The following is a 57,671-nucleotide window of genomic DNA, read 5'->3' as shown; positions in this document are numbered from 1 at the left end:
ATGACCTCGTGCGCTTTACGACCATGTGACTTAACGTAGTCGCCAGCATCTTTACCGCCGGTAAACAGCGTTAACCACCAAGCGTCACGATGGTTACCGTCATTTTTTACCCGGCGCATTAAATCGCCTTCGCTGACAATGCCTATTACTCTGTGCTCGTCATCCACCACAGGAACGGCACTGATACGATGATTGAGCAGCAGTTGGGCAATTTCGCGCACTTCAGCGTCGGGGCCCACACTGACCACTTTGGGGGTCATAATATCGATAGCTTGCATGGTTCTCCTCCTTGCGCCAATCTTTAAGACACACCTAAAGACTGAACCACAAATGCAGGTTGCCCTGCCTGTTCTTTGAGCCTAGTTCGCTGCCGGCAGTTTGCCTATGCCGGTTGGTTATCTCAAAGAGCGCATTGAGGCTGCGTTGATCTAGCGCAGTTTATTTGCCCTTTTCTGATGGCTGCTTATCCACCAGACTGCTCTCTTCCACTTTCTCAACATCGACAATGCCAGAGCGGCTAACGACGACCTTCCAGCGAGCAAGATAGGGCGTATCTTCACTGCCCGTCTCACGAATAACCAAGTTAAACAGATGGCGGCGCTCGACCCCCTCGCGCACCGCTTGGCCATCTTTGAGACGGTAGATGTGATGCTTGCCCTTACTCATTAGCCGGGTGAGCATGGAAATATCCAGATTGAGCGTTTCTCGGGTATGCTCGTAGCCGCTTAAAAAACGCGTGGGCGACATACGTGAGCTTGAACGGTAATGCAGCACCACCTCTTCCCGCTGAGCCACCTTTCGACGGCGCATCTGCTGAATATCCTCGCCCAGCGCGGCAAACCGCTTGTAGTCAAACCACTCCAGTTGACGCCCTACCAAGGCGTTATGCGTGGGATCGCGATACTGTCGACGCCACTTGGGGCGGCCTTTGCGCAGCCAGCGCCACAAGGTATTGCGCAAATCATCCTTAAACACTTCGCGCATGGCGTAGAGCAGCGCCATCGCTAATACGAACAGGGCGGTGATCCCCCCCAGCACGCTGCGCAGTTGCAGTACACCCAAGGTGACAAATGTCATCACCACGGCTGTCGCCAGGGCCTTAACCGCTTTCTGCTCACCGCCACCCAGCTCTAACGCTTCTTGTTTCAGGGTGATCGGATGTTCGATCAAGCGCCGCAGCAGGCGCATTTTATTCGACATGCGGGTAGGGTCGGCCATCACCCGCTCAGCGTTGTACTGCTGCTCGCGGCGGTAGTCATCCTCACGATGGCAGACGCTGATAAAACGGCGACGAATATCGGTAAACTCTCCTCCTCGGGGCATATGGGCTACCAACGCCAGCAACTGCTGTTCGGTAAACCAGGAGAGGTAATTATCAATATTGGCAAAGTACTTATTGAAGCTTTCATCATCAGGCTGATGGCGTCGCAGCCGCTTGAGAATACCGTCACTTAGGTCGATCATTTCGTGCAGTTGATCGTGTAAGGCGACGGCACTCTGCTGTACCTCACGGTTCTCCTCCCGCTCCTCCTGGCGGGCGTGCCGCAACTTATTGGCACTCACCAGCATCGCTCGCGTCGTGCGCTCCATCGCTTCCACGTACTGGTAGGCGTAGAGGCTCAGACTCAAACGATACGAATCGCTGCCGAGGCGGTTACGGCTAGCCAATCGGCTATGCACCAAGGGTAAGAGATACTCGTCACTGTAGTAGGTGCGCGAAACATTGATGGCAGAATGATAAAAGGCTTCTTCTGAGATAAGCTGGGTACTTAAGCCAAGCTCGCCAGGCACAAAAAGATAGACGTCGAGATTATGCGATGTCTCTTCCTTGAGCCGCCGGGTAAGACGCAGCTGGAAGCTGTTTTTACGCTCAACGTTGATCAACTCATCAATCTCCTACTCCTTTGCCTAACGTGATGATATACCATGGCTAAAATAAACATGGTGCTGCACAAAGCCACCGCCCTTTGTTTACCTCTTCGTCTGTGGAGCTAGGAAATGTCCATTGCCCGTTTTTCACCCTTTGAGCTGTTGCTATTAAAGAGCCGCAGCCAAGTGGATACGGCAACCCTGCTGCTGTTGGCCTGGGTGCTGGTGCACCGCCAACACGTCTCAGAGGGGCAGCGGCGCCGCCGCCTGGCTCAGGTAACCGCACAGTTTCGCCATGGGCATGAGCTGGGCCCAGTGATGAGTATTGCCCATAGCCAAGACCTGCAAGCGATCCAATTAGCAGCCGAGGTGGTGCGCAAAGAGTGCGGCACAGAACGCTGCCTCAGCGTTATTCATCAAGCGATTACCGTTGCCACCGATGACGGCGAGCTGTCGCTGGCCAATCATTATATTTTGCGCTTTTTGGCTGATTTGCTAAGCGTTGCCCCGATGACTTTAAACACTCTGTTTAAGGAACTCACCGGCATCCCGCTTACCACCCCCGAAGACCCTAGCCGTGATGTCTACTGGCAAACTCACGACCCAGATTACCATGCCCGAAAAGCGCGCGAGGCCGAGGCGGCTGAACGGCAGCACCAACAGGCCAATGCCCGGGCCGAACAACAGCAGCGAAAAAAACAGCAGCGCCACCAACAGAAGCAGCAAAAACAGCAGGAGAAGCAGCAGCGCCAGGAACAGGCTCGCCAAGCCCGCGAACACGAACAGCAGCGCCAGCGAGAACAGACGCGCCAACAGGAACAACAGAGGCAGCAACAACAGCGCGAACGGGCCGAACGGGAACAGCAACGCCGCTCTCGTCAGCAAGACTCGTATCATCAAGACTCGTATCATCAAGACTCTTCTCATCAAGAGCGACGTAATCGCCAGCAGCGCGCGTCACCGCCGCCGCCCGACCGCACCACGCGGGCGCTTTCGGTGCTGGGACTTACCCCAGGCGCCACCCGTATAGAAGTTCGCCACGCCTACCGGCGAATGGCCCAGCTCCACCACCCAGACCGCTTCTATTCGGAAAGCGAGCACCAGGTAGCCTTGGCGTCAGCGCGGTTTCAGCGTATCAAAAACGCCTATGATTATTTGATGCAAACTTACTAAGACCATGTAACGCTATACCCTTCGCACTATGCACTGCGCTACGAGAAACAAGACCTAACAGAAACGTGGCCTAAGAGAAATGTGGTCTAAGAGAAACAATAGCTCCCTATGCGTGATTTGTACCAGCGCCTCGCGGTTTCCCCCGAGGCCAACGACCAGGAAATCAGCCAAGCCGTGACTAGCTGCCAGCATAGCGCACTACGTCAGGATGCCGAGGCGGTGTTCGCGGTTGCCGAACGCCGCGAAACCTACGATACGCTGCACGATACCCTCAGCGATATCGGCAGGCTACGCGCACGCCTGGGACTCAGCCACGGCGCCCACTGGCAGGGCGATGTCGCCAACGACTTTTCACTGCCACCCGACCATGCCATTTCGCGTCACGACGAACTGGTTGACCGCGTTAGCCACGCGGTCTCTCTGTATAACCGCTGGCGCCGATTACGTGGGCCGTGGCTACTGATCGCCGTTTTCGCCGCCGGAGCTGGCATAGGTATCGCTTTGGGTCTCGCCCTGTGCCTGGGGCTTTTGCCGATGTGAAGCCACGCGATTAGCCGTGTTATCGTGTTTACGTTCCTGTTCATCCTTGCGAATCTCGGCTTTAGTGGGGCGCGGCGCGGGCTTCGGCGGCGCCGGTTTCTTATGATGCTCGTCGTTTGATCCACTTGCTTGCGTCGTTTCTCCCTTGCCCTGCTCACTCTCAGACGAGCCATTTTGCAAAGAGAACGACGTCCCCGCGGCAGCCTCCATACGGTCTTCGGAGCGCGCTTCCATACTGAGACTGAGACGCGGCACACCCAAGTCAATCTCTTGGGCTTCCATACGCTGTTTAAGCAGCAGGTTAAACGCCCGTGAAACATCCCACTGCATCTCGGGCGCGGTGCGAAAGCGCATACGTAAAATGGGGCAACCCTCTTCAAAGCCCTGAACACCCTGCATCTCCAACGGCGACCAAATGTAGTGGCGCATCATCGGATCGCGGCGCAGCTCCTGGGCGGTCTCCTGCATCAACGTAATCGCATCGTCGATTTTCATATCAAACGGTATACGGATACGCATTAGAGCGATGCCAAACTGGCGCGACATATTATGAATCGATTCAATGCGGCTGAAGGTAATGATATGCACCACGCCGTCCAAATCACGCAGACGCACTGTGCGTAGTGTCAGTCCTTCGACCGTGCCCATATGACCATTGATCTGTACAAAGTCATCTACCGCCAGTGAATCTTCGATCAAGATAAAAATGCCGGTAATCAAATCCTGTACTAACGTCTGGGCACCAAAACCAATCGCCAGACCGATCACACCGGCACCGGCTAGCAGCGGCGTGACATTGACACCCAAATTAGCCAGTCCAGCGATGAAGGCAATAATCAAAATGGTGACAAAGATGACATTGCGGATCATCGGCGTGATGGTTTGTGCTCGGGCCTGATTGACCCGCCGCCCCCGGGAGCGCGCCGACGATGTCAGTGCCCGCTGAATGGCAGTATCGGCAAAGATCCACACCAGCCATGCCAGCAACACGGTAGAGCCCAGGCTCACTAGCGCTTGACCGATCCGTGCGCTGGCCACGGCCTGCTGACCCAGGCCAAAGAACGAACTGCCCCACACCTGCATCGAGAGTTCAGCAAACACCATCCACGAACAGATATGCGCCAACACAAAGCCGAAGCGCTCTAAACGCTTGCGATACTGGCTCTGACGATGTCGGTGTCGACGCTTGCCCATCCGTTCAGCCTGGCGGCGCAGCAACCCAGTGACCACCAGCGTTAACACCAGCAGGCTGGCTGAAATAATCGAGCGTGCCAGGGCGGTACCCACATCGCCGACAGTGATAAAAATCGCCAGCAAGGAGCCCATTACCATCAGCAGCGCCGGTATATGCCACAGCCCCCCCAGAGAGCGAACCATCTCGACGGCGGCATTGGCATCCCGACGCTGTTTGTAGGGGCGGTTGCAAATCAAATGGCGCACGGGACGTTTAAATTTAAGAATAAACCGCGCCGCGAGCAGCGCCGCCAGCATATTAGAAAGCACCGACACCAGGCTCGATAGCTCGCTACCCAGCATTTCGACCAGGCGAGAGGAGTTAACCGCATCGCCAAGCGCAATCAAGGCACCGATCACAAACAGGCCGCGCAAAGCGCGTTGTTGAAGTAGTTGTACCGCCGTAAACCGATGGCCGCGGCTAAAGAACGCGATCACCGTTTCAAATACCACCGAGAGTGCTCGGCCACACAGGCAGATATAGGCCACCACAAGCACTAATGTCCGCCCAGGGCTATCGGGCAGCACTTGACCAACACCCAGCGTAATAGCAAACGCCAACGCCCAGGGCAACATACGGCGCAAGAAGTGCACCGCCATCAACCAGCCTTTTGGATCCCAAGGTAGATCGAGCGGCCACTCCCGCCGGGTAGCCACCATCCGTCCAAAAGCAATCATGACGACCAGCAGCACGCCCCAAATCAGCGCGAGCACGGCCCCCTCGGCCACCGCCCGAATTGCCTCACCCTGGTCGGCATCATCATTAAGCGCGCGCAAATCCTCAACACCTTGCGCCAATTGACGCGCCCACTCATCAATGGGAGAGCCACCCGCTTCGGCTTGGTCGCCAAGGTCACTTAAGGTGTCGGCGAGAGCCCCTAGCAGCCCCTGGCGCACTACGCCCTCATCCTCACTGGCAGCGTCAGCGGTGACCTGCAACTCACGTAGTGATTTAAGCAGCTCGGTGCGCTGCTGCTCGTTTTCGAGCATGGTGATGACGTCACTCAAGGACGCCTGGAACTCTTCACCACTCACCTCGGCCGCTTGCTCTTCGGATCCGCTGCTAAGCCCTGGCAGCGACACCACTTGCGCCTGGGCCTGGGTTATTGCCATGCTCGTCACTGCTAGGCTTGCTAACACAAATAAGACAACGCCTATTAGCGAGTTGATTAACCAGTGCTGTCGCACGCCTTACTCCTGAAAATTAGCCTTGATGGCGCCCTGCTTATCGTTTGCCACCGCTTCAGTTTACTGAACTTAGTCATAAGCTCAGGCCACAAGCTCAGTCTCAACGCGTGACTATGATAGGCTGGAGACTTAAACGTTCACCTCAAGGATGCCGAGATGACGCTACAAGCTCCGCCTAACCGCTTAAATAGCCACGGGAAAATCCGGCAAGTTGGGGTCGAAATTGAATTCGCAGGCCTGCCGCCCCGAGACACAGCGATGATTGTACGTGAGCTGTTTAGCGGGGAGCTTAACGTGGTAAGCCCCCATCGGCTACTCGTAGAGGGTACACGCTGGGGCGAATTTGGTATCGAGCTCGACACTCAGTACGCTCATCCAGACAAAACACTCGTTGAAGACCCACACGTCCAAGACAGCGAGTGGGCGCGCCATCAGCATCAGCGGCGAATCGAGTTTCATCAAAAAACCCGCGAATTGATTGGTGATATGGTCACCGGGTTGGTGCCTACCGAAATCGTTTGCCCACCGATACCTTGGAATGAGCTGGAAGATTTAGACGCGCTGTTTGAAGCACTCCGTGAGCACGGCGCTAAGGGCACCGATGCCAGCCTGCTGTATGGGTTTGGATTACACCTCAACCCAGAAGTGGAGCGCTTTGACGTTGATTACTTGCTGGCGATGCTACGCGCTTACCTGCTGCTGGCTGTCTGGCTGCGCGACGAAATCAAAGTGGACATTACCCGTGAGATGTTGCCCCACGCGAACCCATTTCACAAAACCTATGCGCTAAAAGTGCTGGATAGACGCTATACGCCGGATCTCGATACGCTGATTGATGACTACCTGCACTACAACCCAACGCGCAACCGCGAGCTGGATTTGCTGCCGCTGTTTGCCTACCTGCGCCCCGACCACTCCCATGAATTGCTGCATAATACGCTTACCAAGCCGCGGCCTACCTTTCACTATCGCCTCCCCAACGCCCAGCTTTCGCAGCCAGGCTGGGGCTCGGTGGTCGAGTGGAATCGCTGGGTAGAAGTTGAGAAACTGGCCGCTAATTCGGAAATTTTGCTTGCCCGCTGCGATGAGTACATCGCCGATCATAACCGACCAGTGCTGATCCGTTTAAAAGAGAAATTGGTTCGCTGGTTACGTCGTGAGCGCTAGCCTTCTTACAATGCTTCGTTTTGCATCTATCATTTTCTGTCACAGTGAGTAACGACCCGTATGACTCGGCCGCTTATCGGAATTACTACCTCTGACCAAAAAAGCCATTTAGCGTGGTGTTTCGATTGGTTTGCCGTCTGGCGGCACGGCGGTAAACCGCTTAGGTTATCGCCTTCGCGCCCGCAGCCAGAAAGCCTTGATGGCTTAATCGTTGGCGGCGGCGACGACATTCAGGCCCACCTTTATGGGGGCGAAGTCCAACTGGATGTACGCCTTGACCCCGCCCGGGATGAACTTGAGCTCACCCTACTTGAGCGCTTTATTCCACTAAACACCCCTGTACTGGGTATTTGCCGGGGGGCGCAATTAATCAATGTGCACCTTGGCGGCACCCTGGATCCTGATATCTATACGACCCATGAAGGGCTGAAACGGCGCCGAACTGTATTGCCGCGCAAAACTGTGGATATCGTAGGGGCGAGCAAATTGCACCGTTTGCTAGGCGTCACCTGGTGCCGGGTTAACAGCCTGCATCACCAAGCCGTTTATCAGGCAGGTAGAGGGATTGAAATCGTTGCACGTGACAGGGATGGTTTGGTGCAGGGCATTGAGTCGCGCGAACACGACTTTTTGATTGGCGTGCAGTGGCACCCAGAGTGGTTGATTTTCAACCGCCCCCAACAGCGCTTAATTCGCGCGCTGGTGAGGGCGTCAGAACAGCATGCTAAACGGAAGGCCTAACCAGGCGACTAGTTCAACACCGCTAAGGCCGCCTCGTAATCGGGCTCATTTTTCAACTCGCTCACCAGCTCGCTATGCAGCACTCGGTTGTCGGCATCCAGTACCACTACTGCACGGGCGCATAGCCCCTCCATGGGGTTGTTGCACAGTGCTACGCCCCAGGCTTCGCGAAATTCGGGGTGGCGGAAAGTCGATAGTGTTTCGACATTATCCAACCCTTCTGCACCACAAAAGCGTTTGGCCGCAAACGGTAAGTCTGCTGAAACAACCAATACCACTGTGTCCGCAAGGTTAGACGCCAGCTCGTTAAAGTGGCGCGTAGACATGGCACAGGTGGGCGTATCCACACTGGGAATGATATTCAGCACTTTACGCTTACCGGCATAAGTCTCCAGAGTAACGTCTTGCAAATCAGTGTTGGTCAGCGTCATCGCAGGCGCCGCCTGCCCTTTTGCAGGCAGTGTGCCAGCGACATCTAACGGCTCGCCTGCGCGGGTAATCTGTTGCATTATCTTCTCCTTATGAGGTTAACAATGAATACGTGTTGGCCATTTGGTAAGCCATGTTAGGCTATCTTCATGTCTTTGCGTTCTGCCTGAAAGGCCTTTGTTCAACGTTTGCGTTTCATCCTACCGAGGGAGTGATATGGCCTGTGTATTGATCGTTAAAACCGGCGACGCTTTTCCGGAAGTTGTCGACCAGCACGGTGATTTTGAAACGCTATTTGCAAAGCAGCTTAGCACGGCTATGCCCGCACATTTAGATTTACAGGTGTGGGATGCAACTCGCCAACCCAGCGCGCCTGAGCTTAAGACCCTCGCGGGCATTGTGATTACCGGCTCGCACAGTATGGTCAGTGAAGCCGAGCCCTGGAGCGAAGCACTCAAGCCGTGGCTGCAAGAGGCGTTAGCAAACGACACGCCAATGCTAGGCGTTTGCTACGGCCACCAGTTAATGGCCGCCGCTTTTGGTGGCGTGAGCGACTACCACCCGGCGGGTAGGGAATCCGGCACACGTACCGTGCGGCTAACCCAAGCGGGACAGCAAGACCCGCTGTTTGGCCAATTGCCGGAAAGCTTTGCTGCCCATCTGACCCATGCCCAATCGGTGATGCAGGCGCCTCACGGCTCCACGGTGCTGGCCCATAACAGCCACGACGCCCACCAAGCGCTGCGCTACGGCCCACGCCAGTGGAGCGTGCAGTTTCACCCTGAGTTTACTGCACCAGTAATGCGCGCCTACCTTGGTCGCCAGCGCGCCGCGCTGCGCGACCAGGGCGAAGAGCCCGATACGCTGCTGGCAAACATTGTGGACTGCCACGAAGCTTCCAGCCTACTGCGACGTTTTTTGGCGTTTGTGTAGCGCTTAGCACAAGCCGACTACTTACGCTGGTCACGTCGCGAAGCCAATCGATCCGCCAGCCGCGTTGGCTCAGGCAGCTTGGTGCGCCCTAAGCAGCGCATCACCCACTCAAGCGATGTCTCCAGGGTGATGCGATGCCCAGGCGATATGTAGACGGGTTTAACCCTGGTTCGGGAGCGTAAAACCGCCCCAATGGTCTCTTGCCCCGCGTAAAGCGGCACCCAGTCACCACGCTGATCGCCCACTTCAGTGTGTTGGCCACACAGGCGCGACTTGGCAATTCCAATAGTGGGCAAATCCAGCCATAGCCCTAAGTGAGCCGCCACCCCTAACCGGCGTGGGTGCGCAATCCCCTGACCATCGACCATGACCAGTTCAGGTATCACGTTGAGTTTCTCAAACGCGCCCAGCGCAGCGGGAATTTCGCGAAACGACAGCAGGCCGGGAATATACGGCATACGCGTTGGCTCACGGTGAACGACTTGCTCAACCACGCTTAACTCGGGTGCTGTGGCGGGGTTCCATTTTAATACCACCACCGCCGCCCGGGTGATTTCGCCCCCCTCTTCAAAACCAATATCTACCCCGGCGATATGCGTTACCGGTGCTAAGCGGTCTGTCATTTCTAAGCGTTTGGCCAATTGCGACTGCAGTGCCCTCGCCTCCCTCGGTGCCAGGTTCCATTGGTGTAGTGGTGTGAACATGGCTTCCTCCTTGAAACGGTGAATGGTGAATGGTGAATGGTGAATGGTGAATGGTGAATGGTGAATGGTGAATAAAGTAGCAAAAAAACGCCCCCGCACCAGTAAAGGTGCGGGGGCGTTGAGATATTCTCAGTTGCCGCTTGGCGGCAGCTGATTAATCCTTATGCGCGTTCGCGACGACGAACCGGCGCATCGCCTTCGTCACGACGACGGCGCGGAGCCCGCTCAGCCGGTGCGCTGTCTTCGCTGATTTCCAGCGGACGGCCAGCCACACGAGCACGGGCCATCTTAGTCAGAATCGTCGAGGGCAAGCCGCTCGGCAGTTCGACCACAGAGAAAGCGTTGCGAATATCGATACGACCGATACGCGCGCCTTCAATGCCGCCTTCATTAGCGAGAGCGCCAACAAGTTGGCCTGGCTTGACGCCATCTTTATGACCAACGGAGACGCGGTAGCGCGTCATGCCTTCGGTCGGGCCGCTAGTGCGTTCACGACGTGCACCCGGCTTACCGGCTGGCGCGCCATCACGCGAAGGCTTCTCTTTGCGCGGTGCCTGTAGGCGACCGATCGGCGCTTCGTCAGCACGTGCCATAGCGGCAAACGCACAGGTCAGCTCAATCGGGTCGTGACCTTCTTCGATCAGCCGCTCAATCAAGGCACGCTGCTCTTCTGCGCCTTTGGTTAAGGAAGCGATAACCCGGTTATGGAAGACGTCATCGCGGTGGGCGCGAATGGCAGCTTCATCAGGCAATGGCATTTCAGTCATTTTCTGACCGGTTGCCTGCTCCATCCAACCCACTTTGCGAGCTTCACGGAAGCCGGCAAAAGTAATCGCGATACCGCTACGCCCCGCACGACCGGTACGACCGATACGGTGCGTGTAGGCTTCCGCATCTTGCGGTAGGTCATAGTTGATCACGTGGGTGATGCGCGAAACGTCAAGACCACGCGCTGCCACATCGGTTGCGATCAGCACGTCGACTTTGCCACGCTTCAAGCGCGTAATAGTACGCTCACGCAGGCTCTGATCGAGATCACCCGACAGGCCAGCGGCGTTAACGCCACGAGCAGTTAACTGCTCAACCAGCGTGGTACACGCTGCACGAGTACGCACAAAGACGATGGCCCCATCGACCGGTTCGACTTCGAGAATACGCGAAAGAGCTTCAAGCTTAGCGCCGCCATCAACGCGCACAATGCGCTGTTCGATGTTTTCGCCGGTCGTAGTGCCGGACTCAATCGCGACTTTCACTGGGTTAACCAAATAACGGTTAACGATGCGCTCAATTTCAGTCGGCAGTGTCGCCGAGAAGAAAACACGCTGAGCATCTTTCGGGGTATCGGCAACCACGCGTTTTACGTCGTCGATAAAGCCCATGCGCAGCATTTCATCAGCTTCGTCCAGCACGAGGGCGGACAGGCCATCAAGCTTCAGGCTACCGCGATCCAGGTGGTCGATAATACGGCCGGGAGTACCCACAACGACTTGCGCGCCACGCTTAAGGGCGCCCAGCTGTTCACGGTACTCTTGGCCGCCACATAGGGTCGCAACTTCGAGACCTTTGAGGTTTTGGCCATACTTACTAAATGAGGCAGCTACTTGCTGAGCCAATTCGCGGGTTGGCGCCATCACCAACACTTGCGGCTCGCGGCGAGTCAGTTCTAAACGTGACAGTAACGGTAATGCAAACGCTGCAGTTTTGCCGGTACCCGTCTGGGCTTGGCCCAGCATATCGCGGCCTTCAAGCAGCGCGGGGATGGTTTGCGCTTGAATCGGCGAGGGAACTAGGTAGCCCTGTGATTCAACAGCAGACAGAACGGCAGGCAAAAGAGCCAGATCGCCGAAGCTCGGCGAGGCGACAGAAGTCGAGGTCATTAATCACACCTTGGTAGGCCGGTAAATACCGGCAAAAAACATCATAAGCGTCTCTGACTCTGTCATCACATAACGACATAACATGTGGTCGCTATCGAAACAGGCACCGCCGTAGCGGTCAAAGCCATCAATGGAGTCGGAGACGCCGGTCGCACCTAGCATCCGGTTGGCAAGCACCGCGTTAACGGGCCAACCGTTGTGGCGACCTACTGCGCCGATTTCACCCGTGTGGTGAAATACTGGAGGCGCGCCATCTTCACAGCAATGAACATCTAGCAAATGGCGAGATGTTCCCGTAAGCGTTGCTACGATTAGCTATTAATTTTGACTCATTAATAGCAGGCCCATTAACAACTGCGTTATTAATGGCTATGTAGACAAACACTCACCGTCATGATGGAGGGGTCAACACATGCGAGGAGGGCTCATCCTAACACCGCATTTTACTCATGACCAGTTTTTTCACGCACTTTCTCTTACCCCTCAATCTTGCACCACAATGAATCAAGCACTTGCACTTGTGCACATATAGTCTAACCTAAGAATTGCCTAAACAAGTTCACTATTCTCAAGGAGCGATGCAATGAACTGGGATCAAATTGAAGGCAAATGGAAAGAGATGAAGGGTAAGGCCCGTTCTAGCTGGGGCGAGCTTACTGACGATGAATTGGATCAGATCGGCGGTAAGAAAGATCAGTTGGTGGGCAAACTTCAGCAGAAATACGGTCTTGAGCGCGAAGAAGCAGAGCGCCAAGCCGACGACTGGGCTGATAAGCAGTAACTCTTTTACTGCACCTTTTACATTCTGTTTTAAGTAGGTCGATATTTTTATCCACATTCGGTAGGCGACCTACCTTCTATCGTAGCCACATGGAGAGATGCTATGCGTAAGACAATCCTGACTACAGTGATCAGTACCGCCCTACTGGGAAGCTTTGCGATGGGTGCTCATGCCCAAAACGAACCTCAGGGCATGTATTCTGCTGATGATATTCTTGATGCAGAGGTCTATTTTGCCGGCGGTTCCGGCGAAGAAATTGGCAACGTTGATGATATCTTGTTTGATGAAGAGATGCGTATCAGTGCCATTGTGATCGAAAGCGGTTCAGTACTTGGCCTAGGCGGTCGTGAAATCGTTGTTGATACCGATTACTTCACCCTAGAAACCGAAACGGAAGCCGACGGTGATACCGAACATCGCATCATGGTCGACGCCAGCCAGGAAGAGGTGGAAGCCTTCCCTGCTTATGATAATGACTGGTGGGAACAGACTAAAGCCAACGCCCGTGATGCCTGGCAAACGACCCAAGAAGGCGCTGAGAGCGCTTGGCAGCGCACTCGCGATGCGGTAAACGCAGACCAATAAGGTTGTTAAGTCAGTCAGCATCAATAGTTAAAAGGGCCGCCCAATGGGGTGGCCCTTTTTGATGAAAACCGCCTTGTGTCGGGTTTACTATTTCCGCCGCACCCCTTTGCCCGGCAAACGTTCCCGGTCATGAGACCGCTGAAAATCGAGTAGTGGGCCAGCAGGCACGATACGCGTCGGGTTAATCGTGTCGTGGCTATAATAGTAGTGGCGTTTGATGTGATCCATATTGACGGTCTCAGCCACCCCGGGCCACTGGTAGATTTCTCTCACGTAATTGGAAAGATTGGGGTAGTCCTCAATACGCTTAAAATTGCATTTGAAGTGACCATAGTAAACTGCATCAAACCGGATCAGCGTTGTAAACAGACGAATGTCCGCCTCGGTTAGCCACTCGCCTGCCAAATAACGCTGTTCAGCCAAGCGTGCTTCCATACGCCCTAGGGCGTCAAACAATGCCTTCACATGCTTTTCATAAACCGCCTGTTCGGTGGCAAAGCCCGATTTATAGACACCATTATTGATGTGGTCGTAGACATCAGCGTTAACGTCATCAATGATGCTACGCAGGTCTTGAGGGTAAAAATCCAGGTCGTTACCAGTCAACTCATCAAACGCACGATTAAACATACGCAGCAGATCCGCAGACTCATTATTAACAATGGCACTACGCTGTTTATCCCATAGCACGGGCACAGTAACACGGCCGGTATAGTGCGGGTCGGTCATGGTGTAGAGCTGATGGTGAAAGTCGACGTTGTTAATGGGGTCACCACTGGCGCCCTCGTCCTGGCGGTACGTCCAGCCTTGGTCGAGCATCAACGGGCTGACATGAGATGTACCGATCAGCGGCTCCAGCCCTTTCAACTTGCGCATAATCAAGGCGCGATGCGCCCAGGGGCAGGCGAGCGATACATATAAGTGATAGCGCTCTTTTTCAGCGGGGTGACAATCGCCGTCGGTCTCAGCCTGGTCACCCACCCAATCGCGCAACTGGGCAGATTCGCGTACAAACTCGCCGCCGTGCTTTTTGGTGTCATACCACTGGTCTTGCCATTCGCCGTTTACAAGTAGTCCCATGAAGCGTCTCCTGAAAAGTTTTTTGGGTCTTATAGCTATTGCATTACTTTTTTCAGCATACGCCCGCTTCAAGGAGGCTCAAGCGGATGTTTTACGGCCTTTCATTCGAGTCAGTCGAATCATGCAGCGCGCACTCGCTTACCACGGCTTGTTTCAGCGCAGCGGCCATCGCATGGGCCGCAGGCCCTGCCCGATCCCGGTCGCGGAAAATTATCTGAATCGGCACTTCGCGAATACCGCCCGCTGGCAGAGGTAGCGGTTTTAATTGACCACTTTTTAACTCTTCAGAAATACGTGTTTCCGGCATCCACGCAAACCCCAGGCCACGCCTTAGCATATCAAGCGAGGTGTTTAGGTGGCTGACGGTCCAGCGCTGCTCCGCTTTCAGCCAACCCGCGTTGGTTGATTGGCGCAGTGCTGAATCACGTACCACTAACTGCCGATGTTGGGCCAAGTCGCGCAGATCCAATGAGCGCCCCAATTGGTGCAGCGCATGCTGGGGATGCGCCACCGCAACAAAACGCACCGTTACCAGCGGCTCACCTAAAAAGCCCTGCGCCTCAATGCCAGAGACCACAAGATCTGCGCGGCCATCATAGAGCATCTCAATACCGCCATTGAGCACACTCTCGTGTAACTGAACACGCACCTGTGGGTACGTTTCCGAAAAGCGCTCCAACGCTTTGGCTTGAGCGGCAACAGGAAACACCTGATCGATTGCTACCACTACTTCCGCTTCTAAACCAGCGGCTAACCGGGTGGCGACATCCTCAAGCGACGCCGCGCTCTCGATTAATTGACGCGCACGCCGAAGCAGCAGCTCGCCCGCTTCAGTTAACCGCACTTGTCGGCCAATAGGCTCCAACACTTGGACGCCTAACTGCTCTTCTAATTTATGCACGGCATGATTCAGCGTGGAAGGGCTTTTATGTACAGCTTCTGCCGCACGCGCAAAGCCACCGTGGTCAACCACGGCGGCCAACATTTGCCATTGTGAAAGTGTTACCCGGGACATTTCGATTTCCTCAACGCAATACAGCGAAACAATGCGCTTAATGTTCGAAAAAGCATGTGTTCGAAAAGCATGGCTAGAATGCCAGGAAACAGCCGACACTTCCGCCCATGCTTGTAAAATGCTAGATAATAGCCGCTAGTGGCAGGCAAAAAAGCGCTCCACGCCTAGCGAGCGGCCAAATACTTACCATTGGGCATAGTTAAATTTTTAAAAAACGTATTTTTTGCCTATAGTTAACTCAGGATATTTAGTTAGCAAGCTTTACTGGTTACATTTGTTAGCAAACGGTGTTTATAAATAGTAATCTTTATCTATTATTGCTATTTTTATGTTTAATTACATTTTATGTATAGGCATACAGTCTATGCACCCCTGCCTTCATGGGGTATGGTTCCTGGGTTTATTCACTTTATAGTTACTTTTAATCACGAACTCGGCGGTCCATTTACCCATGTTGCGAATCCTCCATTCGCTGCCTCGCACGCATAAATTATTACTGTTACCCGTGGCCACAATGGTCACAGTGCTGGGCACACAAAAATTACTGACGACATACCAAGACTTAAATCAACTGCACACACCGCTTGAAAGCGTGCTGGTACCGCTTCCAAGTGATTCTACTCCGGGCGTTCCCTCCCTGCGTCAAGAACGCACTCCGGTGGCAGAAGCGATCGACCGCGCCTCGCGTGCCCTCGACGCCACTCGTGAAAATATTCCCCTTAGTGAGCTTACAGCTACCGAAATCGTTGACCTTGACGTCATTGCCAATGCGGAAGCTGGTATGGCAAGCCAACCCGCCCCAGGTGGAGATGTCACGGTATTGAAAGCTGCATCTCTTGGTGACGCGCCAACGCTTAATACTTTAGCGCTAGGCAACAGCAGCATTGATGATGGCGCTCTGCACATGGCCATTGTGCTGGGCACACTAGCAAGTGGCATGCTTGATGTAGATGACTCCTCCTCCGTTGAAATAGCCGACGCCACCTCTTATGAGGACTACGGCATTGAGCTATTCGATGATATCTCGTTTCTGGATTTAGAGCTGGCAGCTGAAGAGCCGTTTGTGCCTGAGTGGCAAACACACATTGTCGAATCTGGCGAAACCTTCGCCGTGCTGGCGCAGAATGAATTAGGCCTGGGCTACAGCGAAGTGATGGCACTGCTTGAAGATCTACCCGATCAGCGCATGCTAACTAATTGGCGCGCCGGTCACAGTTTTGATTATCAGCTGGATGAAGATGGCCGCTTGTTATCGCTGCGAATGATGAAAAACACCCGCGATGGCATATTGTTGGAGAAGGATGCAGATCACTTCGCCATCACCACCATAGAACGTCAGGGCGAACCGGTTCAGCGCCTCTATGCAGGTAGCGTCAGCGGTAGTTTTGCGCGCTCCGCTCAGGCGACTGGTTTGAACAGCGGCTCGGTAACGGAATTGACGAAGCTGCTTGAGAAGAAACTCGATTTCAGGCGTGACAGCCGCCGCGGCGATCGCTTCCAGGTGCTAGTCGAATCAGACATGATCGACGGGGAAACGCTTGATTCTCGCGTTCTCGCGGTGCAATACGACGGCGAGCGCATGGATTTAACCGTTGTGCGCAATGCCAACGACGATAATTTCTATACGCCTGAGGGAGGAAGTCTGGATCCGGCCTTTGCCCGTCACCCGTTTGAAGGCAACTATCGGTTAAGCTCCAGCTTCAATCCACGTCGTAAGCACCCGGTCACTGGTCGCATCAGCCCCCATAATGGCACCGATTTTGCCATGCCTATTGGCACACCGGTAACGGCTCCCGCCAATGGCGTCGTTGAGCGCGTGAGCAACCATCACGCTGCTGGTCGTTATGTCGTCATCCGCCACGACAATGGCTACCGGACGCGCTACCTGCACCTCTCCCGGCCGCTGGTAGCGCAAGGCGAACGTGTAACGATGGGCGAGCGTATTGCACTGTCAGGCAACACAGGCCGCAGCACCGGCCCTCATCTACACTATGAAGTCATCGTTAACAACTCACCGGTGAATGCGATGACCGTTCCGCTACCCGAAAACACCAGTTTGAGCGGCGACACGCTTATTGCGTTTCAGAACCAAGCCGCGCCGATACTCGCCACACTGGAAAGCGGCGAAACAGGGCCAGTTAGCGTGGCTAACTATCAGCAGGAAAGCGACGACTAGCGCTTCGCTATCCAGTAACGAATGCTTATACGAAAAACACCGCCTTCAACTAGGCGGTGTTTTTCGTTGGTGTGCATTATTCTTTAAATACTCGACCTTACACTGGGCGCTGCAATGCAGCTAGTAGCGCTGCATCACGGCGGTAGATATCAGGTCTAAACTCCACCTCACCCTGGGCATTCGGCCATGCGGTTAAATAGTGCAGCGCAATAGGAATACGCTGGGTTAAGCTCACATTGCGATCACTTCCCCCATTTAACAGCGTACTCATTTGGTAACGACTGCCGGTGTCTTGCAACAGCATTTGTGCTAGTTCAGCCACGCCTTCAACCCGAATACAGCCCGAGCTGAGCGCGCGCTGTTCACGCTGGAATAAACCCCGCGCGGGGGTATCGTGCAAATAGATCATGTCATCGTTGGGAAACCGCACCACGACACGGCCTAGCGGGTTACCCGCGCCAGCCACTTGGCGCAACATAACGCCACCGGGGCGCTGCCAATCAACCTCCTCAGCAACCAATTGCTCACCCGACAGACTAATCACCTGAATGTTTTTACGCGTCAAATAATCGATATCGGCACGCACCTGGGGTAACACATCCTCGCGCATAATGGTTGGCGGGATCGTCCAGGAAGGGTTAATGGTTAAATGGCTGATCGTGGAATGGATAATGGGCGTTTCACGGCGCGATGACCCCACCACCACTCGGGCATCCCAATGCTGGCCGTTAGGGCGCACGTAGTGCATCCGATAGCCCGCAATATCGACCCATACCCGAGGCTCGGCAGACTGCATCGGACGAATCCACCGCGCGCGCTCTAAATTGACCCGCAGTTGGTCGATTCGCGCCGCCACCGGGGTATTCAACGCCAGGCGGGTTTGTTCGCCCACCACGCCATCTTCCTGCAGTAGATGGCGGCGTTGAAAACGTCTTACAGCGGCTTCTAGCGGCGCATCATAGGTGCGGCGATTAGATGCCGCCTGCACGCCAATCATTGGATAAGCACTGCTGTCGGCCACCTGTAAACCAGCCTCTCCCCACAGCGCTAAACGTTGGCGTAACACATTCACATCGTCGGCTTCGTCGCCTGGCCGCAGCGACTCATCCCGCGCCGCTAGATAGGGTACGCTGCCCAGGTTAGCCAACTGATAATGCTGCTTCAAAGCATCGCGCAACTGCTGATATTCAGCGGATGAGGGCCGGGCCAACGCCATGGCGTTTTCAAGCGCACGGTCATCGATAGCATGCACAACCCGCAGCAGCGAGTAGCCACGTTCAGGGCGCGGCACATCCCACTGGGACTCGACATCACGCGGATTCACCTTGCCGCGCTCTAAATGATCCAGCGCCAGCAGCAGCGATGCTGTCGCTTTAATATCGAAGGAGGCCTGGGTGGCTTCACCGCCTGCTTGACTGCGCTCAAACTCATTGAGCAGCGTGTCAGCGCGGTAATCTTCGGGTGCCAGACCGTCGGTTTCCAAGCTATTTAACGCTGCGACCAATGATTCAACCGCCACCGCACTCTGCCAGGCGGGCTGGCCATCGCGCAGTTGATAAAACTCAGCAATGGGTAGCCGGTGCGCGTCCACCGTGCTTAACTGCTGGGCTAACGCCTGTTGCAACGACGCTGAATCTGCATATGATTTGCTAATGCCTATAGGGCTGTGGGTAAGCGTTAAAACTAGAGCGACCCCTATCGCCCATCGTCTTAGTGGCTGTATCTCGTTCATCGCCCTCTCCTTGCGTTACTATAGTTCCCGACATAAATATTCCATACCGCCGACCAGCGCTTTTATATTAGCTTTTATCTTAGTCGGCTACTCATCATGACTGATATTATTAGCAGGATCGATTTTTATGATGCTTCGCTTACATCTTGTCACATTACTGTTTTCACTGCCTTTAACATTATTTACATTACCCCTGCACGCCGCCAGCTTTTTTGCCCAGGTTGCTTCAACACCACCTTCCGGCGTCTTGCCTTTAAACCACCAGTTGCAGCAGCTCGCCCCCCAGGCATCACCCGACGCACTACGCTTAGCCGCTCAAGCCCTTAATTGTGCCGAACCTAATGCCGAGCGTTTAGCGGTGATCGATTACTCACTGCCGTCTACCGAGCCGCGCCTATGGGTGTTTGATTTGCGCCAGCATAAGCTACTCTTCGAAGAGCTGGTCTCCCACGGTCAAGGCTCCGGTGACGCCCAGGCCGAGACGTTTTCCAATACACCCGACAGTCACCAATCCAGTATTGGCCTGTTTCGTACCATGAACAGCTATTATGGTCGTAACGGCTATTCGCTACGCCTGGAAGGGCTGGAACCCAACGTCAATGACTTGGCGTTCGAGCGCGCTATTGTTATTCACGGCGCTGACTATGTGAGCAACGAGTTTATCGCCCAAACGGGAAGACTCGGGCGCAGCCATGGCTGCCCGGCGGTACGTGAAGATGTGACTTACCCGCTGATTGATAGTCTAAAAGAGGATCAGTATGTGTTCGCTTATTATCCCGATGCAGAGTGGCTTGCCACTTCGGCGTTTCTAGGCTGCACGGGCGTCGCGGCACAGCTTGCCCAGCGCTAATTGTACGGGCTTTATAATAAGCGTGAGCGTTAACAGCCTCAGCCTTGCAGTCATTCAATAGCTCATTTTCATCATTTACGGCAGCTAAATCAGGCGCACCGGGGAACCCTCTGCAATACTTCGTGACAAATTAACACAAAGCGTTGCTATCTGCCGTAGGTGTCTCTGCCATGTTCACCTTTATGCACCCGTATCAAAAAATTCGTCGCCTGGAACAGGAAGTCGCCGACTTACGCGCTCAGCTTGTCGCTGCCACCCCTTCTCCCAGCTGCCGCTTGTTAAGCCTGGTGAAACCGGCACACTCTATCGGCATGCTGCAAGCGAGAGGAGCCGATATGCTGGCTTCTCTGAATAGCGGTATTCAAGAGTACGCTGACCAGCTTGCCGGCGAGCGTGCCACTCTGACGGAGACGAATAATTTAATTGCTGCCGCTGAACAAGCGGTCAATAGCCTTGATCAGCGTTGCCGCGACACCGAGCATGCCGAAGCGTTACCCCCGTTAGTACTGGCCAAAACCTTACACGCCCTAAGCCAATTGCAGGTCGCGCTTGCGCGCAGTGCGGGCCACGCCCAAGCGTTAGCGGTTAGTACAGCGCTCGAAACGGCCCATAGCCAGGGCCTGCTGGGCAGCGCTGACGCCGCCACCCAGCCATCGCCGGGGCTGGCAGCCATTGCTGATGACGTTCACCGCTTAGCACTTACGATGCATCAATTGAGCCACCAACTCAGCCTGCTGATGGAGCAAGTGAATAGCCAGGTAAGAGAGCACTCACAAGCCGTGGTAAAAAAGCGTTTGGTCGATGATGAGATTGCCCTCTCGGCGCAAACAGCCAAACTGGCATTGCATCAGCTCGCTGATCAAACCCAGCATATGCACAAAGTCATCCATCACAGCGCTACCGCTGCATTTTTACACTCCGCCAAGCTTGATCATGCAGTATGGAAATGCCGGCTTTATAAGCAGTTACTGTCTGCCAATACAGATACCCCGCTAGAAGATCATCACCAGTGCCGTTTAGGCCGCTGGCATCAGCAGGGTGAAGGTTACCAACGCTATGCACGCACCGATGCTTATCGAGCGCTGACGGCGCCCCATCGTCGTATGCACGACAGCGGCGCTGAAGCACTCAAGTTTGCCCGCCTGGGTGACCGCAATGGCCAACTGGCCGCTTTAGGCGTCATGGAAGAAGCCAGCCAGCAGCTCGCTCTGCAGTTGGACAACCTCATGGAACACGCCATGTTTGAGGCGCCCTACTCAACCAGCCATCGCTCCCCGTTAGCAGGGGCGCCTTAAGCGCCCATCGTAGAGCTGCCCGCTAAATAGCCTTTCGTCTTCTCTCGCTGCCTATGCCATGCTGTTTCTACTGCAATCACTCTCCCCACCAGTGACAATAGGAAAAAGCATATGGCACAGGTCAAAAAGCTAGACCTCGCGTTACAAGGCGGCGGCGCTCATGGAGCCTATACCTGGGGGGTCATTGATCGCCTACTGGCCGATGATCGTATTGAAATTGAGGGTATCAGCGGTACCAGCGCCGGAGCGATGAACGGCGTGGTGATGGCCGATGCGCTGACACGAGGTGATAAAGCAACCGCTCGGCAAGCACTCCACGATTTTTGGCAAGCGGTGAGTCGTGCGGGCATGGCCAGCCCCATCCGCCGCTCCCCCATGGATATATTAACCGGCAACTGGAGCCTCGATCACTCGCCCGGCTTTATTGCCATGGATCTGTTAAGCCGTGTGGTCTCCCCCTACCAACTCAACCCACTCAACATCAATCCGCTGCGCGATATCGTCGCCAGTCATATCGATTTCGAGCGGGTGAGAAAATGCCAGCAGCTCAAGCTGTTTGTAGCGGCCACTAATGTACGCACGGGCAAACAGCGCGTATTCCGCCGCGAAGAGATGAGCGTTGACGCCGTGATGGCCTCCGCCTGCTTACCCTTTATGTTCCAAGCGGTGGAGATCGACGGCGAAGCGTATTGGGATGGCGGCTATATGGGAAATCCAGCGCTGTTCCCCCTCATGGAAGAGTGCAGCGCGCGAGATATTCTGCTGATACAAATCAACCCTATTAGCCGCAATGAAGTCCCCACCTCAGCGTCGGCGATTATGAACCGTCTTAACGAAATCACCTTTAATTCAGCGCTGATTAAAGAGATCCGCATGATCGCACTACTTAAGCACGCCCTTGATGAGCAAGGTATTAAAAACAGCTACCAACAAGCGTTGTTCCACCGCATCAGCGGTGAGCAGGCGCTGGAAGGGCTCTCAGTGTCCAGCAAATCCAATTCCGAGTGGGCTTTTCTATGCCATCTATGTGAACAGGGCCAAGCAGCCGCCGAGCGCTGGCTAAGCGAGCATTTCGATGCCATCGGCAGCTACTCTACGCTTGATATAGACGCCGTCTATTTGCATGAATAGCAGGCGACGCCCACTACGTTTAAAGCTCTTCTTTCAGAACTCTTCTAGCACCAAGATGCCGCAAAATGCGGCACTGCATGCCCAATCATGCAGCATAGCCTTGATCACTCATCGCTCACACGCGCAGCAAAAATAAATTAACATGCTGATTTTTAGCAACAAACATTCAACTGGCAAACTACCTGCATAACTCCTACCAGTGGTGGTAGGCGTGGACCAGGCCCAACTGGGTACGAGTGCGTCGAACCTGACCTTCAACGGTGAAGGCATGTTCTCGTCAATTGTTTGCGTAACGCGCTAACTCGTTTTGCGTTGCGTAGCGATCAACTCGTTTTATGCCCCGTGAGGCCATCCCATGGACATACGCAACAAAGCCAACCGCATTCGGTTATTTAATTTCTCGACCCCGCAAATGCGCGCTTTCCACTTCTCATGGTTCGCGTTTCATATCTGTTTCTTTGGCTGGTTCGGCATCGCCCCCCTCATGGCGATTGTTCGTGAAGATCTTTCGCTGACACAAACTCAAATCGGCAATACGATTATTGCTTCGGTGGCGATTACCGTTATTGTGCGCCTTGCCATTGGCGTACTGTGCGACCGCATTGGCCCGCGTAAAACCTATACAGGACTACTGTTACTAGGCGCTATCCCGGTGATGGGCATTGGCTTAGCCGACAGTTTTGAAACCTTTCTATTGGCACGCTTAGCCATAGGGGCGATTGGCGCCTCCTTTGTCATTACCCAGTACCACACCTCGATGATGTTTGCCCCCAACGTGGTGGGTACCGCCAACGCTACCAGCGCAGGTTGGGGCAACTTAGGGGGTGGCACCACACAAATTCTGATGCCGCTGATCTTCTCTGGCATGCTGATGCTGGGCGTTAACGAAGCCTTTGGCTGGCGCTTGGCGATGATGGTACCGGGCGTCGTGATGTTCTTTACTGGTATTGGTTACTGGTTTTTCACCCAGGATGCACCCAACGGTAATTTCAGCGAACTGCGTGCACGTGGCGAACTGCCTGAAGCCACGGGTGAGAACGGCGCAGCGCAAAGCTTTCTAACCGCCGCCAAGGATATCCGTGTGTGGGCACTGTTCGTCGTCTACGGCCTCTGCTTTGGCGTGGAGTTGACGATCAACAATATTGCCGCCATCTACTTCTTCGATAAGTTTGATCTCACCCTGGCTACCGCGGGTTTGATCGCTGGTTTATTCGGGTTAATGAATATTTTTGCGCGCACCCTAGGCGGCGTTTTCTCGGATCTCTTCGCCAAAAATGGGGGGTTAAAAGGCCGCGTTCGCTGGTTGTTTATAGCCTTGGTTTGCGAAGGTATTGCCTTGGTGGCGTTCTCGCAGATGCACGTACTCAGCCTCGCAATAGGCATTATGCTGGTGTTCAGCCTGTTTGTGCAGATGGCAGAGGGCGCTACCTACGGTGTTGTACCGTTTATCAATAAAAAAGCCTTGGGAGCCGTTGCGGGCATTGTGGGCGCTGGCGGTAATGTAGGCGCAGTGGGCGCTGCTTTTCTATTCCGCAGCGAAAGCCTGACCTACCAACAAGGCCTGTTCTATCTAGGCCTCACCGTACTGGTTCTGGCCTCTTGTGTGTTGCTGGTGCGCTTTAGCGATGCCACCGAAGCAGAAGAGGCCAAAGCCTACCGCGACGCGGTGGGTGATGACGTAGGCGCAGGCGCTCTGTCGTTACGTTAAGCGCTTTCCAGTACACTCAAAGCACTCCCCTCCTGCTAAAAGCAGCAGAGCGGGAGTGCTCATTTTTAGGCGGCGAGTCACTCAAGGAAATCTCTATGTCCTCAGCGCAGCAACTGCTTCTAACCGCCATCCGTTGCGATATCGACAACCTTACCCACCTTGCCACCACCGCCGATATTGTCGGCGACATTAGTCGCTTTATTCATATGCTCCAGCGTGAACGAGGCGCCTCGACGATTTACCTAGTCTCCCAGGGTCAACGCTTCAAAAACCGTCGCGACACCTACCGTGAGCACAGCCAGCAGGCCGAAACATTAATGCGCCAACGGCTGGAAGCGCTCAGCGAGGAAGCCCGCCCCCAGGCCGCCGCGCGCTTACTACGCCGGATTGCCGCCGTTTGGTATGCGCTAGACGAACTTGGCACGCTTCGCCAGGCCATCGATACCTTTGCCATCACGCCAGATGCGGCAACTCAGGCGTTTAACCAGTTAACCAGTGGTCTGCTCGCCATTGTGTTTGAGGCCGCTGACACCTCTATCGATCCTGATATTACCCGCACCCTGGTCGCCATCTTCCACTTAATGCAGGGCAAAGAGCTGGCTGGCCAAGAGCGCGCCTGTGGCGCCTTTGGCTTTACTCATGGCCACTTCGACGAGTCCCACCGTGCCTTGCTAAACCAGCTTATGACAGATCAACAGCGCTGCTTTGACACCTTTGTCGAGTTTGCGACCCCCGAAGCACAGCAGGCATGGCAAAAAGAGCTTTCACCGCGCACGCTGTCGGGCATTTGCCAGTTGCGCGATATCGCCTGCCAACGCTCGTCGGCATCGCAATCATCGCCCAAAGAGGCACCGGATACTCTGGGTGAAACCTGGTACGAACTGACCACCCTGCGTATCGACTCAATGAAAATGGTCGAAGATGCGCTGATCTCACAGCTGAGCGTGCTTTGCCACCGCAAAATCGCCCAAGCGCAAGACGCTTTAGAGAAAACTAAAACGCAGCCTTGCACTTATGCTCCTGCGCCTTGCGAACAGCTGCTGGCGCTTAATGATGGGCAGCCGTTAGGTGACCTGACCGCCAACGCCCTCACCTCGCCATTAGGTCGCTCGCTGATTGAACTCACCCAGGCTCAGGCCAGCCGTTTACAGGGGCTTAGTGATGAGCTCGAAAATACTCGCAAAGCGCTACGTGAACGCAAACTCATTGAGCGCGCCAAGGGCCTGATCATGGCTCATCAGGAGATGAGCGAAGAGGAGGCTTACCGCTTTCTGCGTAAAACATCGATGGATCAAAGCAAAAGCATGGCAGATATGGCCCAAGCTATTCTTGATCTTTCCGCAATGCTAAAACGTAAAGATGCTAAAACGTAAAACAGTTGGGCGCTTCGTTTACGGTCAATTAGCATCGCAGCACCAATAGCAGAACAGTGCTAACAGCAGAACAGCACCAAGCTGGTTAAGCCTATATTTGCAGGATGCTGCCACCTTAGCCATGCTAAAAGCTTACTTGACTAACCAAGCAAGGAGCGCAACCCATGCAAAACCGCGTGCTATTAATTACCGGCGCATCTAGCGGCATTGGCGCAGCCACCGCCCGAGCAGCCGCTCGTGAAGGCTATAAGCTGGTACTCGCTGCACGTTCTAGTGACAAGCTAGCTGCACTGGCTCAAGAGCTGGGGCCGGAAAACGTGCTGACCTGTGAGCTAGATGTGACCAACATGGATCAGCAGCAGGCCATGGTGGAACAGGCGCTGGAAACCTTTGGCCGCCTGGATGGTGTCTTTGCCAACGCTGGCCGTGGCGGCTCACCCGGTGGCTTTAGTGAGGCCGACCACGACACATGGCGTGAGATGATCCTGACCAACATATATGGCGTGGGCCTCACTATCCAGGCCTGCTTGCCTGCCCTTAAACGTAGCAAAGGCCATGTGTTATTAACCGGCTCAGCGGCAGGCCGCACGACCATTCCAGGCTCTATGTATAGCGCCACCAAATGGGCGGTCACAGGAATCGGCTATAACCTACGCGAAGAGCTGCGCGGTACTGGCATGCGCGTAACATTGATCGAACCGGGAATGGTCGACACGCCCTTTTTTGATGAGTCACCGACCCATGCCTTAGAGGATCGCGACATTGCCAATGCAGTGGTTTATGCGCTTTCCCAGCCAGCCCATGTGGACGTGAATGAAATTCTTATTCGCCCCACCCCGCCGCTTGAATGAGGGGAACGCAGTCTTACAAGCCCCTTGCAATTCACCTGCACTGGCCGCATAACGTGTAATTACCAAGCGCGCTAAGTAATTCCACACTCTACGCGCCCACGAATTTATTTGCAGGTGACCCATGAGCCAACTCGCTTCCACGGCACTTTCCGTCCTCGATCTGGCACCTATTCGCCAGGGCGGCAGTGCCGCTGAGACCTTCCGCGATAGCGTTGCCCTTGCACAATTAACCGAGCGACTGGGCTTTACCCGTTACTGGCTTGCCGAGCACCACAATATTGCCGGTATCGCCAGCGCCGCCACCGCAGTGTTGATTGGCCATATTGCGGGACAAACGTCGACGATCCGCGTGGGCAGCGGTGGTATTATGCTGCCTAACCATCCACCTCTGGTGATTGCCGAGCAGTTCGGCACCCTGGAAACGCTCTACCCTGGCCGTATTGACCTAGGTTTAGGCCGTGCGCCGGGCTCGGATGGCGCCACCATGCAGGCCATGCGCCGCAACGCTCATGCAGGCGTTGACGACTTTCCACAGTTGCTGAATGAGCTACGCAGCTATTTAGCCGATGCAGAGCCTCAACAGCGTGTGAAAGCGGTGCCTGGCCAGGGCACCCATGTGCCTATCTGGTTACTGGGTTCCAGCGGCTACAGCGCACAGCTGGCGGCCAAGCTTGGCCTGCCCTTTGCGTTTGCTGCTCAGTTTGCGCCGGGTTATTTATTCGAAGCCCTTCGTTTATACCGCGACAACTTCCGCCCTTCGGAACACCTGGATAAGCCCCACGCCATGGTCGGCCTTCCCGTGATGGCCGCAGAGAGCGACGCGATGGCTCACTATTTGGCCACCACCGCGCAGCAGAAGTTTTTAAATCTAATCCGCGGTAAGCCGACTCAATCACAGCCACCGGTTGAGCAACTAGACTGGTCGCCGGTTGAGCAAGCCCAGGTCAGCCAGTTTTTAGGCGCGGCAATTATCGGTGGGCCGGAGACGGTGAAGGCGGAGCTTGAAGAGTTCCAAGCGCGTACTGGCGCCGATGAGCTGATGATTAATAGCGACTTTTATAACCACGCTGACCGCCTGCGTAGCTACGAGATCGTGGCTGAGGTCGCTCGGTAAACGCTTCGCCCTAGAGGATACTAATGACCACACTCGCTTTCTCTCCGATGACGGATGACGACTTTGTTGTTTTCTGGCCAACGTTCCAAGCCATTGTTGCTGCGCAAGAAACCTATGCGTTTGATCCCGATATCAGCTTTGAAGCTGCCCGTCAGCTATGGTGTAAAATGCCGGCTGTCAGTGTGGTCGCCAAAGATGAAAATGGCCAAGTGCTGGGTGCCTACTACTTAAAAGCCAACGCGGCAGGCCCCGGTGACCATGTATGCAACTGTGGCTATATGGTCACCCCCGCCGCTCGGGGCAAAGGCGTAGCGCATGCCATGTGTGAACATTCCCAACAACAGGCGCGGGAACTGGGGTTTCTAGCCATGCAGTACAACGCCGTGGTTGCCACCAATGACGTCGCTGTCGCCTTATGGCAAAAACTTGGCTTTAGCATTGTGGGTACCATTCCTAATGCCTACCGGCATGCGCGCCTTGGGTTTGTCGACACTTATGTGATGCATAAGACACTTTAATCGTTACGTTTAAAGTAACGATTGAAAGCACTGGCTTGAGTTAGGAGTTTACGCCCCTAATTCGGCCTTTGTTTCTTACCCCCTTTTTCCCCCACCTTCTTTCTCTATAGAAATGCCCCCCTCTTTTAATCATCGAAAAAGGCCTAAAGACTTTTATTTTAAATACAACTGCCCCCCTTAAAATAGCAAGCAAACATTTAACTATACAACTTTATCGTGATTAAGAATCTATGAATATAATACATTAAAAATAGCTTAATTAACCCGCCAACTTAACAAGCAATTGGTACCTTTTAAAGCTCCCTTAAGCATCAATACAGGTGCTGGGAGCATTTGGAGGCATATCGATGCAAAACATATCCGTTAAAAAAGTGATTGCCGGTGCACTGATCGTGCTTTTAGCGATGATCATAGTACTGGGTAGTATGGGTGTAATGGAAGAACGCGAGGCCGCACAGCTGCTATCAGAAATTAATGAAATAAGCGCTCAGCAAGCAAGTGCTGCCAACCGAGCAGAAACGAATCTAATGGAGGTTCGAGTAAGACTCGAGCGTATGTCCCAGCACTATCGCACGGGTAACGAAAACAATGCAGAGCGGTCGCTAGACGAAGCACGACAGAGCTTGGAAAAATCCGATCAACGCATTGCTGAACTCACAAGCCTTGAGCTAGCGAGTGACTCAGAGCGACGCCCACTGATTGATGCGATTGTTGATAGCTACAACCTTGTTATCACTGACACACTAAGAGAGGATTTAGCCAATGCCCGCTATGAGGCACTTGATAAATATCGGGATCCCATCAATCAGAAATTTTCAAGCTTCAGCACTGCGATCAATAATTTTAATAATTACGCACTAAGCAGAGGCAACCAAGTTCATTCAGAGGCCCAACGTGACAGTGTCATTTTTGGCATTACGGTGGGCGTACTCATTTTAGCCGCCATTGTCCTCTATATTGTGGTGCAAATAATGATTAACCGGCTCGTTATTAATCCACTCCAGCGTGCGGTTAGGATATGTGAGAATGTGGCTAAAGGTGATTTGACTAGCCACATTGAAGGCAGGGGACGTAATGAGATCGGTCGCCTTTATAGTGCCATGGAAGATATGCAAGAGCGCCTGGAGGAGATGATTGGCACACTCAATCAAAGTAGCGAAGCCGTCGCCTCTAGTTCCAAACAAATCGCGAGCGGCAGCCAAGACCTCGCCTCACGTACCGAGCAACAAGCCGCGGCATTGCAACAAACCGCCGCAAGTATGGATGAAATTTCATCGATTGTGCGGCAGAACGCCGACACCGCCGGTCAAGCACAGCAACTAACCCAAGACGCAGCGCAACAGGCGAATACCGGTAAACAGGCCTCAGAGCGCACTAGCCTACTGATGCGCGAGCTGGAAGAGACCTCACACAAAGTCCACGATATTGTCCAGGTGATTGACTCGATCGCCTTTCAAACCAATATCCTGGCGTTGAATGCGTCGGTGGAAGCGGCTCGAGCAGGCGAGCATGGTAGAGGCTTTGCGGTGGTGGCCAGTGAAGTCCGCTCATTAGCCACAAAGACCTCCACTTCTTCGAAAGAAATACGCACCATGATTGAAGATATCTCGCAGCGTATTGTGGTGGGTGCGGAGCAAGCAGCGAAAAATGGCCATGATATGGCGGAGATCAACGAAGCAATTCGTAAAGTGACCGAGATGATGCAAGAGCTCGCTCTCGCCGCAAAAGAGCAGGAGATGGGCATTAGCCAAGTGAGTACAGCAGTTTCTCAGATGGATTCCGCCACTCAGGAAAATGTGTCGTTGGTTGAAGAAACCAGTACGGCATCAGCGTCACTTCAGGATGAAGCCACCCGTTTGGCGGAGTTAGTTACCACCTTCAAACTCAAGCACGCCACTAACAGTGGCACAGCAAGCCCCGCCGTCACTAGCTCACAGCGGACTGCTTCTACTCATCGCTCTTATCAATCTAAACAATTGCCTAGCGCCACACCCGATTGGGAAGCGTTTTAGAGAGGCGTTTTAGACCGCACTTTGGGGCCAGCTCGGCTGGCCCTTTACCATCGAGCCAACGCTAACATTAATAAAAATTACAGACAGTAAAATGCAAATATTGACAGAATAGGGTACGTTTTCTCTACATAATAATGAAATTAAATAAATTCTTTCTCTGTGATGGCAAATTATGTCTGTTCAAGCTTGGTTATTTTCACGCTTCTCGCTGCGCTCGCGATTTATTGCCCTGATTGCCACATTGGTGTTTGCCACAACGCTGCTACTGGGCTGGGTGGCATCGCGGGAATCGGCGCAGCAAATGGAAGATAATATTGGTAATGCGACCGCCGAAGCAGCCTATCAAATGATAGATAAGCTGGATCGCAACATGGATGCACGCATCAAAGAGGTAAAACTCCTATTAGCCATGCAGGCGCTCACTAGTGACACCAATACTAGCGCTTTACGGGAGCATCTAGAGCGTCTGCAAGACAACCACAACGTCGTTTCGTGGATTGGCTTTACCGACCCAGCAGGTACGGTTCAAGCAGCGACGGGGGGGATTTTAGAAGGCGTTTCAATCGCGCAAAGGCCCGTATTTATTGAAGGGCGCGAGACACTCTGGATAGGTGATGTTCATGAGGCAGTGTTACTCGCACAGCTACTGCCCAACCCCAGCGGTGAAGCGCTTAAATTTGTCGATATTGCCACCCCGGTGTATGACCGCAATGAAGAACTCCAGGGCGTTCTGGCGGTACATTTGAGTTGGCAGTGGGCCGAATATATTCAGCACTCCATGTTCGCTCCCACTCAGCAGCGGCAAGATGCCGAGATGCTATTGCTTTCAGCTAACGGTACCGTACTGCTGGGCCCAGAGGCACTTATAGGTCAAACGCTAAACAGCCTAAAACGCATACCAGGCCCCACCACAACATCACCGCAATGGGCGATTGAAACCTGGCCCAATGGCGAACAGTTTGTCACCGGCTATGCGCGCAGCAGCGGCTTTGAAGACTTCTCTGGCCTAGGCTGGGTTGCCGTTAGCCGTAAACCGGTATCTACCGCCTTTGCCCCTGTGGAAGAGCTGCAGACAGCGATTATGGGCATAGGTATACTCTTGGCACTGTTATTTGCAATGGCGGGCTGGATGATTGCCTCTCGCATGGTAGCCCCTCTCTCTCGCTTAGCCAGTGCCGCCGATAGAATACAGGATGGCGAACATGCGGATTGTATTCCTCTGGAAAACGGTTCTCCTGAAATGAAACGCCTGTCGACCTCTATGCGCAATATGGTTAGCCGCTTGCTGGATCAACGGCAGACGATCCACCGCTTGGAAGATTTAGCCAATACCGACCCACTAACGGGCCTGCCTAACCGTGCGTTTCTGAATCAATATCTGCAGCTCGCCATCCCAGAAGCTGAAAGAAACCAGCAAAGCATGGTGGTGATGTACATCGACCTGGATGGTTTCAAACAGGTCAACGATGAACTGGGCCACCATGCAGGAGATCTGCTGCTCATTGAGATTACTCAGCGCCTGAAAAATGCCCTGCGCAGTGGCGATGTGGGGGCGCGCCTGGGTGGCGATGAATTCGTCATGGTGCTAAAAACCAAGCCGGAGCACCTGGAAATGCTGACTCATGAGGTTAGTAGGCGTTTACTTACCGCTATCGCCCAACCGATTTTATTGCCCGAAAACAAACGCGCCCATGTGGGCTGTAGTTTGGGCGCCGCCTGGTGGCCGCACCACGGCCTGCATATTGATACGGTGCTACAACTTGCCGATGGCGCCCTGTATGAGGCGAAAAGCAAAGGTAAACATCAGTTAGTGATTCACAAACCTTGCCGTTAATTTCAAATCTTAGGCATTAACCTCAAACGTTAGCCATGAACCTCAAACGCTAGTCATTTATATCAAAACATTGTTGCAGCTGCTGCTCAGCGGCTGCGCTACCCATCGCCGTTAACTTAGCGATATTGCGCTCGGGGATAGCGTCAGTATCACCGTAAAACTCAATCGCCTTTTCGACGCTCTCTTCGCGCAGCAAATGCACCATGGCGTAGGGAGAGCGGTTGGTATAGTTAGCGGCATCATCAGGCTCAGCATCCTCGAAACAGTAATCGGGATGAAAAGTGGCGATTTGATAGACCCCTTCATACCCCTGATCGACAAGGATGCTTTCGGCCAGCTCAACAAAATCCAGGTAGTGATCAAAGCTTTTGAACAGCGTTGGGAAGACCAGCAGCGTCGTTTCTGTTTCCGGATGCTCATCCAGCCACTGGACTTCGACCATCAACTCCTCAAGCGCCACTTCAATTTTCTTGGAGCGCACCACCTCAACGCGAATGGTTTCACGCGCTAGCTCCCGCTGAGCGAACGGGCAAATATCATGTGCCACAATGAAGGTACGCACCCAGTTTAGCGTTTGCGCAACTACTTGGTTATCTGCGTGTTGGTTATCTGCGTGCATAGCACCCTCTTTACTTATTTGGTCGGCGATGACCGACACTCTGTGCGCGGCAGTTTAACAACTGTTCATGACCCACTACACGTGCTCTTGATAGCGCTTTAGGGCAACTTCATAAGATTTGTGGATATGGTCGTCCATCAATTCACGCGCTGTTTTTGCATCGCGCTGCAGCGCCAGCTCCACGAGTTGATGATGCTGCTCATCCAGCTCCTGGCGAATCGTTGGCATTTTTGGCCCCAGACGCCGGTAGCGGTCAAACTGATCGTGCAACTGCTCAATAAAGCGTAACAACCAGACGGATCCACACGGCGCCACCAAAGTACGGTGAAACTGGGTATGCAGATGCTCCCACTCCTCGCCTTTATCCAGGGTGATATCGGCCCGCTTCAAACGGTGCGCGGCGGCCAGTAAATCAGCCTCCCAAAGCGAATCACCGTTAGCAATGGCTCGTTCTAGCGCCATTCCCTCCATTTCCAAGCGCATTTGAGCAATATCGTCCAGCTCATCCCGGGAAAGCTTCGGCACCCGAAAACCGCGCTGATTCTCCTGCACCAGCAACCCATAAGCCGCCAATTTATTGAGCGCTTCTCGTAGCGGGCTCAAACCGACTTGGTAGCGATCTTTAAGCGCATTGATCGCGAGCTTTTCACCGGCAACAAAACGCCCACCCACCAAATCCTTGCGTAAATGATCAAACACACGACTTGATGCAGTACCTGCTGGCCCTACTGGCTTAGCCGATGTAGGTAAAGAATTATTCATGACGATGTCCTTTATTCATCTCAGTTCCCGCTGTCCATTCTATTTTCACTGTTGACGTTGGATCGGGCACTACCTATATTCTATTTTAGACAAGATAATCGATTTTTTAACCTACAAACGATAAATAAGGTCTGGGTATGCTACTGATCTCCTCGTTGGTTTTGCGGGATGTGCGTCCATGAATCCACCCGCTGTCTCCTGGCAATTGTTCTGGGCCTTTTTCCGCGTTGGGATCTTTGGTTTCGGTGGTGGCCCCGCCATGATTCCCTTAGTACGCGCAGAGGTCGTCACCCGCCACCACTGGCTAACCGATGAAGAGTTTGCCGACGTGCTGGCGATTGGCAATACCTTACCGGGGCCCATTGCCACCAAAATGCCCGGCTACATTGGCTACCGAGTGGGTGGTGTAACAGGTTGTATCGCTGCCGTCATCGCCATCATTGTGCCCATGATTGTAGCGATGATTGTCATGTTAGGCGTTTTCAGCCGCTACCGCGATGTGGCATGGATTCGCGGTATGGGCCAAGCGGTAGTGCCCGTCGTTATGGTCATGATGGCGCAGCTCACCTGGGACTTTTTTGATAAATCACAGGCAGCCCTTGGCTGGCTGGTCAGTATTGCCATGGCCATTATTGCCGCCGGGCTAATCTACTGGCTTGGCATTCACCCGGGCTGGGTAATTGGGGCCATTCTCGTTGCCGCACTGCTGCGCCCTGACAGCAAGAAAAAAGCGGAGGGGGCGGCATGATTTATTGGGATCTTTTCTTAGCGTTTTTTATCCCGAACATTATCGGCTATGGCGGCGGCCCAGCCATTATTCCACTAATCGAAGCCGAAGTGGTGGGCCGTTATGGCTGGATGACCGCGCAAACCTTCGCCGAAACATTAGCCTTGGGTAACGCACTACCCAGCCCTATCGCGACCAAAATGGCGGGATATGTTGGCTATGAAGTAGCAGGTGTTGGCGGCGCTTTCATCGCCGTAGCCGCCACGGTGATTCCCACGCTGCTGCTAATGCTGGGTGCATTGGGGCTTCTCTACCGCCACCGTGACTCACCTCGCGTTAAGCGCATGAGCCAGTGGGTTCGCCCAGTTATCGCCATGATGATGGCCTGGCTGACCTTAGGGTTTCTGCTCGAAAGCCTCGACAGCAGCGGTGCGATCCACACACTGATTATTGGTGTAGTGGCGGCTATTGCACTCATTCGCTTTAAAACACATCCCGCCTTTGTGGTCATAGGCGCCTTGGTTTATGGAGGGCTTCTTATTCCGTAAAGATAACTAAAATCTTACAAAAAAACCTAGGGGTATCACCACTCAACACGCCAAAACTCACAACAATTCATGGATCAATGAGGTAAACAATGACACTTAAATCGCTATTCACTACCACCGTTTTAGCGGCAGCACTTTCCATTCCAGCATTTGCTACGGCTGCTGATAGTTATCCTGACAAACCTATCGAGTTTATCGTGCCTTGGGGGCCAGGTGGCGGTAGTGATTTGCTTATGCGTTTAGTAAGCAGACACCTTGAAACAGAGCTAGGCCAAGCTGTACCTGTTATCAATATGCCTGGTGCCAGTGGCACAGTAGGCCTAAGGGAAGCCTCTCGCCGTGATAGCGATGGATATACTATCTCCCAGATACATGAAGGCCTGTTGATTGCGCACCATTCTGGCGTTACTGATCTCAACTGGGACGATTTTGATGTTGTTTCAATGATGACCAGCGATAACTCGGTCATCGTAGTTAGTGCAGATACTGGCTGGGAAACGCTTGACGATATGCTGGTTGATGTAACCTCAAACCCAGGTGAGTATCGGATGGGCGTTACATTAGGCGGCATTCCACATTTGTGGGCTGTGCAGTTTGAAGAGTCAACTGGCACTCAGTTTGGCTATGTGGGGTATGAAGGGACTGGCGAAAGGCTACGTGCACTAGCGGGCGGGCATATCACCGTGGCCATTGAGGATTACCACTCAGCCCGCGCCTTCGTAGAAAATGGTGATTTGAATGTACTAGCAGCTGCTACTTCCGAGCGCATTGAAGAGTTGGCCGATACACCCACGCTGAAAGAACTCGGGCATGATCTTGAGTTCTTGGTCACTCGTGGTGTTGTTGTTCCTAAAGGAACGCCTGAACCCATTATTTCCACGCTGGAAAGTGCTCTTGAAAATGTCGCTAATAGTGAAGAATTTAAAACCGACATAGAGAATGTAGGTGGCACAGTACGTTACCTTAACCGAGAAAATTACACTGCTTATTTAGAGCGTAATAACGAGTTCATTGAAAACAACGCTCACCTCCTTGATTAAGGAAACGTTGTGCTTTAGGAGGCTTTTATGGAGCGCAGAAGTCCTGAGACAGCGCTAATCCCCGCGTTACAGTTGCTGTCTTATCTTATCATCGCCCTTGGCGCTTTATTCATGGCCTTCAAGGCCGGCTCATTGCCGGCCTCTCGTTGGGAGCCCATGAGTGCAGGCACTTTCCCACAAATCATTTTTTTCAGTATTGCTATTTTATGCGGTATGGCAATTATATTTGAATTCTCCAAGCACGGCTTACCACGTACATCCTTTTATATTGCTTGGAAAAAATTAATTGCACTTAAATCCGTCATCATCAACCTAGTGCTATTTACTGTGTATATGACAGCAATGCCACTTGCTGGATTTATTATCAGCACTTTTGCATATCTACTTACTACGCAGCTTTATCTAGCACCCTGGAAGTCTACTACCGTAGTGATTGCCATTTTCGTCGCCATCCTCTTTTCTGCTGGGCCTTACTATTTATTTTCTGAGGCCTTCAACATCTATCTTCCTCGTGCTCAATGGTAATGTGATCTATGACTGATGCTTTCCTCATAGCGCTAGGGGGCGTGACCGAACCCTATACGCTATTACTAATGGCAGTAGCGACTTTTGCAGGTATTGTTGCCGCAGCAATTCCTGGCTTCACGATTACGATGGCCATTGTCCTTACGTTGCCCCTTACATTTGCCATGCCCCCCATGCAGGGTATTGCAGTCATGCTATCTGTTTACGTAGGGGGATTAAGTGGGGGCTTGTTTAGTGCTGCTTTGCTAGGTATCCCAGGCACCCCTTCATCGGTTGCCACCACCTTTGATGCCTTCCCCATGGCTCGACAAGGTAATCCTGGAAAAGCACTATCCTTGGGATTATTCGCTTCATTTGTGGGCTCTATTATTTCTATTGCTGTACTGATCGTTGCCGCGCCTCCACTCGCGCTTCTGGCCGTTAAACTAGGGCCCTGGGAATATTTTGCGCTTATTATTTTTGCTTTGACCGTCATAGCCAGCCTAGTGGGTGACTCTCTTATGAGGGGACTGATCGCTGGTCTAATCGGTATCGGTATCGCCACTATTGGCCCTGATCCACTCATGGGCCGCGAGCGATTTACCTTTGGCTACGAAATCCTAACTGCGGGCATACCGTTCCTGGTTGTATTAATAGGCATGTACGCCATGAGCCAGCTACTTTCCGAGTTAGAGCCAGCCACCGGAGGCAGACCGCACTCTTCAGGCGCATTAATCAGTGGGGACATGCGCCCTCACCTCTGGCAGACCATAAAAGACATCTTATTGAAGCCCGTCAATGTTATACGCTCATCCTTACTCGGTGTGTTTATTGGCGCAGTACCTGGTGCGGGTAGCTCAATCTCTAACCTATTAGCTTATGACCAAGCTAAACGAGCGTCTAAACACCCAGAAACGTTTGGTAAGGGTGAACCTCAGGGCGTTGTGGCTTCTGAATCAGGCAACTCATCAACGGTGGGCGGCAGTCTAATACCATTGATAGCGTTAGGCATACCTGGATCCCCCGCAGATGCAGTTCTAATGGCAGCCATAATGGTACACGGCATCAGCATTGGCCCGCGCTTAATACTTGATCATCCCGACTTGGTTTACAGTATGTTTATTGCCATGGCGATAGCTTCTGTCTTCATGCTGGTAATAGGCGTTATCTTGATGAGGGCTTTTTTACGGCTATTAAATGTACCTAAGTATATTGTTGTGCCCGTTGTACTTGCATGCTGTGCCATTGGTACTTACACCCTGAACAACCGCCTATCTGACCTTTATCTACTTGCCTGTATTGGTGCAGTGGGATACCTCCTAAAAAAACTGGATTACCCGCTAGCACCTCTTGTACTTGGCGTTGTATTAGGCCCTATAGCAGAAACTAACTTAAGACGGGCCTTCCAGACCAGCACTGACTGGACGCTCTTCTTCACTCGGCCCATATCAGCGCTGCTGCTTACGCTGGCGGTTGTGTCTGTGATTTACAGTATTTATAGCTATATGAAACAGCGCCGTCTAATGGCTCAACGTCTCGATGCTACATCTAAATAGGAATACCCATGCACACTGATCCACACTATTACCCTTCCGCCTCACGCCGCATGGTCACGTTTGGGAAACGCGGGATGGTCGCTACGTCTCAATCGCTTGCCGCACAAGTTGGCATAGATATGTTACGAAAAGGCGGCAATGCTATCGATGCAGCCATTGCTACTGCCGCTGCTTTAACCGTGGTTGAGCCCACCTCTAATGGTATTGGCAGTGATGCTTTTGCTCTGGTGTGGGTAAAAGGTGAACTGCATGGCCTCAACGCTAGCGGCCCTGCCCCAAAGGGTATTTCATGCGATGCCGTTAAGGCTTTAGGTCATGATGAAATGCCTGCCCATGGATTAGTACCCGTCACCGTACCAGGTGCACCTGGTGCCTGGGCCGCGCTTTCAGAACGTTTTGGTAAGCTGCCTTTTGAGCAGCTATTAGCGCCAGCAATAGAATTAGCGGAAGAGGGTTTCGCTGTATCTGCAGTGGCTAGCCAGCTCTGGAAAAGTGCAGAAGAACGCTATGGCCAATACGGGACAGACGAATTTACACCTTGGTTTACCCATTTCACGCCCAACGGCCAAGCACCTAAAGCGGGTGATGTTTGGCGTTCTCCAGATATGGCTAAAACGCTGCGAGAAATTGCCAGCAGCCATGCTGATGCGTTCTATCAAGGCAGCCTAGCGGATGCGATGGATGCCTTTTCACGTCAGCATGGCGGCTTCTTACGCAAAGAAGATTTACAAGCTTTCAAACCAGAATGGGTCAAACCCATAAGTGTCCGATATCGCGGCCATGATATTTGGGAAATTCCTCCCAACGGCAGCGGATTAATTGTGCTTCAAGCCTTGGGTATTCTTGAATCTTTAAGCGAACAGTCAAATGATCAGATAGAAACTATCCACCGCCGGATAGAGGCTACAAAACTTGGTTACGTAGACGGCTTAAACTACATTACTGAACGCTCATCTATGCAACCGAGCGTTGAGCAGATGCTGAGCGATGATTACTTAACATCTCGTGCCTCACTGATCGGCGAACAGGCCATTGACCCCGTACATGGCAACCCGATTAAGGGGGGCACCGTTTACCTGGCAACCGCTGATGATGAAGGTAATATGGTGTCATTCATTCAAAGCAACTTTGAAGGCTTTGGCTCTGGCATCGTAGTGCCGGGCACCGGCATCAGCCTGCAAAACCGTGGCTGGTCGTTCTCTTTAGATCCGCAGCACCCTAATGCGCTGGCGCCTGGAAAGCGCACCTATCACACCATCATTCCCGGATTTATCACCAAAGATAACCAAGCCGTTGGGCCCTTTGGGGTAATGGGTGGCTATATGCAGCCTCAGGGTCATGTGCAGGTAGTCACGGCCATGCTGGAGGATCAGCTCAACCCTCAGGCAGCGCTTGATATGCCGCGCTGGAAGTGGACCAAAGGCAAAACGATCGAAGTCGAAGCCGACTTCCCCAATCACTTAGCGCTGGCACTGGCCCGCCGCGGCCACGACATCGTTAAAGTCGCCGATTCAATCAGCTTTGGCCGTGGCCAAATCATTCTGCGCAATCCTGATACCGGCGTGCTCCAAGGCGGCACCGAACCGCGCACCGACGGGGCAGTGCTTCCCTGGTAATACCTCACTACTAAACTGCCTCTCCGCCGCGTTGCCGTTGAAGGCAACCGGCGGTTGTTAGCTAGCTATTTCGACTAGCTATTTCGACTAGCTATCTCCCCTCAATCACCGCATTATGGCTGCTTTTTTTTATTAGGGTTCTGCCTTTTTCACTATGTCTCCACCGCCCTCTTCTCGCACATCTTCCGCCTCTCCACTAAGCGGCTTTTTTGGCGTATTTCGTTATAGCCGCCGCGCACTCGGATTAGTGTGGGAAACCTCTCGTTGGATGATGTTTGGGTTAGCGCTGTGCACTCTGGTCGCTGGGGTTCTGCCTGCCGTGGCCGCCTGGGTCGGCCAGTTGATCGTGGATGGCGTAGTGAGCGCGATGGAGTCCCATCAAGCAGCCACTGATCCCAACCTGCTAGTGTCCATTGCACCGGTGCTAAAGCTGGTGGGTATTGAAGCCGTGATTATTGCGTTTATTGCCCTAGCCCAGCGCGGCCTTTCGGCCCAGCAATCGCTGTTGCGGGCACTGCTGGGTCAGAAGGTCAATGTGATGATCCTGGAGAAAGCTGGCCAACTGTCACTTAGCCAGTTTGAGGATTCAGAGCTTTACGACCAACTCACGCGCGCTCGGCGTGAGGCGTCTACGCGCCCGCTTGCCCTGGTGAATAAAACCTTTGGACTGCTGCAAAATGCTATCTCGCTGGGCAGCTTCGGGGTGTTGCTGGTGCAGTTCTCCCCTTGGGCGCTGTTGATCTTGGTGGCCGGCGCCCTGCCAGTATTTATCTCTGAAGCCAAATTCTCCGGCGATGCCTTTCGGCTGTTCCGCTGGCGCTCACCGCAAACCCGTATGCAGATCTATTTAGAAACGGTGCTGGCACGGGAAGACAGCATTAAAGAGGTAAAGCTATTTGGCCTTGAGGGGCTATTTCTCAAGCGCTACCGGGATATCTTTACCCAACTATTTGCCGAAGACCGTCGCTTAACGTTACGCCGGGAAAGCTGGGGGTTTCTGCTCGGATTGCTGGGCACCCTCACCTTTTACGCCGCTTACGCTTGGGTAGTGATTGAAACCATTGCTGGTGCACTTACTCTGGGCCAGATGACCATGTACCTTATGGTTTTTAAACAGGGCCAGGCCGCGCTCTCCGCCAGCCTGACGGCTATTAGTGGTATGTATGAAGATAACCTCTACCTCTCCAATCTTTACGAGTATCTGGAGCAGCCGGTGGAAGGAGAAAGCGGTACGCTCACCCAGGGCGCATTGCCCGGTGACGGACTCCGTTTCGAACACGTTAGTTTCTCCTACCCCGGCGGTGACTCTGTTTTCCAAGATCCGGTTCTCCACGATATTTCGCTGCACCTCTGCCCAGGGCAGAGCTTGGCCTTAGTCGGCGAAAACGGCTCGGGCAAAACTACCCTCATTAAACTGCTAACACGGCTCTACCATCCTACCCAAGGACGAATTCTGTTAGATGGTAGCGACCTGCGCGAGTGGAGCACCCAAGCCCTGCGCGAGCGTACCGGCGTTATTTTTCAGGACTTCGTGCGTTATCAACTCCAGGTGGGCGAAAACCTGGGGGTTGGCGATACCCACGCCTTTAACGACGAACAGCGCTGGCAGCGCGCCGCCCGCCACGGTATGGCCGATGAGTTTATTACCCGCATGGCTAGCGGCTACCAAACACAGCTTGGCCGTTGGTTTAAAAATGGCCAAGAGCTTTCCGGTGGCCAGTGGCAAAAAATAGCTCTTTCAAGGGCTTATATGCGCGAGAACGCCGACATATTAGTGCTAGACGAGCCCACCGCTGCCATGGATGCCGCCGCAGAAGCCGAAATATTCGCCCGCTTTCGCGAACATAGCCGCGATAAAATGGCGATTTTAATCTCTCACCGCTTCTCCACGGTACGCAGCGCCGACCTTATACTAGTCATCGACCAGGGCCATATCATTGAACGCGGCACCCATGAAGAACTACTTGAGACTAATGGGCGTTATGCGAAGCTGTTCCATTTACAGGCAGCAGGTTATAAGTAAATTCTCAAACACAAATCGTTCCTATTATATTAAATGCTGACTTGTTATAAAGTTACTTAAGGCTTGGATCGTAAACAAAAGTGACAAACGTCACAAATCCATCGACCCTGCTAATACTTTAAAGGTAATGTGCTTCTATAGTTTTTTCATTATAGGAGCGTCGCACATGAACCGCCTCCATCAGATAAAGGTTAAATATGCCATTGCCTTTATTAGTGTCGCCTTATCACTGTTAGTTATTGTAGTAGCAGATATGCTGCTCGTTAACATGGTAAAAAGCCGCTTAGACACTTTTATTAACAATTACATTCCTGCCACTTCAACCGTACTTAACGCGGATAGAGACCTTTACCAAGCACGAGTAGCTGAGATCGAGTACCTGTTATCGGATCCCCGCTCAGAACGAGCGTCCACGCTAATCGCTGAGTTTGAAGAAAATGCTCAGCAGGCGTACGACCGCATGGGGCAGTATGCCCAGCATATGCAAAACTACCCAGAGCTAACCAATCAGCTAGCTAATTTTGAAACGCTATATGGTGATTGGAAACAAGAGGCCTCGCGTGTTTTTGAACTACATCAAAGCGGAGAGACAGCAGCAGCGCTAACCTTGCTCTCCGGATCTTCATTAGAAAAATTCAACACACTGCGCGATATCTATGATGTTTCAGGAATGAACGTAGAAACAGCTGCTTATCAAGCGGAAGAAGCCATTGTTGAAAGAATTCAACTGCAGCAAACCTCCACTGTTATTATCGCTCTAATCATTTTTATTGTGGCAACGCTTATTGCTCTATTAGGGCCGTTAATGATGTCACGAGCCATTCGCCAAATTAGTGGACGTATTAAAGAGATCACCGAAGGTGATGGCGATTTAACTGCGCGTATTGACAGCCAGCGCCGCGATGAAATTGGTGAGCTTGCGCAGCAGTTTAATGCCTTTATAAAACGCATTGACGATACACTTCAGTCGGTTAGCAGTAGTACCGTTAGCTTGCAGCATGCGTCTACTGAAATTGCCAAAAGCAGTCAGGAGCTTTCAGCACGTACTGAGCAAGCCGCTGCGAATTTACAGCAAACCTCTGCTTCAATGGAACAAATCGCTGCCGTGGTAAACAACGCCTCTGACTCTGCCCAGCAGGCCGACCAACTCGCGCTTTCAACCCGCGACCTTGCTCAGCAGGGCTTGCACTCCATGCATAGCGTTGAGCAGACCATGGATACCATTAACGACTCGTCATCTGAAATCAGTAATATCGTCAGTCTGATAGATAGCATTGCTTTTCAAACCAATATCCTGGCGCTGAATGCGTCAGTAGAAGCCGCCCGTGCAGGGGAGCATGGGCGGGGCTTTGCGGTTGTCGCCCAAGAGGTACGCATCTTGGCCAGCCGCTCCAGTGATGCATCCAAAAATATTGCCACGCTGATCAATACCTCATTAAGCCGAACAAAATCTGGCGTTGACCAAGTGAAGCAAACCGGTGCAACCATGCAGGAAATGGTAAAAAGCATCGAGCGTGTGGCCAATGTGATTGCCGAAATTAGTGCCGGTGCCAAAGAGCAGAGTGTGGGTATAGGTCAAGTGAATGACGCGGTCAACGAGCTGGATAGCATGACCCAGCACAATGCCTCCATGGTAGAAGAATCTAGTGCTGCCGCGGCGGAGCTAAGAGAGCAAGCCGACCGGCTGAGCGTGCTAGTGGGTGCGTTCAAACTCAGTAATACCAACCAGCAACACGCCATTGGTCAAACAGCGCTTTCCGCCAAGACACATAAGCCCTCGCCTACTGCACCGCGCCGTTTGGCGAGTACCCAGCCACCCGAGTGGGAATCTTTCTAAGTAATTCCAGCTTATTTCCTCCTTGGGCTTCGACAAGCCCAAGGAATTTAACCCCTTGCTTACAAGCATTTTCCTTTCCAACTACCGCACCACGCGATAACCAATAGTAAGGGTCATCAAAGGAATCTCTATGCTGTCGAATGCGTTAATTATTGATGATGATCTGGATGTTCAACTACTGGGCACGACACTCCTAAGTCAACATGGTTACGAGGTACTCACGGCGGGTAGCCTGGGAGAGCTGGTTCGCCAGCCTGCATTACTCAATGCCGAGCTAATCCTACTTGATTTTGGATTGGGTGAATTTACCGGCCTAGATATACTCGACTACCTTTACGATTTACGCATAAAGGCATCAATTTTGCTCATCAGCAGCTGTGCGCAAGATACCGAAGGACGGGCTATTGCAGCAGGCAAGGCGCTTGGTTTTCACATGCTCGGCTTTCTACCCAAAGCAAAGCTATTCACCGATCTAGCATCATTTCTTGAGCCATTCAAAAAAGCGCCCAAAGCGCCTACAAGCAATGAGTTGGCGAAAGCCATTCATGAAAAACAGCTATTTCTCGTCTATCAGCCCCAAATAGACCTTCAAAAAAACCAAGTCATCAGCGCCGAAGCACTGGTACGCTGGCAAGATCCCCAACGTGGGGTGCTTTACCCCGATAGCTTTATCCGCTTGGCAGAGCAGAGCGGGCTGATGCTTCCCCTCACCTGGTACGTTATTGAGCTTGCCATGAAGCAGCAAGCCCAATGGCTGTCACAAGGGTGGGATCTAAATATCTCGATTAATATACCGGCGGCCTTTATTCAAGCAGAAGGCGTCCTGGAGACATTTGATCAACTCACCCAAGTGCATAATGCTGTTCTTAGCAAGATCACCTTGGAACTCACCGAAACGGTGGGGGTGGAGTGTTTGGGCTACGCTTGCTATGTGCTCAAAGCGTTACGACAAAGAGGCTGTAAACTGTCGTTAGATGATTTTGGTACCGGTCACTCTTCGCTGAAGCAGCTCTATCGGTTGCCTTTCAGCGAGCTCAAAATTGATCGTAGCTTTGTCTCGCAGATTGACCGGGATCAAAAAGCACTGGTGATCACCGAGTCGATTATCGACTTAGGCAGACGCCTGGGATTGACTGTCGTCGCCGAGGGTATCGAAACATCGGCGCAGTTCACCCTGCTTGCTGAAGTTGGGTGTACGGTTGGACAAGGCTACTGTATTGCTCACCCGTTAACCGCTGGCGCTTTCAACACATGGCTACGCGAGTACTCACCCTCTGCTCTAATAGCGCATCAAATGAGCATGCTTTCTTGCTCTAAAGCCTGCTGAGTAGTGACTTGGAGAGAAATTAAACGCTCCAGATAAATAGCCAATTCGTTTAATGGGGCTTCTAGCGCTGCCTGCTCCAATTGGCTGGCTTGTTCTGCAATCGCCGCACAACCTAGCGAAGAGGCGGCTCCCTTCAGTGAGTGCGCCTCTTGGCACAAGGCAGAGCGATCTTCTGACTGCCAGTAGGCGTTAAGACGGGCACTGCGCTCACTAAGCCGCATTAAAAATGTAGACAGCAGTGCCCCCAACGCTCTTGGCTCAAAAGTGCTTTTCAGCTCTTCACAAAGGCGCTTATCGAGTACTTGAACAGCGCCGACGGTGTCACCCAGTGATTGGTGGCTTTTAGGCGAATAACCGTCAACGTTATCAACCGCTAAGATTTCATCGTTAGAAAGATAGCGGCAGACCACCAGGTTCAACTCATCCCGAGTAAAGGGCTTATGAATCATATCGTCCATACCGCTTTGCATACAGCGTTCGCGGTGCTCTGGCATAACATTAGCGGTCATCGCTACGATCGGTAGACGGGGTAGCTGATGCACGGCTTCGTAATCGCGCCAACGTTGGGTGGTTTCGGTTCCATCCAATTTAGGCATCTGCATATCCATTAAGACCAAATCGATCCTGCCGTGGTCTACGTTAAGCAGTTCAAGTGCTTCCACGCCGTTCTCTGCGATGGTCACCCGCTGGCCAAGGCGTTCAAGCATCACCCTTGCTACCGTTTGATTTAGCGGATTATCCTCAACCACTAAAATATGGTGCTTTTGCTTAGTAGTGAGTTCACGCTGGCTGTCACCGGCTTGATAGACCGTAAATGGCTCGGTTTCCGGCATTCTAACGGTAAACCAAAATCGACTACCCAGCCCCTGCTGGCTGTTAACGCCGATCTCTCCCTGCATGGCTTCAACCAACCGCTTACAGATCGCCAATCCAAGCCCTGTGCCCTCATGACGCCGCGCCATGGAGGTGTCCACTTGCGAGAAAGCCGAGAAGAGTTGTGAATGATCCACGTCTGCGATACCACAGCCGGTATCATGCACCTCGACGAGAATATTATCGTCGCCAAGTGGCTTTACGTGGCATTTAACGAAGCCCTCTTCCGTGAACTTCAATCCATTATTGATTAAGTTCATCATTACTTGGCGCAACCGCGCGATGTCGCCCACCACATATCGCGGCAAAGCAGGGTCGATAGCGTAACTGAAGGTGACCTTCCCCTTCGGCTCACGAAGCGTGTAGCTTTCACATAGCTGGTCGATGCACTGATGGAGATCAAACGGCTGGACATCCAGATCAAGACGCCCAGACTCGATTTTGGTGTAATCAAGAATATCGTTAATCACTGCGCGTAGGCTTTCCGCACTGCGCTTCAAAGCAGCTAAATAAGTCTTCGCACTGGGTGTTTTTACTTCTTCGCTTAACAAATCCGCCATACCCACTACGCCATTTAACGGCGTGCGAATTTCATGGCTCATAACTGCCATAAACTCTGATTTTGCGAGGCTCGCTTTCTCTGCTCGCTTGGCAGCCTCATTTAACTCTTGCCCCTTGGCTTCTAACGCTTGGGCTTTGTGATGACTGGAGCGTCCTTCCAAAATCAGCGCACGAACTAACATCCCACCAGAAAACATAAGCAAGATAATAAGCAGCAGCACCAATCCGTAGAGATGCGTTAATACGCGGCGTTCTTCGCTGCGCATATGTGAAACATGGGCATTGGTTTCGACCAGAATGGTACCGGTGAGCTGCTGTAGCTCAACCGTATCCTGCAGGAGGGTAGCTATTAGCGCGCTATTTAACCCGTCAGGGTTATCCCATAGCGTTTCGAGTAGGGTTTCCATCTCTAAAATGCGGGATTGAGTTTCTTTAACTACCTCCTCAATATCCTCAAGTTGCGCCACAATCCTGCCTATTTCACCTTGAAAAAAAAGTGACTGCCGACTGAAGAGAATTTCATAACGCAGCAATACATCGTCAACCATCACGTTATCGGATCTTTTTGATTCCATTAACGTTAAGCGAAACTCGCGCACCTCACGATCAAACTGATACCCGGCCCATAATAAGTTTTCGAGCAGGCGATTTTCCAGCGCATGCTGACGGTGGTAAATAACCCCGCCGGTGGTTAGCGCGGAAAGAAAAAAAAGGATCGCCGAAAATGTAGCGGCCCTCGTGCTGCGGGAAAAATAGAACTTAAAAAAGGCCAGCATAGCAATTACCCGGTTACATTATTCGACAACGATACGCGCCACCTGCCACACCGATCGCGAGAAGATTTCTTCATTCAGCAGCTCGGGGTGTGTATCAAAGGGGTAAATAACAAACAGCGGCCCTTGATCTCGAACACGTAGTGCTTTGCCGTTCGCCTGCATGGCTAAAATCACATCATAATGATCAACATCACTAACGGGTATGGTGGCCGCATACTCATTCAACGCTATCACACGCATGCTCTCCCCCTCGGCACCCGCGGCTTCCAATATGGCTCGCCCCAATGGGCCAGAGAAACGCGTCACGCCATCGTACCAGGGCGTGCGGGTAGTTGTTTCGTGCTGCGCCAAGGTCTCTAGCATCTCTTTATCAAAATGGGCCTCATCACCCACGTTTGGCTGCCCGACCTTACCACTCACCACTAATAATACCGGGCCTTCAGGTGCTTCTAAAGCGATAGCCTGGGCCGACAGCAAGGCAATTACCACTCCGGCTATGAGAACCTTGCATTTAGAAACCCTGCATTTATAAACCAAAGAACGACGCATTCAGTTGCACCTCAGTATTGGCGGTTGAGAGTACAAGGAGTATATATCGGCCATCTGCGGATAAACTGTGGACCTTTGTGTCAACGCATCATTATCAACTAAACTTTATGTATGAATTTTCCACGTCTACACGTGTGACGTTTATAAGACGACAATAAGGGAAATCACCATGCATATCGGCGTACTTGAAGATGACCTCGACCAGCAGGCCTTTATTGAGCAGTGCCTGCTAACAGCAGGCCACCAGGTTTCTTTATTTACTCGCGCAAGCGAGCTGCGTCGCGCGACCCAGCAGCGGTCGTTTGATTTCCTGATTATCGACTGGTGGTTGCCAGACAGCGACGGCATGGATGTTGTTGCCCACCTGCGCCAACACGATAGCTGGCGCGGCCCAATCCTGTTTATTACCGCTAGCCAGGGTGAAGACGATGTCGTGAAAGCCCTGGAACAGGGCGCAGACGATTTTCTCGCCAAGCCCCTTCGCCCCAGTGAGCTTATTGCCAGAGTAAGCGCACTAGGTAGGCGGTCAGGGTATGCCACACCGCGCCCGGCACCGGCTTGCCCCGCAACCTTTAATTTGCATACTGATGAGCACTACATCAGTGTCGCGGGCAACGCCGTTGATTTAACCGAGCGCGAGTATCGCTTAGCCGCGCTCTTCTTCTCAAAAATTGGTGAGCTGATTACCCGCGCGCATTTATTAGAGCTGGTGTGGGGTATCAAAGGGGATGTTTCGACGCGCACCGTGGATACCCACGTAAGCCGCCTACGCAGAAAGTTAGAGCTGGATGGTCGTCATGGCCTGCGTCTGCGCAGCGTTTACCAGTCAGGGTATCGCATGGAGACCTGCCAAACTACCAACATAGAACAAGTGGCTAATTAGGGTTGACGCTCAGATGAGCATCGGTTAAAAGATAAGAGCTGCCTTGAAAAGGTAGCTTGGTTTTATTAACCAGAGTTTTATTAGCGAACTACTCTTAAAGTAAAACTTTTCAGAGATCTCATCATGCGCTGGCAAATCCCCGCGACACGAATGAATAAGCTGCATCGCATTATTAATAATGCGGTATCAGCTTATTATTGTCGCGTGCCAGAGATGTAGAGAGAAATTGGCCGCGGCAAGTGTCGCGGCCATGTGTTTTATCGTTACCTTTGATACTCCCTGATCGCGATGTTGCCCGGCCTCCTAACCCAGGAGACCGATCCCATGGCAATTGCAATCATTACTCGCAAGCTACTCAACGCGTTAAAGCACTCACGCACCCAGCGGCGCTTTTACGAAGATCCACGTTTTCATGACCCGCATCTGTTAAAAGATATCGGTTTACGCTGGGAGCAAGGCCAACTGGTATCCATTCACGGTGTGGAAGAGCCAAGCCAACGCAATCAGCGTCATCAGGCTGAAACCCGCGATGCCTACGAAAAATGTCCACATTGTGGGAGTAGTTTGGCGTAGCCAACGCCCCGGTCACAGGAAGTGACCGGGGCGTTTTCAGTTTTAAGCCGCCATACCAGCGAACTATTCCACGCTTGCAAAGAATCAGCCGCGCTCTAGTCATTGAAAAAAAATAGAGGTCTTGTTATTTTGAACCAGCATTTCTATTTTTAGATAACAACGATTCGGAGCATTTATGGAATTTCGGCAAGCTATCCACAGTGAACATGCGAAGCAACTAGACACCCAAGGGCTTCGCGACCAATTCTTAATTGAAGAGCTATTCGTCCAAAATCAATTGACGCTGGTATACAGCCACCTTGATCGACTCATCGTGGGTGGTGTAATACCCGTCGATCATCCCATTCCAATATCTACGTCCATGTGTAAGCATACCGGCACCGATTATTTCCTAGAACGCCGAGAACTTGGTGCTATCAATATAGGTGGGCCAGGCAAGATTACCGTGGATGGTACTACGTATTCGGTGAACACCCATGAAGCACTTTACATTGGCAAGGAAAGCCGGGAGGTGGCGTTTGAGAGCAAGGACACTTCCAACCCTGCCGCTTTTTATATCTGCTGCACCCCGGCTCATCAGGCTTACCCCACACGTAAAGTCACTCTGGACGAAGCTTCCCCCCAAACGCTAGGTAATGCCGCGAATAGCAACAAACGCACTATCTACAAATACTTGGTGCCTGATGTATTGCCAACCTGTCAGCTACTCATGGGTATGACACGTCTTGAAGAAGGCAGCCTATGGAATACCATGCCCTGCCACACGCATGAGCGCCGTATGGAAGCTTACCTCTATTTCGATATGGCTGACGATAGCGTGGTCTTCCACATGATGGGCGAGCCACAAGAAACGCGTCACTTGGTCGTCCGCAACCGACAAGTAGCGCTTTCTCCCAGTTGGTCCGTTCATACTGGCGTTGGGACAGGTAGCTACACCTTCATCTGGGCAATGGCGGGTGAAAATCAGACGTTCTCCGACATGGATCACATTGCGATGGATGATTTGCGCTGATGCACGGGGAGAAATCATGAGCAATACACTATTCGGCCTAAGTGGAAAAACAGCGATTATTACCGGCTGTAATACAGGGCTTGGACAAGGCATGGCGTTAGGCCTTGCAGAAGCAGGCTGCAATATTGTTGGAGTAAATCGAAGCTCGCCTGAAGAAACCCAACAACGTGTCGAAGCGATGGGAGTGCAATTTCTGGCGATTGAAGCCGACCTGGGGAGTACCAAGCCCATTGCTGAGATCATGCACAAAACTGAGCAGCAGTTTGGGACAGCCGACATCTTAATTAATAACGCCGGCATTATTCGTCGCGCAGATGCGTTGGAGTTTACGGAGAAAGACTGGGATGATGTTCTCGACGTAAACCTCAAGAACCTCTTCTTTCTTTCCCAGGCATTCGCGAGAGCCTGCATTCACCGGCAAGGTCGGGGAAAGATTATCAATATTGCTTCGATGCTATCTTTTCAAGGAGGCATACGGGTGCCATCGTATACCGCCTCAAAAAGCGGTGTGCTGGGTCTCACTCGGCTAATGGCGAATGAGTGGGCCCACCTAGGCATAAACGTTAATGCTATAGCCCCTGGTTATATGGCTACGAACAATACAGAAGCGTTAAGAAATGACCCAGCACGCAGTAAGGAAATTTTAAACCGCATTCCAGCTGGCCAATGGGGCTCTCCCGAAGATATTGCTGGTGCAGCGGTATTTCTGGCCTCAAACGCATCCAATTATGTACACGGCCATACACTCGCTGTCGATGGCGGCTGGCTTGCTCGCTAGCCTTAGCTTTCCTTCAAACAAAAGACGCCAACTATTAAGTCGGCGTCTATTTATTTAGATGTTAAGTGCTCAGATTCCCGCATTACTAAATTTAAGAAACTTCTACTGGGCCAGAAAATGCGTACTCATGAAAACCCAACCCAGAAGAAACACGCTGCCCAGCCTTAAACAGTAGCTGGACATACTCATCGCGCTTTTGCTCATCGTAACGAACAACAGGAAAAGACAAACTCAGCGCCGCCACCGCCTTGCCAAACCTATCGAATACAGGCACGGAAAGGCAGCGTACCCCTAATTCCGCCTCTTCTCGATCTTCAGCAACACCTGTGCTACGAATTTCAGGCAATTCATTCATTACGGCTTCTGTGCTAGTCAACGTATATTGAGTACGTGCTACGAATTCTGTGGATGAAAGAATCTGACGTGCCTTACTTTCATCCATCCAGGCCAATAATGTTTTACCCATGGCCGTTGAGTAAACAGGGCTACGTCTGCCAATACGTGAATTCATACATAGGTTAAAGTGGGAGTCATATTTATGCAGATACACAATATGTTGTCCATCTTCATCCAGGGCGCCTAAATGAATAGCCTCATGAGTATGTTCAGACAGTGCCCGCATTTCAGTATTTGCCAACTGGATCATATCTACGTTTTCGAGAGCCGCCCCTCCCAGTTCGAAGAGCTTCAGCGTAAGGGCATATTTTTCCGACTCTTCTTCCTGTACCACATACCCTAGTTCCTTCATCGTTTGCAGAAAGCGGTACGCCGTGCTTTTAGATGTGAAAGAGCGCTGCGAAAGCTCAGAAAGGCCTATGCTGGGTTGCTCGGCAAGCCCCTCAAGAATAGCGAAAACCTTCATGACGGCTGCCACATTGTCGGGCTTCTGCGAAGCGGCCATATATTTCATACCTCGTTTCATAAAAATTGGACTAATGGTCTGAATCTACCCCAAAAAACATCCAATTACCATCTTCATGCGTGATCAAGCCGATCAAAATCAAACAAAAACACGACCAAAGTATAAAAGAAACGCCGTTTCAATTTTAAAGATACACTGATACATTTAATACGAACCCACGGGCCATTGAATGAAATTGTCATTAATCATGTTTGGTTACGCCACTGGGTCGAACACGATCTAATAACACTAACAACGGAGAAAATATGACTATATTCCGCCAAGGGAAATGGGTAGCAGGCATTGCGGCAACTTGTACTGCAATGACGCTTTCCAGTACCGCATGGTCGGCAGAAAATATTTTGACCATGAAGCTAGAGCAAACAACCAATGATCATGCTTTAACGCTTCCCAAAATTGCTATTACTCGGATATTCGAGGACTCCTCATCTTTAATGTTCGAAAAGTCTTGGTTTTGGCAAGATGGCATTCATGAAAGCGGCTGGCCAAAACACGATGAAGCATTCGTGAACTACTCATTTCCCTCGTTTCAGCTAGACCAACATAATCAATGGTCATTAACTCCCCAAATTGGGGCAAAATTCAGATCTAACGTAACCCGCGCTCTTGCAGGCTTAAGATTAGGCTACAAGGGAGACGGCTGGGGCTTAGCAGGACGCTACCGTTACGAACATGACACCAGCCATGAGACTGCGATAAAGGGCCGTGCGGGACGCATTGATCTATATGCTACCTATAACGTTAATGACGACTGGATGCTCCTCTACAACCCCCATTACCACTTCAAACATGAAAGTAGCTCCCCAAACTTCGGCACCGGCGATCGCGATTACATAGAACATGAATTGCTTGTTTTCAACCATTTGAACGCTAATAACACTGTCTTTGGTGGTTATGTTCATAGAGACCGCAATAGCTCAGATGCAGGTATGGATCCTGGCCAACGTAACAGCTCCTGGCTAATTGGCTATCAGTATAAATTTTAGCGTATAAACAGGTAGGAGGATTAACTCCTCCTACCGACTATTATCTCTAGATCAGCTAAATTGATAGTTAATTAGCAAACAAAAAGCGCTTAGAGCTAAGAGAGAAATTACAATGCTAACGATACACGCCTCCATGGACAAAATATTAAAGATTGTATGTTGCCTGCTTCTTATATCTATGGTGGGCGTTGCTAGCTGGCAAGTTATAGCACGTTATATACTCAACAATCCCAGCACTATATCGGAGGCGCTGCTTAGATTTACATTGGTGTGGCTATCTATGTTGTCTATTGCTTACGTTACAGGGCAACGGGAGCATGTCAGCTTAACGTTACTCACAGAAAAATTGACCGGAAAATGGAAAATCGGGTGCGACTTTTTGATGGAATTTTTATTTATTGGATTTTCCGCTGTTGTCCTTATTTATGGAGGCTTGCAAGCGACCTCAAATAGCATGAGTCAAATCTATCCAATGCTCAACATACCCAAAGGCCTTCTTTATTTATCACTTCCTGTGTCCGGGGCTATTATTATCATATACTGCCTCAATAATTGCATACTTATTTATAAAAATATTTTTTTGATTAGGAGTCAAGCGCTATGATGTTAGATGCTGGCATTATATTAATAGCAACATTTCTTGGCCTGCTAATCATTGGTGTGCCGATCGGCATTTGTATTGCTGTCTCTTCAATGGCGACTATACTAATAGCTTTACCACCTGACATTGCTATTTTCACGACTGCTCAAAAAATGGTATCAAGCTTAGATAGCTTTACGCTTTTGGCAGTGCCTTTTTTTATTCTTTCCGGGGTTTTAATGAACCATGGAGGCATCGCCTTAAGATTGGTTAATTTTGCTAAATTATTCAGTGGCCGGATTCCAGGCTCACTGGCACATACCAATATCATGGGTAATATGATGTTTGGTGCTATTTCAGGTTCAGCGATTGCTGCCTCTACCTCGATTGGAGGAGTGATGGTGCCCATGAGTGAGAAAGAGGGCTATAGTCGCCCCTTTTCCGCAGCTGCCAATATTGCTTCCGCACCAACAGGTATGCTGATACCCCCAACCACTGCTTTTATCCTTTACGCGCTAGCAAGCGGGGGTACATCTATTTCTGCTCTCTTTGCTGGCGGCCTGGTAGCAGGCTGCTTGTGGGGGATAGGCTGTATGCTAGTTGCCTACATAACAGCTAAGTCTCGTGGCTATACCAATAAGATAGATTTACGTAACTCATCCGTTTTAAAGGTAATAACGGATGCTCTTCCAAGCCTGTTTTTGATTATAATCATTATTGGCGGGATCGTACTTGGCGTTTTCACAGCCGTAGAAGCATCCGCTATTTCAGTGATATACACGATGCTGCTTACTATCTGCTTTTATAGAACCATCAATTTTTCAGCGTTTCAAATGGCGCTTATAAAAGCACTGGAAACGACGGGCGTTATTATGTTTTTGCTGGCAGCCTCCGCCGCCATGTCATTCGCCATGTCGATTACCGGACTACCCTCTGCCTTAAGTAGCATTATTCTTGGACTATCTGACAACCCTGCCATTGTATTGCTAGTCATCACTTTAATGCTGTTAGCTATCGGCTGCTTCATGGATATCGGCCCAGCCATCTTAATCTTCACTCCTATACTACTACCCATCACCAATCAGATAGGTCTAGATCCGGTTCATTTTGGCATTGTAATGGTATTCAACCTTTGTATTGGAACCATTACTCCGCCTGTGGGAACGGGTTTATTTGTGGGTGCTGGCATCGCAAGAGAGAAGGTTGAAAACTTAATCATTCCGCTTTTACCCTTTTATCTTGTAATTATGGCAACGCTACTTTTAATCACCTACATTCCTCAAATAACGTTGTTCCTACCCAGACTTATGGGCCTTTAATCTCAAAATATTATTTCTGGAGCATATTCAATGCAAGTATTTAGTGTGAAGCATAGTTCTCTTTTAAGGCAGGACGAGCGGTTTATGGAAAAAAATGAGGTGACTAACCTCATCAATAAAACCATTCATAACCTGGTTAACATACAGGATGAAACAGGTGAATTCCTGCTACATCTTGATGATGGCCGCACCATTGATACCAAAGGTTGGGCTGGTTGGGAATGGACACATGGCATTGGTCTGTACGGTATTTATAAATACTACGAGCAAACTGGTGATAACAATGCCCTGACCATTATTGACGAATGGTTCAAAGAGCGGTTCAACGAGCGGTTGGCAACAAAAAATGTAAACACAGTGTGCCCTTTTCTGACCCTTGCCTACCGCTATGAAGAAACCGGGCGTAAGGAGTGGCTCCCCTACTTGCAGGCCTGGGCAGAGTGGGTGATGTATGAAATGCCACGTACGGAGAAAGGGGGCTTGCAGCATATTGTTTACAATAACGAGAATCATCAGCAAATGTGGGATGACACATTAATGATGAGTGTTCTCCCGCTAGCTAAGATTGGTCTACTGCTTAATAAACCTGAGTATGTAGAGGAAGCCAAATATCAGTTCTTAATTCACATTCAGTATTTAATGGATAGCAAAACCGGCGCCTGGTTTCACGGCTGGACATTTGACGGCAACCATAATTATGCCAATGCCCTTTGGGCTCGAGGCAACAGCTGGATAACCATTGTTATCCCAGAATTTTTAGAACTGTTAGATTTACCAGAAAATGATTCTTTCCGCCGTCACCTTATTCAAGTTCTTGAATCTCAAGTAAATGCGCTGGTTAAGTGGCAATCAGACACAGGCCTTTGGCATACCCTGCTGGACGATCCTGACTCTTATCTTGAAGCGTCAGCCACAGCAGGCTTTGCTTATGGCCTTCTAAAGGCAGTAAGGCTGCGCTACATCGATGCAGCGCATTTCCATATGGCTGAAAAAGCCACTAAAGGTGTCATCAAAAATATCAATTCAGAAGGAGAACTCGAACAGGTTTCTTTCGGTACAGCTATGGGAGAAAACCTTGAGTACTACAGAAATATCCCTTTAACGTCGATGCCTTATGGCCAAGCCATGGCTATTTTGTGCTTATCAGAATATATGCGGACATATCTGTAACTGCAATAAGTCCATAGGACGCTCTACACCAATAATATCAAACCAAGGAGTCGATCATGACCACGCCACATTATGCAAAAACAATCTTAACCGCTGTAATTGCTTCTCTTTCACTAGGTGCTGGGGCTGTACACGCCCAGGACAATATCAATCTCAAGCTAGCCTATGCACAAAATTCGCAACCGGTGAAAGACGCGTTAGCCCTCTTTGGAGAGCTTGTCGAAGAGAAATCGAATGGCTCCATCAGCGTATCTTATTTTCCTGATAGCCAATTAGGGGGCGAAAGCGAACTGGTTGAGTTACTTCAGGCAGGCGCTATTGACATGACCAAGGTTTCAGGCGGACTAATGGGAAGCTTCTCATCTATTTATGACGTTTTTTCAATGCCTTACCTATTTGAAGATCAGGAACATTTTTATCAAGTCATGAACGATGAAGAGATAATGAGAGATGTTTACCACTCAACAGAAGGCCAAGGTTTTGTTGGTGTTGGCTGGTACGACTCAGGCCAGCGTAACTTTTATACTACTGGTGATCCAATAGAGAGTGTTGCGGATCTAGCGGGTAAAAAAATTCGCGTTATGCAAAGCCAAACCGCTATTGACACGATGAAACTACTTGGAGCATCTCCTGTTGTTATGGCCCAAGAAGAAGTTTACACCGCGTTACAGCAAGGCGTATTAGACGGCGCTGAAAATAACGAATTTGCCCTTACCACTGCTCGTCACGGTGAAGTCGTCGATCACTATACTCTTGATGGTCATACACGCATTCCCGATATTATTCTTATTAGTAACAGAGTACTTGAATCGCTCTCTGACGAACAACGTGATGCTGTCATGGAGGCTATCCAGGAATCGACCGAGTTCCAAACTGAGCAGTGGTTGGAAGCCGTTGCTAATGCTAGAACTCAAATTAGAGAAGAGTTTGGTGTCGAAATTAACGAAGTAGACATCGCTCCTTTCCAAGAAGCCGTACAGCCCATGTATAAAGAGCTTGAAAATACGCCAGAGCAGTATGCTATTTATCAGCAAATTAAAGCGGTGAATACTCAGTAACCATGCTGCGCTAAGAGGCGTGGCGCGTATCATCGTGCCATGCCTCGTCCACTTTTATTACTTTCCTATCACGATTACCTTCAGCGAACTGAACCAAAAGGTTTCGCTACTTCGTGTGTGCTTGTATTTCGGAGATTTTATGAACATTGGTATTAGAGCCCATGACCTTCCCATGCAGTCACTTGAAAACCTTGTAAACGATCTGTCTTACCGAAACCTTAATACAGTACAATTGGCACTCAATAAATCATTTAACATTAAAACAGAGCCTGGTTTTTTAACACCTGGGTTGGCAAACCATATTAGTAACGCTTTTCGCCAAGCTAATATTCAAATCGCAGTTTTAGGCTGCTATGTTAACATTATCCATCCCGACATCAATCAAAGGCGGCAAGCCTTAGAGCGCTTTAAAGAACACCTACGATATGTGCGTGACTTCGGCTGCAGCATAGTTGGCACTGAAACGGGAAGCATAAACGTTGATATTATTTATACGGAGGAGAATTTTGCAGAAGCGCCTTTCCTGGCGATGGTAGAGAGCGTTAAGGAGCTAGTAGCGGAAGCAGAAAAATTTGGTGTTATTGTGGGCATAGAGCCTGGTGTTAATCACCCTCTTCATAGCCCAGAGAAAGTAAGTCGCCTGCTTACAGAGGTAAATTCTAACAATTTGCAAATAATCTTCGATCCCGTCAACTTTTTGACGAGTGACAATTATCTTGACCAAAACAATATACTTCAGGAAGCCATTGATTCATGGGGCGACCGAGTCGCCGTTCTTCATGCTAAAGACTTCATTGTAGAAAAAGGAAGCCTACGCTTTGTGCCCTTAGGGCAAGGCTGGATGGATTACGATCATATTTTTGAGAAACTCGTCTCACGAAAACCACACATGAATATCATCATGGATGAAATTGATCAGGATGACATAGAGAGAAGCTCTGGATTCATTAAAAAACTAAATAATAAATTTCTTTGAATTATTGATCTAAAAAAGCGACGGATGCCATCCGTCGCTAATTAAGTGGCAAAAAAAGCTATTTGACGCTCTCTTAGCCTACTGACCCTTGTCCTTCCCATCTCATCCATAAGGGGGCGGTCTCCAACTCTAAGTGCAACACTCGGTCAATGAATGCCTGATGGCGCCTCCTGAGTGCGCTTGATCC

Annotated in this window: 52 protein-coding genes (1 of these 52 running past the window's edge); 37 read left to right on the top strand and 15 right to left on the bottom strand. The window is 51.6% G+C overall.

Annotated elements, in window-relative coordinates; all coding sequences use genetic code 11:
• Together A6R74_RS10915 and A6R74_RS10910 are read right to left on the bottom strand one after the other, a co-directional pair.
• Window positions 1-278, bottom strand: the start of a protein-coding gene (locus A6R74_RS10915) for a CBS domain-containing protein (protein ID WP_064234520.1). The gene continues 412 nt to the left of window position 1, outside the view; only the first 278 of its 690 coding nucleotides appear in the window; it begins with the start codon at window positions 276-278; the stop codon falls past the left edge of the window.
• A gap of 160 nt (window positions 279-438) precedes the next feature.
• Window positions 439-1,884, bottom strand: a complete 1,446-nt coding sequence (locus tag A6R74_RS10910; RefSeq protein ID WP_064234519.1) for a hypothetical protein — start codon at window positions 1,882-1,884, stop codon at window positions 439-441.
• A 114-nt stretch (window positions 1,885-1,998) separates the two neighbouring features.
• Here A6R74_RS10910 and A6R74_RS10905 point away from each other — a divergent pair, with 114 nt between their 5' ends.
• A complete protein-coding gene (locus A6R74_RS10905) occupies window positions 1,999-3,042 on the top strand; it encodes a J domain-containing protein (protein WP_064234518.1) in 1,044 nt (347 codons plus the stop codon).
• 108 nt (window positions 3,043-3,150) lie between these two features.
• The gene (locus A6R74_RS10900; protein ID WP_064234517.1) at window positions 3,151-3,582 is read left to right on the top strand and encodes a hypothetical protein; all 432 of its coding nucleotides are present in this window, start codon (window positions 3,151-3,153) and stop codon (window positions 3,580-3,582) included.
• Here the strand turns inward: A6R74_RS10900 and A6R74_RS10895 are convergent.
• Window positions 3,499-6,003, bottom strand: coding sequence for a mechanosensitive ion channel family protein (locus A6R74_RS10895; RefSeq protein ID WP_064234516.1), 2,505 nt, complete (start codon window positions 6,001-6,003; stop codon window positions 3,499-3,501). The genes A6R74_RS10900 and A6R74_RS10895 overlap by 84 nt on opposite strands.
• 156 nt (window positions 6,004-6,159) lie before the next feature.
• Between A6R74_RS10895 and A6R74_RS10890 the strand changes: the two genes are divergently transcribed.
• Both A6R74_RS10890 and A6R74_RS10885 read left to right on the top strand, forming a co-directional pair.
• Window positions 6,160-7,170, top strand: coding sequence for an amidoligase family protein (locus A6R74_RS10890; RefSeq protein WP_064234515.1), 1,011 nt, complete (start codon window positions 6,160-6,162; stop codon window positions 7,168-7,170).
• Window positions 7,171-7,230: 60 nt separating this feature from the next.
• On the top strand, window positions 7,231-7,911 hold the full coding sequence (locus A6R74_RS10885) for a gamma-glutamyl-gamma-aminobutyrate hydrolase family protein (RefSeq protein WP_064234514.1): 681 nt from the start codon (window positions 7,231-7,233) through the stop codon (window positions 7,909-7,911).
• An 8-nt stretch (window positions 7,912-7,919) separates the two neighbouring features.
• On the opposite strand, the gene tpx is transcribed toward A6R74_RS10885, so the two are convergent.
• Window positions 7,920-8,420, bottom strand: a complete 501-nt coding sequence (gene tpx, locus A6R74_RS10880; protein ID WP_064234513.1) for a thiol peroxidase — start codon at window positions 8,418-8,420, stop codon at window positions 7,920-7,922.
• A gap of 136 nt (window positions 8,421-8,556) precedes the next feature.
• Between tpx and A6R74_RS10875 the strand changes: the two genes are divergently transcribed.
• On the top strand, window positions 8,557-9,273 hold the full coding sequence (locus A6R74_RS10875; RefSeq protein WP_064234512.1) for a glutamine amidotransferase: 717 nt from the start codon (window positions 8,557-8,559) through the stop codon (window positions 9,271-9,273).
• A 17-nt stretch (window positions 9,274-9,290) separates the two neighbouring features.
• On the opposite strand, the gene nfi is transcribed toward A6R74_RS10875, so the two are convergent.
• From nfi to A6R74_RS10860, 3 genes are all read right to left on the bottom strand, one after another.
• Window positions 9,291-9,977 (bottom strand): deoxyribonuclease V, encoded by a 687-nt coding sequence (gene nfi / locus A6R74_RS10870; protein ID WP_064234511.1) that lies wholly within the window; start codon window positions 9,975-9,977, stop codon window positions 9,291-9,293.
• Window positions 9,978-10,138: 161 nt separating this feature from the next.
• A complete protein-coding gene (locus A6R74_RS10865; RefSeq protein ID WP_064234510.1) occupies window positions 10,139-11,854 on the bottom strand; it encodes a DEAD/DEAH box helicase in 1,716 nt (571 codons plus the stop codon).
• 3 nt (window positions 11,855-11,857) lie between these two features.
• Window positions 11,858-12,133, bottom strand: a complete 276-nt coding sequence (locus A6R74_RS10860; RefSeq protein WP_240488213.1) for a hypothetical protein — start codon at window positions 12,131-12,133, stop codon at window positions 11,858-11,860.
• Window positions 12,134-12,437: 304 nt separating this feature from the next.
• On the opposite strand from A6R74_RS10860, the gene A6R74_RS10855 reads away from it, so the two are divergent.
• A complete protein-coding gene (locus A6R74_RS10855; protein ID WP_027959898.1) occupies window positions 12,438-12,635 on the top strand; it encodes a CsbD family protein in 198 nt (65 codons plus the stop codon).
• 102 nt (window positions 12,636-12,737) lie between these two features.
• Complete coding sequence (locus A6R74_RS10850; protein WP_064234509.1) at window positions 12,738-13,220, top strand: PRC-barrel domain-containing protein; 483 nt, start codon at window positions 12,738-12,740, stop codon at window positions 13,218-13,220.
• Between the two features lie 87 nt (window positions 13,221-13,307).
• Here the strand turns inward: A6R74_RS10850 and A6R74_RS10845 are convergent, their stop codons facing one another.
• A complete protein-coding gene (locus A6R74_RS10845; protein ID WP_064234508.1) occupies window positions 13,308-14,300 on the bottom strand; it encodes a glutathione S-transferase family protein in 993 nt (330 codons plus the stop codon).
• A 91-nt stretch (window positions 14,301-14,391) separates the two neighbouring features.
• Entirely contained in the window at window positions 14,392-15,315 is a 924-nt protein-coding gene (locus A6R74_RS10840; protein ID WP_064234507.1) for a LysR family transcriptional regulator, read from the bottom strand.
• A gap of 451 nt (window positions 15,316-15,766) precedes the next feature.
• Here A6R74_RS10840 and A6R74_RS10835 point away from each other — a divergent pair, with 451 nt between their 5' ends.
• Window positions 15,767-17,491 carry a peptidoglycan DD-metalloendopeptidase family protein gene (locus A6R74_RS10835; protein ID WP_064234506.1) on the top strand — a complete coding sequence of 575 codons (1,725 nt, stop codon included), beginning with the start codon at window positions 15,767-15,769 and terminating at the stop codon, window positions 17,489-17,491.
• A gap of 97 nt (window positions 17,492-17,588) precedes the next feature.
• On the opposite strand, the gene A6R74_RS10830 is transcribed toward A6R74_RS10835, so the two are convergent.
• Entirely contained in the window at window positions 17,589-19,223 is a 1,635-nt protein-coding gene (locus A6R74_RS10830; RefSeq protein ID WP_064234505.1) for a L,D-transpeptidase family protein, read from the bottom strand.
• 127 nt (window positions 19,224-19,350) lie between these two features.
• Here A6R74_RS10830 and A6R74_RS10825 point away from each other — a divergent pair, with 127 nt between their 5' ends.
• From A6R74_RS10825 to A6R74_RS10780, 10 genes are all read left to right on the top strand, one after another.
• Complete coding sequence (locus A6R74_RS10825) at window positions 19,351-20,073, top strand: murein L,D-transpeptidase catalytic domain family protein (RefSeq protein ID WP_064234504.1); 723 nt, start codon at window positions 19,351-19,353, stop codon at window positions 20,071-20,073.
• A 170-nt stretch (window positions 20,074-20,243) separates the two neighbouring features.
• Window positions 20,244-21,368 carry a CZB domain-containing protein gene (locus A6R74_RS10820; RefSeq protein WP_064234503.1) on the top strand — a complete coding sequence of 375 codons (1,125 nt, stop codon included), beginning with the start codon at window positions 20,244-20,246 and terminating at the stop codon, window positions 21,366-21,368.
• 111 nt (window positions 21,369-21,479) lie between these two features.
• Window positions 21,480-22,499, top strand: a complete 1,020-nt coding sequence (locus A6R74_RS10815) for a patatin-like phospholipase family protein (protein ID WP_064234502.1) — start codon at window positions 21,480-21,482, stop codon at window positions 22,497-22,499.
• Window positions 22,500-22,854: 355 nt separating this feature from the next.
• Window positions 22,855-24,207, top strand: a complete 1,353-nt coding sequence (locus tag A6R74_RS10810; protein ID WP_064234501.1) for a NarK family nitrate/nitrite MFS transporter — start codon at window positions 22,855-22,857, stop codon at window positions 24,205-24,207.
• 95 nt (window positions 24,208-24,302) lie between these two features.
• Window positions 24,303-25,580: a nitrate regulatory protein gene (locus tag A6R74_RS10805; protein WP_064234500.1), complete on the top strand. Its 1,278-nt coding sequence runs from the start codon at window positions 24,303-24,305 to the stop codon at window positions 25,578-25,580.
• Window positions 25,581-25,744: 164 nt separating this feature from the next.
• Entirely contained in the window at window positions 25,745-26,431 is a 687-nt protein-coding gene (locus A6R74_RS10800) for an SDR family oxidoreductase (RefSeq protein ID WP_064234499.1), read from the top strand.
• Window positions 26,432-26,552: 121 nt separating this feature from the next.
• Window positions 26,553-27,545 carry an LLM class flavin-dependent oxidoreductase gene (locus A6R74_RS10795; RefSeq protein ID WP_064234498.1) on the top strand — a complete coding sequence of 331 codons (993 nt, stop codon included), beginning with the start codon at window positions 26,553-26,555 and terminating at the stop codon, window positions 27,543-27,545.
• Between the two features lie 23 nt (window positions 27,546-27,568).
• Window positions 27,569-28,063, top strand: a complete 495-nt coding sequence (locus A6R74_RS10790) for a GNAT family N-acetyltransferase (RefSeq protein WP_064234497.1) — start codon at window positions 27,569-27,571, stop codon at window positions 28,061-28,063.
• Window positions 28,064-28,410: 347 nt separating this feature from the next.
• Window positions 28,411-30,075: a methyl-accepting chemotaxis protein gene (locus A6R74_RS10785; protein WP_064234496.1), complete on the top strand. Its 1,665-nt coding sequence runs from the start codon at window positions 28,411-28,413 to the stop codon at window positions 30,073-30,075.
• A 172-nt stretch (window positions 30,076-30,247) separates the two neighbouring features.
• Entirely contained in the window at window positions 30,248-31,909 is a 1,662-nt protein-coding gene (locus A6R74_RS10780; protein ID WP_064234495.1) for a sensor domain-containing diguanylate cyclase, read from the top strand.
• Between the two features lie 49 nt (window positions 31,910-31,958).
• On the opposite strand, the gene A6R74_RS10775 is transcribed toward A6R74_RS10780, so the two are convergent.
• Both A6R74_RS10775 and A6R74_RS10770 read right to left on the bottom strand, forming a co-directional pair.
• Window positions 31,959-32,528, bottom strand: a complete 570-nt coding sequence (locus A6R74_RS10775) for a DUF1415 domain-containing protein (RefSeq protein WP_064234494.1) — start codon at window positions 32,526-32,528, stop codon at window positions 31,959-31,961.
• A 75-nt stretch (window positions 32,529-32,603) separates the two neighbouring features.
• On the bottom strand, window positions 32,604-33,290 hold the full coding sequence (locus tag A6R74_RS10770; RefSeq protein WP_064234493.1) for a GntR family transcriptional regulator: 687 nt from the start codon (window positions 33,288-33,290) through the stop codon (window positions 32,604-32,606).
• Between the two features lie 178 nt (window positions 33,291-33,468).
• On the opposite strand from A6R74_RS10770, the gene A6R74_RS10765 reads away from it, so the two are divergent.
• The 9 genes from A6R74_RS10765 to A6R74_RS10725 all read left to right on the top strand — a co-directional run bounded on the left by A6R74_RS10765 (window position 33,469) and on the right by A6R74_RS10725 (window position 44,468).
• Complete coding sequence (locus A6R74_RS10765; protein ID WP_064234492.1) at window positions 33,469-34,038, top strand: chromate transporter; 570 nt, start codon at window positions 33,469-33,471, stop codon at window positions 34,036-34,038.
• The gene (locus A6R74_RS10760; RefSeq protein ID WP_064234491.1) at window positions 34,035-34,565 is read left to right on the top strand and encodes a chromate transporter; all 531 of its coding nucleotides are present in this window, start codon (window positions 34,035-34,037) and stop codon (window positions 34,563-34,565) included. The genes A6R74_RS10765 and A6R74_RS10760 overlap by 4 nt, the downstream gene beginning before the upstream one ends.
• A gap of 89 nt (window positions 34,566-34,654) precedes the next feature.
• On the top strand, window positions 34,655-35,605 hold the full coding sequence (locus tag A6R74_RS10755) for a Bug family tripartite tricarboxylate transporter substrate binding protein (RefSeq protein ID WP_064234490.1): 951 nt from the start codon (window positions 34,655-34,657) through the stop codon (window positions 35,603-35,605).
• 27 nt (window positions 35,606-35,632) lie between these two features.
• Window positions 35,633-36,130: a tripartite tricarboxylate transporter TctB family protein gene (locus A6R74_RS10750; RefSeq protein WP_064234489.1), complete on the top strand. Its 498-nt coding sequence runs from the start codon at window positions 35,633-35,635 to the stop codon at window positions 36,128-36,130.
• 8 nt (window positions 36,131-36,138) lie between these two features.
• Window positions 36,139-37,665, top strand: a complete 1,527-nt coding sequence (locus tag A6R74_RS10745) for a tripartite tricarboxylate transporter permease (RefSeq protein WP_064234488.1) — start codon at window positions 36,139-36,141, stop codon at window positions 37,663-37,665.
• Between the two features lie 8 nt (window positions 37,666-37,673).
• Window positions 37,674-39,281: a gamma-glutamyltransferase family protein gene (locus A6R74_RS10740; RefSeq protein ID WP_064234487.1), complete on the top strand. Its 1,608-nt coding sequence runs from the start codon at window positions 37,674-37,676 to the stop codon at window positions 39,279-39,281.
• A gap of 154 nt (window positions 39,282-39,435) precedes the next feature.
• Window positions 39,436-41,304, top strand: coding sequence for an ABC transporter ATP-binding protein (locus tag A6R74_RS10735; RefSeq protein ID WP_064234486.1), 1,869 nt, complete (start codon window positions 39,436-39,438; stop codon window positions 41,302-41,304).
• A 166-nt stretch (window positions 41,305-41,470) separates the two neighbouring features.
• Window positions 41,471-43,141 (top strand): methyl-accepting chemotaxis protein, encoded by a 1,671-nt coding sequence (locus A6R74_RS10730; protein WP_064234485.1) that lies wholly within the window; start codon window positions 41,471-41,473, stop codon window positions 43,139-43,141.
• Window positions 43,142-43,271: 130 nt separating this feature from the next.
• Window positions 43,272-44,468, top strand: coding sequence for an EAL domain-containing response regulator (locus tag A6R74_RS10725; RefSeq protein WP_064234484.1), 1,197 nt, complete (start codon window positions 43,272-43,274; stop codon window positions 44,466-44,468).
• On the opposite strand, the gene A6R74_RS10720 is transcribed toward A6R74_RS10725, so the two are convergent.
• Window positions 44,432-46,678 carry an ATP-binding protein gene (locus A6R74_RS10720; RefSeq protein ID WP_064234483.1) on the bottom strand — a complete coding sequence of 749 codons (2,247 nt, stop codon included), beginning with the start codon at window positions 46,676-46,678 and terminating at the stop codon, window positions 44,432-44,434. The genes A6R74_RS10725 and A6R74_RS10720 overlap by 37 nt on opposite strands.
• Window positions 46,679-46,696: 18 nt before the next feature.
• On the bottom strand, window positions 46,697-47,155 hold the full coding sequence (locus tag A6R74_RS10715; RefSeq protein WP_306460306.1) for a molybdopterin-dependent oxidoreductase: 459 nt from the start codon (window positions 47,153-47,155) through the stop codon (window positions 46,697-46,699).
• 241 nt (window positions 47,156-47,396) lie between these two features.
• Here A6R74_RS10715 and A6R74_RS10710 point away from each other — a divergent pair, with 241 nt between their 5' ends.
• The 4 genes from A6R74_RS10710 (at window position 47,397) to kduD (ending at window position 50,473) form a co-directional block, all read left to right on the top strand.
• Window positions 47,397-48,110 (top strand): response regulator transcription factor, encoded by a 714-nt coding sequence (locus tag A6R74_RS10710; RefSeq protein WP_064234481.1) that lies wholly within the window; start codon window positions 47,397-47,399, stop codon window positions 48,108-48,110.
• A gap of 324 nt (window positions 48,111-48,434) precedes the next feature.
• Complete coding sequence (locus tag A6R74_RS10705) at window positions 48,435-48,683, top strand: hypothetical protein (RefSeq protein WP_064234480.1); 249 nt, start codon at window positions 48,435-48,437, stop codon at window positions 48,681-48,683.
• 175 nt (window positions 48,684-48,858) lie between these two features.
• Window positions 48,859-49,695 (top strand): 5-dehydro-4-deoxy-D-glucuronate isomerase, encoded by an 837-nt coding sequence (gene kduI / locus A6R74_RS10700; protein ID WP_064234479.1) that lies wholly within the window; start codon window positions 48,859-48,861, stop codon window positions 49,693-49,695.
• Between the two features lie 16 nt (window positions 49,696-49,711).
• Window positions 49,712-50,473 carry a 2-dehydro-3-deoxy-D-gluconate 5-dehydrogenase KduD gene (kduD, locus tag A6R74_RS10695; protein ID WP_064234478.1) on the top strand — a complete coding sequence of 254 codons (762 nt, stop codon included), beginning with the start codon at window positions 49,712-49,714 and terminating at the stop codon, window positions 50,471-50,473.
• A gap of 91 nt (window positions 50,474-50,564) precedes the next feature.
• Here kduD and kdgR read toward each other — a convergent pair whose 3' ends face one another.
• On the bottom strand, window positions 50,565-51,383 hold the full coding sequence (kdgR, locus tag A6R74_RS10690; protein WP_064234477.1) for a DNA-binding transcriptional regulator KdgR: 819 nt from the start codon (window positions 51,381-51,383) through the stop codon (window positions 50,565-50,567).
• Between the two features lie 257 nt (window positions 51,384-51,640).
• Between kdgR and A6R74_RS10685 the strand changes: the two genes are divergently transcribed.
• The 6 genes from A6R74_RS10685 to A6R74_RS10660 all read left to right on the top strand — a co-directional run bounded on the left by A6R74_RS10685 (window position 51,641) and on the right by A6R74_RS10660 (window position 57,484).
• Window positions 51,641-52,381: an oligogalacturonate-specific porin KdgM family protein gene (locus tag A6R74_RS10685; protein WP_121499386.1), complete on the top strand. Its 741-nt coding sequence runs from the start codon at window positions 51,641-51,643 to the stop codon at window positions 52,379-52,381.
• 112 nt (window positions 52,382-52,493) lie between these two features.
• Window positions 52,494-52,985: a TRAP transporter small permease gene (locus A6R74_RS10680; RefSeq protein ID WP_064234475.1), complete on the top strand. Its 492-nt coding sequence runs from the start codon at window positions 52,494-52,496 to the stop codon at window positions 52,983-52,985.
• Window positions 52,982-54,280: a TRAP transporter large permease gene (locus A6R74_RS10675; protein WP_205634180.1), complete on the top strand. Its 1,299-nt coding sequence runs from the start codon at window positions 52,982-52,984 to the stop codon at window positions 54,278-54,280. Before A6R74_RS10680 ends, A6R74_RS10675 begins: the two co-directional genes overlap by 4 nt.
• A 30-nt stretch (window positions 54,281-54,310) precedes the next feature.
• Window positions 54,311-55,450 carry a beta-galactosidase BglB gene (gene bglB, locus A6R74_RS10670; protein ID WP_064234474.1) on the top strand — a complete coding sequence of 380 codons (1,140 nt, stop codon included), beginning with the start codon at window positions 54,311-54,313 and terminating at the stop codon, window positions 55,448-55,450.
• Between the two features lie 56 nt (window positions 55,451-55,506).
• A complete protein-coding gene (locus A6R74_RS10665; protein ID WP_064234473.1) occupies window positions 55,507-56,508 on the top strand; it encodes a TRAP transporter substrate-binding protein in 1,002 nt (333 codons plus the stop codon).
• 139 nt (window positions 56,509-56,647) lie between these two features.
• Window positions 56,648-57,484 (top strand): sugar phosphate isomerase/epimerase family protein, encoded by an 837-nt coding sequence (locus A6R74_RS10660; RefSeq protein ID WP_064234472.1) that lies wholly within the window; start codon window positions 56,648-56,650, stop codon window positions 57,482-57,484.
• Window positions 57,485-57,671: the final 187 nt, after the last annotated feature.

It is taken from the genome of Halomonas sp. ALS9, from assembly GCF_001651035.1.
Taxonomy (GTDB): Bacteria; Pseudomonadota; Gammaproteobacteria; order Pseudomonadales; family Halomonadaceae; genus Vreelandella.
Note: the sequence above shows the minus strand (reverse complement) of the source record. Positions and strands in the feature narration are given on the sequence as shown.

Coding starts and splice junctions, on each gene's coding strand:
- A6R74_RS10905 (WP_064234518.1), top strand. CDS start 1,999: ATGTCCATTGCCCGTTTTTCACCCTTTGAGCTGTTGCTATTAAAGAGC.
- A6R74_RS10900 (WP_064234517.1), top strand. CDS start 3,151: ATGCGTGATTTGTACCAGCGCCTCGCGGTTTCCCCCGAGGCCAACGAC.
- A6R74_RS10890 (WP_064234515.1), top strand. CDS start 6,160: ATGACGCTACAAGCTCCGCCTAACCGCTTAAATAGCCACGGGAAAATC.
- A6R74_RS10885 (WP_064234514.1), top strand. CDS start 7,231: ATGACTCGGCCGCTTATCGGAATTACTACCTCTGACCAAAAAAGCCAT.
- tpx (WP_064234513.1), bottom strand. CDS start 8,420: ATGCAACAGATTACCCGCGCAGGCGAGCCGTTAGATGTCGCTGGCACA.
- A6R74_RS10875 (WP_064234512.1), top strand. CDS start 8,557: ATGGCCTGTGTATTGATCGTTAAAACCGGCGACGCTTTTCCGGAAGTT.
- nfi (WP_064234511.1), bottom strand. CDS start 9,977: ATGTTCACACCACTACACCAATGGAACCTGGCACCGAGGGAGGCGAGG.
- A6R74_RS10865 (WP_064234510.1), bottom strand. CDS start 11,854: ATGACCTCGACTTCTGTCGCCTCGCCGAGCTTCGGCGATCTGGCTCTT.
- A6R74_RS10855 (WP_027959898.1), top strand. CDS start 12,438: ATGAACTGGGATCAAATTGAAGGCAAATGGAAAGAGATGAAGGGTAAG.
- A6R74_RS10850 (WP_064234509.1), top strand. CDS start 12,738: ATGCGTAAGACAATCCTGACTACAGTGATCAGTACCGCCCTACTGGGA.
- A6R74_RS10845 (WP_064234508.1), bottom strand. CDS start 14,300: ATGGGACTACTTGTAAACGGCGAATGGCAAGACCAGTGGTATGACACC.
- A6R74_RS10840 (WP_064234507.1), bottom strand. CDS start 15,315: ATGTCCCGGGTAACACTTTCACAATGGCAAATGTTGGCCGCCGTGGTT.
- A6R74_RS10835 (WP_064234506.1), top strand. CDS start 15,767: ATGTTGCGAATCCTCCATTCGCTGCCTCGCACGCATAAATTATTACTG.
- A6R74_RS10830 (WP_064234505.1), bottom strand. CDS start 19,223: ATGAACGAGATACAGCCACTAAGACGATGGGCGATAGGGGTCGCTCTA.
- A6R74_RS10825 (WP_064234504.1), top strand. CDS start 19,351: ATGATGCTTCGCTTACATCTTGTCACATTACTGTTTTCACTGCCTTTA.
- A6R74_RS10820 (WP_064234503.1), top strand. CDS start 20,244: ATGTTCACCTTTATGCACCCGTATCAAAAAATTCGTCGCCTGGAACAG.
- A6R74_RS10815 (WP_064234502.1), top strand. CDS start 21,480: ATGGCACAGGTCAAAAAGCTAGACCTCGCGTTACAAGGCGGCGGCGCT.
- A6R74_RS10810 (WP_064234501.1), top strand. CDS start 22,855: ATGGACATACGCAACAAAGCCAACCGCATTCGGTTATTTAATTTCTCG.
- A6R74_RS10805 (WP_064234500.1), top strand. CDS start 24,303: ATGTCCTCAGCGCAGCAACTGCTTCTAACCGCCATCCGTTGCGATATC.
- A6R74_RS10800 (WP_064234499.1), top strand. CDS start 25,745: ATGCAAAACCGCGTGCTATTAATTACCGGCGCATCTAGCGGCATTGGC.
- A6R74_RS10795 (WP_064234498.1), top strand. CDS start 26,553: ATGAGCCAACTCGCTTCCACGGCACTTTCCGTCCTCGATCTGGCACCT.
- A6R74_RS10790 (WP_064234497.1), top strand. CDS start 27,569: ATGACCACACTCGCTTTCTCTCCGATGACGGATGACGACTTTGTTGTT.
- A6R74_RS10785 (WP_064234496.1), top strand. CDS start 28,411: ATGCAAAACATATCCGTTAAAAAAGTGATTGCCGGTGCACTGATCGTG.
- A6R74_RS10780 (WP_064234495.1), top strand. CDS start 30,248: ATGTCTGTTCAAGCTTGGTTATTTTCACGCTTCTCGCTGCGCTCGCGA.
- A6R74_RS10775 (WP_064234494.1), bottom strand. CDS start 32,528: ATGCACGCAGATAACCAACACGCAGATAACCAAGTAGTTGCGCAAACG.
- A6R74_RS10770 (WP_064234493.1), bottom strand. CDS start 33,290: ATGAATAATTCTTTACCTACATCGGCTAAGCCAGTAGGGCCAGCAGGT.
- A6R74_RS10765 (WP_064234492.1), top strand. CDS start 33,469: ATGAATCCACCCGCTGTCTCCTGGCAATTGTTCTGGGCCTTTTTCCGC.
- A6R74_RS10760 (WP_064234491.1), top strand. CDS start 34,035: ATGATTTATTGGGATCTTTTCTTAGCGTTTTTTATCCCGAACATTATC.
- A6R74_RS10755 (WP_064234490.1), top strand. CDS start 34,655: ATGACACTTAAATCGCTATTCACTACCACCGTTTTAGCGGCAGCACTT.
- A6R74_RS10750 (WP_064234489.1), top strand. CDS start 35,633: ATGGAGCGCAGAAGTCCTGAGACAGCGCTAATCCCCGCGTTACAGTTG.
- A6R74_RS10745 (WP_064234488.1), top strand. CDS start 36,139: ATGACTGATGCTTTCCTCATAGCGCTAGGGGGCGTGACCGAACCCTAT.
- A6R74_RS10740 (WP_064234487.1), top strand. CDS start 37,674: ATGCACACTGATCCACACTATTACCCTTCCGCCTCACGCCGCATGGTC.
- A6R74_RS10735 (WP_064234486.1), top strand. CDS start 39,436: ATGTCTCCACCGCCCTCTTCTCGCACATCTTCCGCCTCTCCACTAAGC.
- A6R74_RS10730 (WP_064234485.1), top strand. CDS start 41,471: ATGAACCGCCTCCATCAGATAAAGGTTAAATATGCCATTGCCTTTATT.
- A6R74_RS10725 (WP_064234484.1), top strand. CDS start 43,272: ATGCTGTCGAATGCGTTAATTATTGATGATGATCTGGATGTTCAACTA.
- A6R74_RS10720 (WP_064234483.1), bottom strand. CDS start 46,678: ATGCTGGCCTTTTTTAAGTTCTATTTTTCCCGCAGCACGAGGGCCGCT.
- A6R74_RS10710 (WP_064234481.1), top strand. CDS start 47,397: ATGCATATCGGCGTACTTGAAGATGACCTCGACCAGCAGGCCTTTATT.
- A6R74_RS10705 (WP_064234480.1), top strand. CDS start 48,435: ATGGCAATTGCAATCATTACTCGCAAGCTACTCAACGCGTTAAAGCAC.
- kduI (WP_064234479.1), top strand. CDS start 48,859: ATGGAATTTCGGCAAGCTATCCACAGTGAACATGCGAAGCAACTAGAC.
- kduD (WP_064234478.1), top strand. CDS start 49,712: ATGAGCAATACACTATTCGGCCTAAGTGGAAAAACAGCGATTATTACC.
- kdgR (WP_064234477.1), bottom strand. CDS start 51,383: ATGAAATATATGGCCGCTTCGCAGAAGCCCGACAATGTGGCAGCCGTC.
- A6R74_RS10685 (WP_121499386.1), top strand. CDS start 51,641: ATGACTATATTCCGCCAAGGGAAATGGGTAGCAGGCATTGCGGCAACT.
- A6R74_RS10680 (WP_064234475.1), top strand. CDS start 52,494: ATGCTAACGATACACGCCTCCATGGACAAAATATTAAAGATTGTATGT.
- A6R74_RS10675 (WP_205634180.1), top strand. CDS start 52,982: ATGATGTTAGATGCTGGCATTATATTAATAGCAACATTTCTTGGCCTG.
- bglB (WP_064234474.1), top strand. CDS start 54,311: ATGCAAGTATTTAGTGTGAAGCATAGTTCTCTTTTAAGGCAGGACGAG.
- A6R74_RS10665 (WP_064234473.1), top strand. CDS start 55,507: ATGACCACGCCACATTATGCAAAAACAATCTTAACCGCTGTAATTGCT.
- A6R74_RS10660 (WP_064234472.1), top strand. CDS start 56,648: ATGAACATTGGTATTAGAGCCCATGACCTTCCCATGCAGTCACTTGAA.